This window comes from Demequina activiva, assembly GCF_016862815.1.
Classification (GTDB): domain Bacteria; phylum Actinomycetota; class Actinomycetes; order Actinomycetales; family Demequinaceae; genus Demequina; species Demequina activiva.
Genome location: NZ_BONR01000006.1, coordinates 1 through 55,621 on the forward strand (window position 1 = coordinate 1; position 55,621 = coordinate 55,621).

Annotated in this window: 58 protein-coding genes and 2 tRNA genes (1 of these 60 cut by a window edge); 37 read left to right on the forward strand and 23 right to left on the reverse strand. The window is 70.0% G+C overall.

Going from position 1 to position 55,621, the window contains the following annotated elements:
- The 3 genes from Dac01nite_RS11140 to Dac01nite_RS11150 form a co-directional block, all read right to left on the reverse strand.
- A partial coding sequence (locus Dac01nite_RS11140; protein ID WP_203656990.1) for a MogA/MoaB family molybdenum cofactor biosynthesis protein occupies positions 1-445 on the reverse strand: 445 nt, incomplete at its 3' end.
- 91 nt (positions 446-536) lie between these two features.
- Positions 537-1,052 carry a PH domain-containing protein gene (locus tag Dac01nite_RS11145; protein ID WP_203656991.1) on the reverse strand — a complete coding sequence of 172 codons (516 nt, stop codon included), beginning with the start codon at positions 1,050-1,052 and terminating at the stop codon, positions 537-539.
- A 27-nt stretch (positions 1,053-1,079) separates the two neighbouring features.
- On the reverse strand, positions 1,080-2,636 hold the full coding sequence (locus Dac01nite_RS11150) for a helicase HerA-like domain-containing protein (RefSeq protein ID WP_203656992.1): 1,557 nt from the start codon (positions 2,634-2,636) through the stop codon (positions 1,080-1,082).
- A 130-nt stretch (positions 2,637-2,766) separates the two neighbouring features.
- On the opposite strand from Dac01nite_RS11150, the gene Dac01nite_RS11155 reads away from it, so the two are divergent.
- The 8 genes from Dac01nite_RS11155 to holA all read left to right on the forward strand — a co-directional run bounded on the left by Dac01nite_RS11155 (position 2,767) and on the right by holA (position 13,753).
- On the forward strand, positions 2,767-4,368 hold the full coding sequence (locus Dac01nite_RS11155) for a circularly permuted type 2 ATP-grasp protein (protein ID WP_203656993.1): 1,602 nt from the start codon (positions 2,767-2,769) through the stop codon (positions 4,366-4,368).
- On the forward strand, positions 4,362-5,285 hold the full coding sequence (locus Dac01nite_RS11160) for an alpha-E domain-containing protein (RefSeq protein ID WP_203656994.1): 924 nt from the start codon (positions 4,362-4,364) through the stop codon (positions 5,283-5,285). The genes Dac01nite_RS11155 and Dac01nite_RS11160 overlap by 7 nt, the downstream gene beginning before the upstream one ends.
- On the forward strand, positions 5,282-6,118 hold the full coding sequence (locus tag Dac01nite_RS11165) for a transglutaminase family protein (RefSeq protein ID WP_203656995.1): 837 nt from the start codon (positions 5,282-5,284) through the stop codon (positions 6,116-6,118). Before Dac01nite_RS11160 ends, Dac01nite_RS11165 begins: the two co-directional genes overlap by 4 nt.
- A 67-nt stretch (positions 6,119-6,185) precedes the next feature.
- Complete coding sequence (gene leuS, locus Dac01nite_RS11170) at positions 6,186-8,690, forward strand: leucine--tRNA ligase (protein ID WP_203657001.1); 2,505 nt, start codon at positions 6,186-6,188, stop codon at positions 8,688-8,690.
- Positions 8,691-8,745: 55 nt separating this feature from the next.
- Complete coding sequence (locus Dac01nite_RS11175; RefSeq protein ID WP_203657003.1) at positions 8,746-9,609, forward strand: DegV family protein; 864 nt, start codon at positions 8,746-8,748, stop codon at positions 9,607-9,609.
- A 94-nt stretch (positions 9,610-9,703) separates the two neighbouring features.
- On the forward strand, positions 9,704-10,477 hold the full coding sequence (locus tag Dac01nite_RS11180) for a ComEA family DNA-binding protein (protein ID WP_239066634.1): 774 nt from the start codon (positions 9,704-9,706) through the stop codon (positions 10,475-10,477).
- On the forward strand, positions 10,474-12,765 hold the full coding sequence (locus Dac01nite_RS11185) for a ComEC/Rec2 family competence protein (protein ID WP_203657006.1): 2,292 nt from the start codon (positions 10,474-10,476) through the stop codon (positions 12,763-12,765). The genes Dac01nite_RS11180 and Dac01nite_RS11185 overlap by 4 nt, the downstream gene beginning before the upstream one ends.
- A 4-nt stretch (positions 12,766-12,769) precedes the next feature.
- The gene (holA, locus tag Dac01nite_RS11190; protein ID WP_203657009.1) at positions 12,770-13,753 is read left to right on the forward strand and encodes a DNA polymerase III subunit delta; all 984 of its coding nucleotides are present in this window, start codon (positions 12,770-12,772) and stop codon (positions 13,751-13,753) included.
- 18 nt (positions 13,754-13,771) lie between these two features.
- Here holA and Dac01nite_RS11195 read toward each other — a convergent pair whose 3' ends face one another.
- The 4 genes from Dac01nite_RS11195 to Dac01nite_RS11210 all read right to left on the reverse strand — a co-directional run bounded on the left by Dac01nite_RS11195 (position 13,772) and on the right by Dac01nite_RS11210 (position 17,134).
- Positions 13,772-14,461: an EAL domain-containing protein gene (locus Dac01nite_RS11195; protein WP_203657017.1), complete on the reverse strand. Its 690-nt coding sequence runs from the start codon at positions 14,459-14,461 to the stop codon at positions 13,772-13,774.
- 81 nt (positions 14,462-14,542) lie between these two features.
- On the reverse strand, positions 14,543-14,803 hold the full coding sequence (gene rpsT, locus Dac01nite_RS11200; protein ID WP_203657018.1) for a 30S ribosomal protein S20: 261 nt from the start codon (positions 14,801-14,803) through the stop codon (positions 14,543-14,545).
- Between the two features lie 70 nt (positions 14,804-14,873).
- On the reverse strand, positions 14,874-15,389 hold the full coding sequence (locus Dac01nite_RS11205) for a type II toxin-antitoxin system PemK/MazF family toxin (protein ID WP_373307254.1): 516 nt from the start codon (positions 15,387-15,389) through the stop codon (positions 14,874-14,876).
- A 59-nt stretch (positions 15,390-15,448) separates the two neighbouring features.
- Positions 15,449-17,134, reverse strand: a complete 1,686-nt coding sequence (locus Dac01nite_RS11210; RefSeq protein WP_203657021.1) for a putative bifunctional diguanylate cyclase/phosphodiesterase — start codon at positions 17,132-17,134, stop codon at positions 15,449-15,451.
- Positions 17,135-17,301: 167 nt separating this feature from the next.
- Here Dac01nite_RS11210 and lepA point away from each other — a divergent pair, with 167 nt between their 5' ends.
- Together lepA and hemW are read left to right on the forward strand one after the other, a co-directional pair.
- Positions 17,302-19,155 (forward strand): translation elongation factor 4, encoded by a 1,854-nt coding sequence (gene lepA, locus Dac01nite_RS11215; protein ID WP_203657022.1) that lies wholly within the window; start codon positions 17,302-17,304, stop codon positions 19,153-19,155.
- Between the two features lie 35 nt (positions 19,156-19,190).
- Positions 19,191-20,357 carry a radical SAM family heme chaperone HemW gene (gene hemW / locus Dac01nite_RS11220; RefSeq protein ID WP_203657243.1) on the forward strand — a complete coding sequence of 389 codons (1,167 nt, stop codon included), beginning with the start codon at positions 19,191-19,193 and terminating at the stop codon, positions 20,355-20,357.
- A 6-nt stretch (positions 20,358-20,363) separates the two neighbouring features.
- Here hemW and Dac01nite_RS11225 read toward each other — a convergent pair whose 3' ends face one another.
- The 3 genes from Dac01nite_RS11225 to Dac01nite_RS11235 all read right to left on the reverse strand — a co-directional run bounded on the left by Dac01nite_RS11225 (position 20,364) and on the right by Dac01nite_RS11235 (position 21,672).
- Positions 20,364-20,819 carry a DUF4870 domain-containing protein gene (locus Dac01nite_RS11225; protein ID WP_203657023.1) on the reverse strand — a complete coding sequence of 152 codons (456 nt, stop codon included), beginning with the start codon at positions 20,817-20,819 and terminating at the stop codon, positions 20,364-20,366.
- A 92-nt stretch (positions 20,820-20,911) separates the two neighbouring features.
- Complete coding sequence (locus tag Dac01nite_RS11230) at positions 20,912-21,310, reverse strand: DUF4870 domain-containing protein (protein WP_203657024.1); 399 nt, start codon at positions 21,308-21,310, stop codon at positions 20,912-20,914.
- A complete protein-coding gene (locus Dac01nite_RS11235; RefSeq protein ID WP_203657025.1) occupies positions 21,307-21,672 on the reverse strand; it encodes a magnetosome magnetite crystal formation protein family in 366 nt (121 codons plus the stop codon). Before Dac01nite_RS11235 ends, Dac01nite_RS11230 begins: the two co-directional genes overlap by 4 nt.
- A gap of 91 nt (positions 21,673-21,763) precedes the next feature.
- On the opposite strand from Dac01nite_RS11235, the gene hrcA reads away from it, so the two are divergent.
- Genes hrcA through era form a run of 8 tightly spaced genes read left to right on the forward strand, consistent with a single transcriptional unit; the run spans position 21,764 to position 28,755 of the window.
- A complete protein-coding gene (gene hrcA / locus Dac01nite_RS11240) occupies positions 21,764-22,780 on the forward strand; it encodes a heat-inducible transcriptional repressor HrcA (RefSeq protein ID WP_203657027.1) in 1,017 nt (338 codons plus the stop codon).
- On the forward strand, positions 22,777-23,916 hold the full coding sequence (gene dnaJ / locus Dac01nite_RS11245) for a molecular chaperone DnaJ (RefSeq protein WP_203657029.1): 1,140 nt from the start codon (positions 22,777-22,779) through the stop codon (positions 23,914-23,916). Before hrcA ends, dnaJ begins: the two co-directional genes overlap by 4 nt.
- Before the next feature lie 8 nt (positions 23,917-23,924).
- The gene (locus Dac01nite_RS11250) at positions 23,925-24,719 is read left to right on the forward strand and encodes a 16S rRNA (uracil(1498)-N(3))-methyltransferase (RefSeq protein WP_203657031.1); all 795 of its coding nucleotides are present in this window, start codon (positions 23,925-23,927) and stop codon (positions 24,717-24,719) included.
- A gap of 4 nt (positions 24,720-24,723) precedes the next feature.
- The gene (locus Dac01nite_RS11255) at positions 24,724-25,065 is read left to right on the forward strand and encodes an HIT domain-containing protein (protein ID WP_203657039.1); all 342 of its coding nucleotides are present in this window, start codon (positions 24,724-24,726) and stop codon (positions 25,063-25,065) included.
- The gene (locus tag Dac01nite_RS11260) at positions 24,969-26,138 is read left to right on the forward strand and encodes a PhoH family protein (RefSeq protein ID WP_203657041.1); all 1,170 of its coding nucleotides are present in this window, start codon (positions 24,969-24,971) and stop codon (positions 26,136-26,138) included. Before Dac01nite_RS11255 ends, Dac01nite_RS11260 begins: the two co-directional genes overlap by 97 nt.
- Positions 26,135-26,587 (forward strand): rRNA maturation RNase YbeY, encoded by a 453-nt coding sequence (gene ybeY / locus Dac01nite_RS11265; RefSeq protein WP_203657042.1) that lies wholly within the window; start codon positions 26,135-26,137, stop codon positions 26,585-26,587. The genes Dac01nite_RS11260 and ybeY overlap by 4 nt, the downstream gene beginning before the upstream one ends.
- A 7-nt stretch (positions 26,588-26,594) precedes the next feature.
- Entirely contained in the window at positions 26,595-27,857 is a 1,263-nt protein-coding gene (locus Dac01nite_RS11270) for a hemolysin family protein (RefSeq protein WP_203657044.1), read from the forward strand.
- On the forward strand, positions 27,850-28,755 hold the full coding sequence (gene era / locus Dac01nite_RS11275) for a GTPase Era (protein WP_203657047.1): 906 nt from the start codon (positions 27,850-27,852) through the stop codon (positions 28,753-28,755). The genes Dac01nite_RS11270 and era overlap by 8 nt, the downstream gene beginning before the upstream one ends.
- Before the next feature lie 75 nt (positions 28,756-28,830).
- Here the strand turns inward: era and Dac01nite_RS11280 are convergent, their stop codons facing one another.
- Positions 28,831-28,983 carry a hypothetical protein gene (locus tag Dac01nite_RS11280; RefSeq protein ID WP_203657049.1) on the reverse strand — a complete coding sequence of 51 codons (153 nt, stop codon included), beginning with the start codon at positions 28,981-28,983 and terminating at the stop codon, positions 28,831-28,833.
- 291 nt (positions 28,984-29,274) lie between these two features.
- On the opposite strand from Dac01nite_RS11280, the gene leuA reads away from it, so the two are divergent.
- Positions 29,275-31,017: a 2-isopropylmalate synthase gene (gene leuA / locus Dac01nite_RS11285; RefSeq protein WP_203657051.1), complete on the forward strand. Its 1,743-nt coding sequence runs from the start codon at positions 29,275-29,277 to the stop codon at positions 31,015-31,017.
- Between the two features lie 70 nt (positions 31,018-31,087).
- Here leuA and Dac01nite_RS11290 read toward each other — a convergent pair whose 3' ends face one another.
- The gene (locus tag Dac01nite_RS11290; RefSeq protein ID WP_239066635.1) at positions 31,088-32,131 is read right to left on the reverse strand and encodes an NAD(P)-dependent alcohol dehydrogenase; all 1,044 of its coding nucleotides are present in this window, start codon (positions 32,129-32,131) and stop codon (positions 31,088-31,090) included.
- A 110-nt stretch (positions 32,132-32,241) separates the two neighbouring features.
- Between Dac01nite_RS11290 and Dac01nite_RS11295 the strand changes: the two genes are divergently transcribed.
- The 4 genes from Dac01nite_RS11295 (at position 32,242) to Dac01nite_RS11310 (ending at position 35,099) form a co-directional block, all read left to right on the forward strand.
- Positions 32,242-32,910, forward strand: coding sequence for a TetR/AcrR family transcriptional regulator C-terminal domain-containing protein (locus Dac01nite_RS11295; RefSeq protein ID WP_203657054.1), 669 nt, complete (start codon positions 32,242-32,244; stop codon positions 32,908-32,910).
- Entirely contained in the window at positions 32,907-33,332 is a 426-nt protein-coding gene (locus Dac01nite_RS11300; protein WP_203657055.1) for a GNAT family acetyltransferase, read from the forward strand. Before Dac01nite_RS11295 ends, Dac01nite_RS11300 begins: the two co-directional genes overlap by 4 nt.
- Positions 33,333-33,561: 229 nt before the next feature.
- Positions 33,562-34,335: a DNA repair protein RecO gene (gene recO, locus Dac01nite_RS11305; protein ID WP_203657057.1), complete on the forward strand. Its 774-nt coding sequence runs from the start codon at positions 33,562-33,564 to the stop codon at positions 34,333-34,335.
- Entirely contained in the window at positions 34,332-35,099 is a 768-nt protein-coding gene (locus tag Dac01nite_RS11310; protein WP_203657245.1) for an isoprenyl transferase, read from the forward strand. Before recO ends, Dac01nite_RS11310 begins: the two co-directional genes overlap by 4 nt.
- Here the strand turns inward: Dac01nite_RS11310 and Dac01nite_RS11315 are convergent.
- From Dac01nite_RS11315 to Dac01nite_RS11335, 5 genes are read right to left on the reverse strand one after another with little or no spacing between them, the layout of a single operon-like run.
- Positions 35,053-35,613, reverse strand: coding sequence for a DedA family protein (locus Dac01nite_RS11315; RefSeq protein WP_203657059.1), 561 nt, complete (start codon positions 35,611-35,613; stop codon positions 35,053-35,055). The genes Dac01nite_RS11310 and Dac01nite_RS11315 overlap by 47 nt on opposite strands.
- Positions 35,613-36,032, reverse strand: coding sequence for a Fur family transcriptional regulator (locus tag Dac01nite_RS11320; RefSeq protein ID WP_203657061.1), 420 nt, complete (start codon positions 36,030-36,032; stop codon positions 35,613-35,615). Before Dac01nite_RS11320 ends, Dac01nite_RS11315 begins: the two co-directional genes overlap by 1 nt.
- Positions 36,029-36,931: a metal ABC transporter permease gene (locus Dac01nite_RS11325; RefSeq protein WP_203657063.1), complete on the reverse strand. Its 903-nt coding sequence runs from the start codon at positions 36,929-36,931 to the stop codon at positions 36,029-36,031. Before Dac01nite_RS11325 ends, Dac01nite_RS11320 begins: the two co-directional genes overlap by 4 nt.
- The gene (locus tag Dac01nite_RS11330) at positions 36,928-37,728 is read right to left on the reverse strand and encodes a metal ABC transporter ATP-binding protein (protein ID WP_203657065.1); all 801 of its coding nucleotides are present in this window, start codon (positions 37,726-37,728) and stop codon (positions 36,928-36,930) included. Before Dac01nite_RS11330 ends, Dac01nite_RS11325 begins: the two co-directional genes overlap by 4 nt.
- Complete coding sequence (locus tag Dac01nite_RS11335; protein WP_203657070.1) at positions 37,715-38,710, reverse strand: metal ABC transporter substrate-binding protein; 996 nt, start codon at positions 38,708-38,710, stop codon at positions 37,715-37,717. Before Dac01nite_RS11335 ends, Dac01nite_RS11330 begins: the two co-directional genes overlap by 14 nt.
- 141 nt (positions 38,711-38,851) lie before the next feature.
- On the opposite strand from Dac01nite_RS11335, the gene Dac01nite_RS11340 reads away from it, so the two are divergent.
- Genes Dac01nite_RS11340 through dusB form a run of 3 tightly spaced genes read left to right on the forward strand, consistent with a single transcriptional unit; the run spans position 38,852 to position 42,587 of the window.
- The gene (locus Dac01nite_RS11340) at positions 38,852-40,237 is read left to right on the forward strand and encodes a glycine--tRNA ligase (RefSeq protein ID WP_203657072.1); all 1,386 of its coding nucleotides are present in this window, start codon (positions 38,852-38,854) and stop codon (positions 40,235-40,237) included.
- Positions 40,238-40,245: 8 nt separating this feature from the next.
- Positions 40,246-41,415, forward strand: a complete 1,170-nt coding sequence (locus Dac01nite_RS11345; RefSeq protein WP_203657074.1) for a YibE/F family protein — start codon at positions 40,246-40,248, stop codon at positions 41,413-41,415.
- Complete coding sequence (gene dusB, locus Dac01nite_RS11350) at positions 41,412-42,587, forward strand: tRNA dihydrouridine synthase DusB (RefSeq protein WP_203657076.1); 1,176 nt, start codon at positions 41,412-41,414, stop codon at positions 42,585-42,587. The genes Dac01nite_RS11345 and dusB overlap by 4 nt, the downstream gene beginning before the upstream one ends.
- Here the strand turns inward: dusB and Dac01nite_RS11355 are convergent.
- Positions 42,584-43,231, reverse strand: a complete 648-nt coding sequence (locus Dac01nite_RS11355) for a dihydrofolate reductase family protein (protein ID WP_203657078.1) — start codon at positions 43,229-43,231, stop codon at positions 42,584-42,586. The genes dusB and Dac01nite_RS11355 overlap by 4 nt on opposite strands.
- Before the next feature lie 132 nt (positions 43,232-43,363).
- On the opposite strand from Dac01nite_RS11355, the gene Dac01nite_RS11360 reads away from it, so the two are divergent.
- On the forward strand, positions 43,364-44,626 hold the full coding sequence (locus Dac01nite_RS11360; RefSeq protein ID WP_203657080.1) for a deoxyguanosinetriphosphate triphosphohydrolase: 1,263 nt from the start codon (positions 43,364-43,366) through the stop codon (positions 44,624-44,626).
- Positions 44,627-44,639: 13 nt separating this feature from the next.
- Here Dac01nite_RS11360 and Dac01nite_RS11365 read toward each other — a convergent pair whose 3' ends face one another.
- From Dac01nite_RS11365 to Dac01nite_RS11375, 3 genes are read right to left on the reverse strand one after another with little or no spacing between them, the layout of a single operon-like run.
- On the reverse strand, positions 44,640-45,041 hold the full coding sequence (locus Dac01nite_RS11365) for a hypothetical protein (RefSeq protein ID WP_203657082.1): 402 nt from the start codon (positions 45,039-45,041) through the stop codon (positions 44,640-44,642).
- Entirely contained in the window at positions 45,038-45,457 is a 420-nt protein-coding gene (locus Dac01nite_RS11370; RefSeq protein ID WP_203657084.1) for a hypothetical protein, read from the reverse strand. The genes Dac01nite_RS11365 and Dac01nite_RS11370 overlap by 4 nt, the downstream gene beginning before the upstream one ends.
- Before the next feature lie 13 nt (positions 45,458-45,470).
- Positions 45,471-45,923, reverse strand: coding sequence for a DUF6941 family protein (locus Dac01nite_RS11375; protein WP_203657086.1), 453 nt, complete (start codon positions 45,921-45,923; stop codon positions 45,471-45,473).
- 135 nt (positions 45,924-46,058) lie between these two features.
- Here Dac01nite_RS11375 and dnaG point away from each other — a divergent pair, with 135 nt between their 5' ends.
- The 6 genes from dnaG (at position 46,059) to Dac01nite_RS11405 (ending at position 52,084) form a co-directional block, all read left to right on the forward strand.
- Entirely contained in the window at positions 46,059-47,957 is a 1,899-nt protein-coding gene (dnaG, locus tag Dac01nite_RS11380; RefSeq protein WP_203657090.1) for a DNA primase, read from the forward strand.
- Positions 47,958-48,147: 190 nt separating this feature from the next.
- Positions 48,148-49,197, forward strand: a complete 1,050-nt coding sequence (locus Dac01nite_RS11385; RefSeq protein ID WP_239066636.1) for a phosphate/phosphite/phosphonate ABC transporter substrate-binding protein — start codon at positions 48,148-48,150, stop codon at positions 49,195-49,197.
- Between the two features lie 95 nt (positions 49,198-49,292).
- Positions 49,293-50,063 (forward strand): phosphonate ABC transporter ATP-binding protein, encoded by a 771-nt coding sequence (gene phnC / locus Dac01nite_RS11390; protein WP_203657091.1) that lies wholly within the window; start codon positions 49,293-49,295, stop codon positions 50,061-50,063.
- Positions 50,060-50,869 carry a phosphonate ABC transporter, permease protein PhnE gene (gene phnE / locus Dac01nite_RS11395; RefSeq protein WP_203657092.1) on the forward strand — a complete coding sequence of 270 codons (810 nt, stop codon included), beginning with the start codon at positions 50,060-50,062 and terminating at the stop codon, positions 50,867-50,869. The genes phnC and phnE (Dac01nite_RS11395) overlap by 4 nt, the downstream gene beginning before the upstream one ends.
- The gene (phnE, locus tag Dac01nite_RS11400) at positions 50,866-51,771 is read left to right on the forward strand and encodes a phosphonate ABC transporter, permease protein PhnE (protein WP_203657093.1); all 906 of its coding nucleotides are present in this window, start codon (positions 50,866-50,868) and stop codon (positions 51,769-51,771) included. The genes phnE (Dac01nite_RS11395) and phnE (Dac01nite_RS11400) overlap by 4 nt, the downstream gene beginning before the upstream one ends.
- The gene (locus tag Dac01nite_RS11405; protein WP_203657094.1) at positions 51,680-52,084 is read left to right on the forward strand and encodes a VOC family protein; all 405 of its coding nucleotides are present in this window, start codon (positions 51,680-51,682) and stop codon (positions 52,082-52,084) included. Before phnE (Dac01nite_RS11400) ends, Dac01nite_RS11405 begins: the two co-directional genes overlap by 92 nt.
- 52 nt (positions 52,085-52,136) lie before the next feature.
- On the opposite strand, the gene Dac01nite_RS11410 is transcribed toward Dac01nite_RS11405, so the two are convergent.
- A tRNA-Asn gene (locus Dac01nite_RS11410) sits at positions 52,137-52,209 on the reverse strand.
- Positions 52,210-52,316: 107 nt separating this feature from the next.
- Here Dac01nite_RS11410 and Dac01nite_RS11415 point away from each other — a divergent pair.
- A tRNA-Ile gene (locus tag Dac01nite_RS11415) sits at positions 52,317-52,390 on the forward strand.
- 203 nt (positions 52,391-52,593) lie between these two features.
- Here the strand turns inward: Dac01nite_RS11415 and dinB are convergent.
- Entirely contained in the window at positions 52,594-53,802 is a 1,209-nt protein-coding gene (dinB, locus tag Dac01nite_RS11420; protein WP_203657254.1) for a DNA polymerase IV, read from the reverse strand.
- Between the two features lie 272 nt (positions 53,803-54,074).
- On the opposite strand from dinB, the gene Dac01nite_RS11425 reads away from it, so the two are divergent.
- The 3 genes from Dac01nite_RS11425 to Dac01nite_RS11435 all read left to right on the forward strand — a co-directional run.
- Entirely contained in the window at positions 54,075-54,227 is a 153-nt protein-coding gene (locus Dac01nite_RS11425) for a hypothetical protein (protein ID WP_203657095.1), read from the forward strand.
- The gene (locus Dac01nite_RS11430) at positions 54,220-54,522 is read left to right on the forward strand and encodes a DUF1905 domain-containing protein (protein WP_203657097.1); all 303 of its coding nucleotides are present in this window, start codon (positions 54,220-54,222) and stop codon (positions 54,520-54,522) included. Before Dac01nite_RS11425 ends, Dac01nite_RS11430 begins: the two co-directional genes overlap by 8 nt.
- A 103-nt stretch (positions 54,523-54,625) precedes the next feature.
- Positions 54,626-55,621 carry the 5' portion of an SHOCT domain-containing protein gene (locus tag Dac01nite_RS11435; protein WP_203657099.1) on the forward strand. The gene runs 234 nt beyond the window's last position, so only the first 996 of its 1,230 coding nucleotides appear in the window; its start codon is at positions 54,626-54,628; the stop codon falls past the right edge of the window.

Here is a 55,621-nt window from a genome sequence, read left to right on the forward strand (position 1 = left end):
GGTTGATGATCACGGCGGGCGCAGCGCCCGCCGTGACACCCGCGAGCCCACGGCTGAGAGCGGCGGTGGGCACCCGTGAGACGGCGCTGGCACGCAGCAGCTCCGGGATACCGGGAAGCTCGCGGTCCAGGAAGGGTCGGGTGGCGTCGGGGGTCACGTCCCGAGGCGCCACGCCCGTGCCTCCCGTGGTCAGCACCACGCGGGCCTGCGCCGTGAGCGCCTGCTCGAGCGCGGTGCGCACGGGCTCCAGTCCATCGGGGACGATCCACGCCTCGACGGCGGCGCCGGCGGCGTGAAGGGCGTCCGCGATGGCAGGGCCGGCCGTGTCCTCGGCCTCTCCTGCTGCACGCCTGTCGGAGACGGTGACCACTGCCACGGCGACGCCCGCGAGCGGCGTGCGACGCGCATCGGCGCGGTGCAGCGGCGTGACGTGGCTGGCGGCCATCGGAACCTCCTCGGGGCTCCGGCCAGTGTAGGCAGGGCGAGGTTACCCGCGCATTGCGCGGTCCTCGCGCCGCCCGGCCGTGCTGTGTGCGCTACCGCGGAGACTCGTCGTCGTGCAGCTCGTCATAGAGCTCGTTGTAGAGCATCGCGTGGACCTTCTCGACCTCGGGGATGTCGTCGAACTCGAGAGGGTCATCCGAGGCGGACTCGATGATGAGCGTGCCGGTGCGGAACATCCGGTCGATGAGCCCGTGACGGAACTGCACCGTGTTGATGCGAGCGACCGGGATGTCGATCCCGGAGCGCGTGATGATCCCGGTGCGGTAGAGGATGCGGCGGTCCGTGATGACGAAGTGCGTGGTGGCCCAGGCGACGAACGGCGCGACGCACAGCCATGCCACCAGGCCCACCCACGCCACTGCGACGCCCCACCACAGCGCGGTCTGCGCCCCGCCGGTGGCGCCGGGAGCGAGCCACACCAGCAGCGCCACTGCGGCGCCCGTGAGCACCAGCAGCCAGATCGTGGCGCCGACGAGCGCCTTCCAGTGCTGGTGACGGTGCAGCAGCAGCTTCTCCTGCGGTGCGAGCAGGTCCTCGGGGTACCCCATACGACGAATGGTAGGGCCCGGTGGCCGTCAGCGGGAGGACACACCGAAGATCGACCGCATGATCGAGCGGCCGATCTCGCGCCCCGCGGTGCGCGCGAAGTCCCTGACTGGCTTCGATTCGAGCACCTTCTCGACGCTCGACGGCTTCCCCGACGCGCGGCGGGTGCCCGCGGAGCGCTGCGGGGTCGCCTCCTCGCGCCTCGCGGCGCTCGCGGCTGCCTTCTCCGCACGTTCCGCCAGCACCTCGTACGCGGACTCACGATCGAGCGACTCGGCGTATCGCGCGCGCAGCGGGCTCGACGCCACGGTGCGCGCCACCACGTCCTGCGGTGCCGGATCCATGCTTCCGCGCGGTGCGCACAGCCGTGTCCACGCCACGGGCGTCGGCGCGCCGTCCTCGCTCAGAACGGTGACGACCGCCTCGCCGATCCCCATGGTCGTGAGCACCTGCTCCAGGTCGTACCCGGAGGTCGGGTACGTGCGTGCCGTGGCGCGCAGCGCGGTCGCATCGTCCGGAGTGAAGGCGCGCAGCGAGTGCTGGACCCGCGATCCCAGCTGGCCGAGCACATCGGCCGGGATGTCCTTGGGTGTCTGCGTGCAGAAGAAGATCCCCACGCCCTTGGAGCGGATCAGCCGGACGGTCTGGACCACCTGCGCGACGAACTCCTTGGATGCGTCCGCGAACAGCAGATGCGCCTCGTCGAAGAAGAACACCAGCGATGGCTTCTCGGGATCCCCCAGCTCGGGAAGGTCCTGGAAGAGGTCGGCCAGCAGCCACATCAGGAACGTGGAGAACAGCTGAGGCCTGTCGAGCAGGCGGGGCAGCGCGAGCATCGAGATGACGCCGCGACCGTCCTCGGCGGTCCGCAGCAGGTCAGCGGTGTCGAAGGCCGGCTCGCCGAAGAACTCGTCGCCGCCCTGCGCCTGGAGGTTCGCGATCTCGCGCAGCAGCACTCCGGCGGTCTGCGAGGACACGCCGCCGATCGAGTCCCGCTCCTCCTTGCCCTCGTCGGACGTGAGGTAGTGGATGACGGCGCGCAGGTCCTGGAGGTCGAGCAGCGCGAGCCCGCTGCGATCCGCCCAGTGGAACACGAGTCCCAGCGCAGACTCCTGGATGTCGGTCAACCCCAGCACCTTCGACATCAGCAACGGGCCGAAGTCGGTCACGGTGGTGCGCAACGGGATGCCCGCGGCGTCGGACGATCCGAGCCCGTAGATCTCGACGGGATACGCACGCGGCTCCCACGCCTGTCCGATGTCCGCGGCGCGAGCGTCGATGAAGTCGCGCTGCTCGCCCGCCACCGCCATGCCGGACAGGTCGCCCTTGATGTCAGTGACGAACACGGGCACCCCGGCATCGGACAGCGACTCGGCGAGGCCCTGGACCGTGCGGGTCTTGCCTGTTCCGGTCGCGCCGGCGACCAGTCCGTGCCGGTTCATCATCGCCAGCGGGATACGCACCTGCGCGGACTCGGTGGCGTCCTCGCCCTGCACCAGCGCGCCCAGAGTGATGCTCGACCCGCCGAACGAGTAGCCCTCGGCGACGATCTGGGCGTACTCCGCGGAGAGGGGATCTACAGTCATGCACGTCACTGTAGCGGCGGGCTCGCCGGCGCTGGAAGGGTGGGCAGCACGCGTCCGTGTGCCGGGGACCGACACCTGCGCGACCGCATCCGGAAACGCACCTGCAACGATCCCCGGTTAACGTGGGGCTATGACCGCCGATGATGACCACACCCCGTGGACCGGGTACACCCCGGTCGCCGCGTGGGACGAGGCGATGGATGTCGAGGGCGCGGTCCGCGAGCCGTATGCCCGCGTCTACGCCGAGATCGATCGCATGTCCGGCGACGACCTGTACTCCCGTGCAGAGGCGCTCGCGAACACCTATCTCGCGCAGGGCGTCACGTTCGACCACGCGGGCGAGGAGCGGCCCTTCCCGCTCGACATCGTGCCGCGCGTGATCGGCGGAGACGAGTGGGACATCATCTCGCCGGGAGTGGCGCAGCGCGTCAAGGCTCTCGAGGCCTTCCTCGCGGACGTGTACGGCTCGCAGCACTGCGTCCAGGACGGTGTGGTGCCGCGCCGGCTCATCGCGACGTCGCAGTACTTCTACCGTTCGGTCGCCGGCATCGAGCCCGCCAACGGCGTCCGCGTCCATGTCTCCGGCATCGACCTCGTGCGCGACCAGCACGGCATCTGGCGCGTTCTCGAGGACAACGTGCGGGTGCCATCCGGCGTGAGCTACGTGCTGTCCAATCGCCGTGCGATGTCGCAGATGTTCCCCGAGATGTTCGGTGCGATGGGCATCCGTCCCGTCCTCGAGTACTCCCGCCGGCTGCGCGCCGCGCTCGCCAAGAGTGCGCCTGAGGGCGTCGACGACCCCACGATCGTGGTCCTGACGCCGGGCGTGTACAACTCCGCCTACTACGAGCACTCGCTGCTGGCACGCACCATGGGAGTCGAGCTGGTCGAGGGGCGCGACCTCGAGACGGTCAACGGCCGTGTCTACATGCGCACCACCGCTGGCAGGCGGCGGGTGGACGTGATCTACCGGCGCGTGGACGACGAGTACCTGGACCCGGTCGTGTTCCGTCCCGACAGCGCGCTGGGCGCACCCGGGCTGGTCAACGCGGCCCGCATGGGCAACGTCACCATCGCCAACGCGATCGGCAACGGCGTCGCGGACGACAAGCTGATGTACACGTACATGCCGGACCTGATCCGCTACTACCTCAGCGAGGAGCCCATCCTGCCCAACGTCGATACGTGGCGCCTCGAGGAGCCCGATGCGCGCGAGGAGGTCCTGGACCGGCTCGACGAGCTGGTGGTCAAGCCCGTCGACGGTGCCGGCGGCAAGGGCGTGACCATCGGCTCCAAGGCCTCGCCGGAGGAGCTCGAGCAGGTACGCCAGCAGATCCTGTCCGACCCGCGCGGGTGGATCGCGCAGCCAGTGGTGCAGCTGTCGACGGTCCCCACGCTTACGGACGAGGGCCTCGAGCCCCGCCACGTGGACCTGCGCCCCTTCGCCATCCACGACGGGGACGACGTCTGGGTTCTTCCTGGCGGCCTCACGCGCGTGGCACTCCAGCGAGGTCAGCTCATCGTCAACTCGTCCCAGGGCGGCGGATCCAAGGACACGTGGGTGCTGGGCGGCGTCCGCCACCGTGGGTCGGGACAGCACCCGCCGGAGTCGCGCGTCGAGCTGAGCGGGATGTCCTCGGTGCCGCAGACCGCCCATCCCGAGGACTACGTCGCCGGCCAGCAGGCGCAGCAGCAACAGCAGCAGCGCGAGCAGGGGGGCGAGCCATGCTGAGCCGCATCGCCGAGTCCCTGTTCTGGATAGGCCGCTATGTCGAGCGCGCGGACAACACCGCGCGCCTGCTCGACGTGCACCTGAACGTGCTGCTCGAAGACCCCTGGGTGGACGAGCCCAGCGCGAACGCGTCGCTGCTCGCAGTCATGAACTGTCAGTTCGAGGAGCCCGTCAGCCGGACGGACGTGCTGCGGCAGCTGGCGTTCGACAGTGACAGCGCGTCATCCATCGCCGGCACGCTGGGTGCCGCGCGTGAGAACGCGCGACGGGCGCGCGAGGTCATCTCGACCGAGGTGTGGGAGTCGCTCAACATCACCCGCATGGATCTGCGTCGCTGGAACCGGGCGTCCCAGCCGCACGAGTACTTCGTGTGGGTGCGCGAGCGAGCCGCCGTCGTGTGGGGCCTGTCGAGCGCGACCACCTCGCGAGACGATGCGTGGCACTTCATGGAGCTGGGACGCTCGCTCGAGCGGGCGGACATGATCGCCAGGCTCCTCATGACCCGCAACCTCGAAGGCACCACAGGCCCCAACTGGACGACCCTGCTGCGCACGTGCTCCGCTCACGAGGCCTATCTGCGGACCGTGCGGGCGCTCGTGACCGAGGAGCGTGCCGCGGAGTTCCTGCTGATCGACCGGCTGTTCCCGCGGTCGATCGCGTACAACCTCGACCGCGCCGAGACCGTGCTGGGCCAGATCGAGGGCGCTGAGTCCAACCGTGCGCTCGCGGGCCGCGCTCGCCTTGCCCTTGGTCGCGCCCGCACCAACCTCGAGTACAGCCCCGTGCGCGAGATCCTCGACGATCTCGTACCGCAGATGCAGGAGGTGCAGCGCGCCTGCGCCACCGCATCGGACCTCATTCGTGATCGGTACTTCCTGCCGGCCGCGACCGTGACGTGGAACCAGGAGGCGCTGTGACGACGCTGAGGATCGAGCACCGCAATCACTTCCGGTACGCCGCCGAGGCGCCGTCCTCGTACAACGAGGCACGCCTGACGCCCGCCTGGCTGCCGCGCCAGCGCGTCCTGGACTCGCGCATCGACATCTCCCCAGTGTCGTGGAGCCACGGCTACCGCGACTACTGGGAGTGCGACGTGCTCGCGTTCGAGGTGCTGCAGCCGCATCAGACGCTCACGGTGGTGGGATCGTCCCTCGTCGAGATCCTTCCGCAGCAGCCGCGCGCGGAGAAGGCGTCGTGGGACACCCTGCAAGGACCCAAGTTCAAGGATCTGCTCTGCGAGTACCTGGACAGCAGTCCCATGACCGCTCCTCCCGAGGAGCTCGCCGAGTATGCCGCCGACGTCGCCACGAAGCTGTCGCCTGACGCGACGGCCAGGGCTGTGTGCGAGCACCTCCACGACCAGATGAAGTACGTCCCCGGGTCGACGACGGTGCACACCGCCGCGATCGACGCGTGGGAGGCCCGCTCGGGCGTCTGTCAGGACTTCGCTCAACTCGCTGCAGGGACGCTGCGTGCCGTGGGCATCCCCGCGCGATACGTCTCCGGATACCTGCACCCCAAGCGAGACGCCGAGATCGGCGAGACCGTCCAGGGCGAGTCGCACGCCTGGGTCGAGTGGTGGGCAGGCGAGTGGATAGGTTTCGACCCCACCAACGATCGCGAGGTGGGGGACCACCACGTGATCGTGGGCCGTGCGCGGGAGTACCGAGACGTGCGCCCGCTGTCGGGCGTCGTCGCGGGCTCGACCGAGCACCTCGACGTCACCGTCTCCGTCACCCAGGTGTCCTGACACTGCGTCCTCGCCCGCGCATCGGCCGTCCGTACGGACGGCGCGCGAGCGCCGATAGAATCTCGGGGTGACTTCCGCGACCCCCGAGACCGACGAGACCCGCTACGACTTCCGTGCCCTCGAGGAGCGCTGGCTGCCCGTGTGGCGCGAGACCCAGCCGTTCCGCTCCGGCGCCGAGGGGGACGAGCGTCCCACGAAGTACGTGCTCGACATGTTCCCGTACCCCTCGGGCGACCTCCACATGGGCCACGCCGAGGCGTATGCGCTCGGTGACGTGATCGCGCGCTACTGGGCGCAGCGCGGCTTCAACGTGCTGCACCCCATCGGCTGGGACTCGTTCGGCCTGCCCGCGGAGAACGCGGCGATCACCCGTGGACTGGACCCACGCGGCTGGACCGAGGACAACATCGCGCAGCAGCGCTCCTCGATGGAGCGCTACGCGTGCTCCTTCGACTGGGACCGCGTGCTCGCGACGCACCGGCCCGACTACTACCGCTGGAACCAGTGGCTCTTCACCCGCCTGCACGAGCGTGGCCTCGCCTATCGCAAGCACAGCAACGTCAACTGGTGCCCCAAGGACCAGACCGTGCTGGCGAACGAGCAGGTGGTCGGTGGCCTGTGCGAGCGCTGCGACACCCCTGTCACCAAGAAGAAGCTCAACCAGTGGTACTTCAAGGTCACGGACTTCGCAGACCGGCTGCTCGACGACCTGGACGGGCTGCAGGACACGTGGCCGTCCAAGGTGATCGCGATGCAGCGCAACTGGATCGGTCGCTCGCAGGGCGCGGACGTGACGTTCGTGATCGAGGGCCGCGACCAGCCGGTCGACATCTACACCACGCGTCCGGACACCCTGTATGGGGCGACCTTCATGGTGGTCGCCGCGGACAGCGACCTCGCGGCGGAGCTCGCGAGCACGGCCGATGCGGCGGTGCAAGCGGAGTTCGAGGCCTACGCCGAGCGGGTCAAGACGGAGAGCGACATCGATCGACTGTCGACCGAGCGCGACAAGACCGGAGTGTTCCTGGGCCGCTACGCCGTCAACCCGGTGAACGGGGAGCGCCTGCCCATCTGGGCCTCGGACTACGTGCTGGCCGACTATGGACACGGCGCGATCATGGCCGTGCCCGCGCACGATCAGCGCGACCTCGACTTCGCACGAGCGATGGACCTGCCGGTGCGCGCGGTCCTGGACTGCCGCGACGAGCACGGCGACCGCCTGCCCGAGCCCGCAGAGTCCGGGATCGCCACCACCGGTGACGGGACGCTCATCAACTCGGGCGACCTCGACGGCCTGGACAAGACGGCCGCGATCGCCGCGATCGTGGCGCGCCTCGAGGCTGACGGCGTGGGCCGGGCATCGACCAACTACCGCCTGCGCGACTGGCTGATCTCTCGCCAGCGCTACTGGGGCACGCCCATCCCGATCGTGCACTGCGACGCGTGCGGCGAGGTGCGGGTGCCGGACGACCAGCTGCCGGTGGAGCTGCCGGCCGCCGAGGGCCTCGACCTCAAGCCCAAGGGCCAGTCGCCGCTGGCCGCCGCGACGGACTGGGTGACCACCACCTGCCCGTCCTGCGGGGGCACGGCGACCCGCGACACGGACACCATGGACACCTTCGTGGACTCGTCCTGGTACTTCCTGCGGTACCTCTCGCCAGGCAAGACGGACGGCCCCTTCGACCCGGCCGACGCGAAGCGCTGGGCGCCGGTCGACCAGTACGTGGGCGGCGTCACGCACGCCATCCTGCACCTGCTCTACGCGCGCTTCTTCACCAAGGCGCTGCACGACATGGGCATGATCGACTTCGAGGAGCCCTTCAGCGCGCTGCTCAATCAGGGCATGGTGCAGATGGACGGCTCCGCGATGTCCAAGTCGCGCGGCAACCTGGTGCGGCTGTCCGAGCAGCTCGACGAGTTCGGCGTGGACGCGATCCGCCTCACGATGGCCTTCGCGGGCCCGCCCGAGGACGACATCGACTGGGCCGACGTCTCGCCTGCAGGCTCCGCCAAGTTCCTCGCTCGCGCATGGCGCCTCGCCCGCGACGTCGCGTCGGCGCCGGACTCCGACCCTGCCGCCGGCGACGCCGCGCTGCGCGCCGTGACGCACCGGACCGTGGCCGACTGCGCTGGGCTGGTCGAGGGCTTCCGCTTCAATGTCGTGGTCGCCCGCGTGATGGAGCTCGTGAACGCCACCCGCAAGGTCATCGACTCCGGGGCCGGCCCCGCGGATCCCGCCGTCAGGGAGGCCGCGGAGGCCGTCGCGATCGTGCTGAGCCTGTTCTCGCCGTACTGCGCCGAGGACATGTGGTCCATGCTGGGTCACGAGAACGTCGCGCACGCGGGCTGGCCTGCCGTCGACGAGTCCCTGCTGGTGGAGGAGACCGTGACGTGCGTGGTGCAGGTGAAGGGCAAGGTGCGCGACCGCCTCGAGGTGCCTCCTGGCATCGGCGAGGACGAGCTGCGCGAGGCGGCGCTCGGCTCAGCCGCGGTCCAGCGTGCCCTCGACGGAGCGGCGATTCGCACGGTGATCGTGCGAGCGCCCAAGCTCGTCAACATCGTCCCTGCGTGACGCTGCGCGCCCTGCGCCGCGCGCACCGCACCCCCTGATGAGTACGCTCGAAGGCATGTCCGGTCACGTCGCCGTCGTCACGGACTCGGCGGCATCGTTGCCCCCTGCGCTTGCACGCAAGTGGGGGATCCGAGTGGTGCCCTTGCAGGTGATCGTGGATGGCGAGTCGCGGCTCGAGGGCGAGCAGGTCACCTCGGAGGAGGTGCTGACCGCGCTGCTCGACGGTCGTGACGTGCGCACGTCGCAGCCTGCCGTCGCGCAGTTCGAGGAGGCGTTTGCGCTGGCAGCGGCGGACGGCGCCGAGCACGTGGTCGCGGTGCTGATCTCCGGCAAGATGTCCGGCACCGTCAATGGCGCCCAGGCGGCTGCCGACGCCGTGGACGTGCCCGTCACGGTGGTCGATACCGCGAGCCTCGCGATGGGCACGGGCTTCGCCGCGATCGCGGCCGCCTCCGTCGCGCGCAGCGGCGGGACGGCCGATGCGGTGGCGCAGGTGGCTCGAGACGTCGCCGCGTCGGCCCGGTGCATCTTCACGGTGGACACGCTGGAGCACCTCAAGCGCGGGGGCAGGGTGTCCCCGGCCATCGCCGCGGTGGGGAAGGTCTTCAACGTTCGCCCTGTGCTCGAGCTCGAGGGCGGCGAGGTGGTCATGGTGGAGAGGGTGCGATCGACCCAGCGCGCGCGGGCTGCGGTCATGCAGCTCGCGGAGGAAGCCGTCGCCGGCATGACCCGCGCCGCCGCGGCGGTCATGGTGCTGGGCGAGGGCGACTTCGGCGACGAGGCGGCGAAGAGCCTCGAAGCACGCCATCCTGACCTGGCGATGCTGGTGCGCACCCCGGTCAGCGCAGTGCTCGCGAGTCACACCGGCCCGGGCACCTTGGCGGCTGTCGTGGTGGACCTCCCCGAGCCCATCCGCTGACGGCTCATCCCCAGGACGGCGGGAGCTGCGGTTCGTCCACGGGAGCGGCGAGACGTGAACGCCACGCGCGCAGGGCACGCCTACTCTCGGCGGCGTGAGCACCTTCCCACCGCAGCGACTCCCCGACGACGACGCACTGGATCGCGCTCGTGACGCGCAACGGGAGCCGCCCCAGCCCGACCTTCTTCGGCAGTGGCGCGAGAGCGCCGCGCGTGCTGCGGGACGCGCCTACGAGGCCGCCTATGGGCGCGAGATCCCCGAGACGTCCGCCACCGTGCGCTGGACGCTGTCTCCGCGCGTCGCCGCCACCGTGGCCGTCGTGCTCGTCGCGGTGGGCGCGGTCGCATGGTGGCTCGCCGGCCCCGGGCGCGGCGCACCCGTCGGTCTCGACGCGCCCAGCGCATCGGACCCTGTGACCGCTGATCCGGGACACCAGCTGAACGTCACGTCCGAGGGGACTGAGACTGTCCCGCCTGCGGTCATCGTCCACGTGAGCGGCGCCGTGGCCGAGCCGGGCCTGGTCGAGGTTCCGGGAGGCTCGCGCGTGGCGGACGTCATCGCCTCTGCGGGCGGGCTGCTCGCCGCGGCGGACCAGGCGGGCGTCAATCTCGCACGCGAGGCGGTCGACGGCGAGCACGTCCACGTTCCGACCGCAGGCGAGCAGGCGGATGCCACGGGCCCCCTGTCGGTCAATGCGGCGAGCGCCGCGCAGCTCGAGGAGCTGCCGGGGGTGGGACCCGTGATCGCGGAGCGCATCGTCGCCGATCGAGATGCGCACGGGCCCTTCACCTCGCTCGATGATCTTCAGCGCGTGAGTGGCGTGGGCCCGGCGTTGGTCGCTCAATGGGAGGGGCTCGCGCAGGTGTGACGGGCACCCACGATGCGAGGCTGGTCCCGTCCGCGATCGCGGCCTGGGCTGTGGCCTGGGCCGTCGCGCACGACAGGGAGGGAGCCGCCGCGCTGGTCGCGTGCCTGCTGGGGGTCGCGGCTGTGGGACTTGCTGCGCTGGCGACCGCGCGTTGGCGGCCCACGGTCGCGGCCATGCTCGCGCTGCCGGCGGTGGCTGCAGCTGTCGCCGTGGTGGTCGCGGGCGGCGAGCGCGATGCGGCCCGGTGCGACGCGCAGGCGCTCGACGCGGCGGGGACCGTGCGCGTGGAGGTGGTGATGAGCGACGAGCCCCGCGCTCTGTCAGGCGGCGAGCGGCGCTGGATGGCGCCCGCGCACGTGATGGCGTGGGAGCCCGGTGGACGCCAGGAGGCTGCCGCGGAGGGCGGGTGCGCGCTGCGGGCCGGGGCGACGCTGAGCGTCGTGCTGCACGAGCCGCTCGACCGAGGCACCCGCGTGCTGGTCGAGGGAGCCGCCTCGTGGCAGGGGACCGGGGACGCGGTCCTGTGGAGTGCCCGCATCGTCGCCGTGGGGCCACCCGGCGCGCTGCTCCAGTGGCGCGGCGCCTTGCACGAGGCGGTCGCGCGGGTGGACCCCGCCGTGAGGGGACTCGTGAGCGGCATGGTGACCGGCGACACCTCGACGATGCCGGCACTGCAGGTGGAGCGGATGCGCACGGCCGGGCTCGCTCACCTCACCGCGGTGTCCGGCGCGCACTTCGCGATCCTGATCATCGCGGTCGGCGCCATCGTCTCCGCTCTGCGTGCTCCGAGGCCGGTGCGCGCCTGCGCCGTCGTGGGGGTCGCCGGCCTGTTCGCCGCCGTCGTGGGTCCGGAGGCGTCCGTGGTCCGAGCCCTCGCGATGGCGTGCGCCGTAGCACTGGGGATCGCCTGGGGTCGTCCGGCGCGCGGCCTCCCGGCGCTGGCGGCCGGGGTCCTCGTGCTGGTGCTCGTGATGCCCACGGTCGCGACGTCGCTGGGCTTCGCGATGTCCGTGGCGGCAGTGGCTGCGATCGTGCTGTGGTCGCCCCTCGTGGCGCGGATGCTGGCACGACGTCTGCCTCCCGCGCTCGCGCGGGTCATGGCGGTGCCGCTTGTGGCGCAGGCGGCAGTCACCCCGCTGGTGCTCGTGATCGAGCCGGGGCTGACGCCGTACGCCGTCCCCGCGAATCTCATCGCAGGCCTCGCGGTGCCCGCAGTGATGGGACTGGGCGCGCTCGCGCTCGTGGTCGCGCCCGTGAGCGCCGAGGGCGCGGCCGTGCTCGCTCACGGTGCCGGCCTGGCGGCTCGACCCATCGCAGGGGTGGCGGATGCTGTGGCCTGGGCACCCGCGGCACGTCTCGCGTGGCCCGAGGGTTCGTGGGGAGTCGGCCTGGCCGCGTTCGTGGTGGTGACGGGGATCCTTGCCACGGCCCTCACCGGAGCGCGCCGCGCGCGGTGGATCCTCGCGGTGATCGGGTGCGCGACGCTGGCCGCAGGCATCTGGCTGCAGGGCGCGCGCGGCGCGACGGTCATGGCGGACTGGGACGTGGTCGCGTGCGACGTGGGTCAGGGGGACATGATGCTGCTGCGCGCCGGCCCGTCGAGTGCCATCGTGATCGACACGGGTCCCGACGGGGACCTCGCCCGGCGATGCCTGCGTGACCACGGCGTCGACGCGGTGCCGCTGCTCATCCTCACGCATCCACACGCCGACCACGACGGCGCCGTGGGTGCGGTGCTGGCCACCGCGCCGGTGCAGGCGGCCTGGATCTCGGCCGCGGGTGACGGCGGCGCCGCCCACGTGGCGCTCACCAACGCCGCCGTGCCGGTCGACGTGCCGCACGAGGGACAGGCCCTGACCGCCGGCCAGGCGCACGTCGTGGTGCTCTCGTCACTGCATCGGGACACGGCACTGGGGGCCAACGACGCCAGCGTGGTGGTGCTGGCGAATGCCGATGGCGCGAGCGTGATCGCGCTCGGGGACCTCGAGGAGGCGGGGCAGCGTGCGCTCGTGGGTCGGTGGGACGGTGACCTCAGCGTGGACGTGGTGAAGGTCGCTCACCACGGCTCCGCCGTGCAGCACGCAGCACTGGTGTCACGCATCGACGCCACGGTCACGATGGTGTCGGTGGGCGCAGACAACACCTACGGTCATCCGGCTGCGCCTGCGCTGGAGCTGTACGCCCGCGACGGCGTGGTGCTGCGCACGGACCTGTGCGGCACGGTGGCGCTCGCTCGGGACGAGCGAGGACTGCGGTGGTCGCAGTGTCCGAGGGACGTGGCACGCTAGTGCCATGCCGCCCCGCACCCGCGCCCCGGAAGCCACCTGGCACCGTGCCAAGCCAGCCCCCGTCGTGCTCGTGAGCGGGCCGGAGTCGCTGCTCGCGGCGCGCGCGGTCGAGCGCATCCACCACGCGATGGGTGCGGGCGTTGCGATCACGACGCTCGACGCCGGCGCGTACACGAGCGGCGCCCTGCTCGCCGCAGCGAGCCCCTCGCTGTTCGACGAGCCGGGCCTGGTGGTGGTCGAGGGTGCCGAGGCGATGAATGACGCGTTCCTCGCGGACGGTCTGTCGTACGCCGCCGCCCCTGAGCCCGACGTCGTGGTGGTGATCCGTCACGGCGGCGGGGTGCGTGGCAAGCGACTGCTCGACACGCTCCGCAAGGGCGGCGTCCCGGAGTACACGTGCCCGGCGGTCAAGCGTGACAACGAGTTCGCCGACTTCGTCGCCGCAGAGTTCGAGAGAGCCGGACGCCCGGCCCCGGCAGCGGTGGTGAGGAGGCTGGTCGACGCGGTCGGCACGGATCTCCCCGAGCTCGCGGCCGCGACGCAGCAGCTGCTGGGAGACGTCGAGGGCGCGATCGACGAGGACGCCGTGGCGCGGTACTACGGCACCCGTGTGAACGCGACCGCGTTCAGCGTCGCGGACGCCGCGGTCGCGGGACAGGTGAGCACGGCAGTGACGCTCGTGCGGCACGCGCTGGCCGCGGGCGTGGATCCGGTGCCGCTCAACGCCGCTCTCGCCTCGAAGCTGCGGACGCTGGCGAAGGTGGGCGCGTCCCGCGGTCGGGGGCTCGACCCCACGCGAGACCTGGGCCTGCCTCCCTGGCAGGTGGACCGTGCCCGGCGGGAGCTGCGACGGTGGAACGCGGAGTCGCTCGCGGACGCGATCGAGGCCATCGCTGCGGCAGACGCGGAGATCAAGGGCGGCGGCCGGGCGCCCGCCTTCGCCCTCGAGCGTGCGGTGCGCACAGTCGCGGAGCTGGCCGCTCCCTGAGCGCGGACTCCGCTTCCGTCAGGCGGCGAGCTCGGCGTGTCCGCGGTCCATCACGATCGCGGGTTCGAAGCCATGCCCCTGGTAGAGGTCGAAGCCCAGCTCCTCGCACCACTCGAGCATGGCGCGAGTCTCGACACGCTCCGCCACGAGGGTCGAGCCGTGAGCACGGGCACGCGCCACGAGATCGGGACCTTGCGCGACCAGATCCCTGACGTCGACCTTGACGAACTCGGCATGGCTGAGCAACGCCATCTGGGAAGCGGTCCCCACGAAGTCGTCGATCGCGATCCGATACCCGCGGCGCTGCAGATCGCCCAGGCGCTGGCGCAGCGGCTCGTCCGCGAACGCGGACTCGACCACCTCGATCACCGCCTGGTCCGGCCGGAAGCCCACATCGGCGCGATCCACGAGATAGCTGCGCGTGAAGTTGATGAACGCGAGCATGTCGATCGGGGGGTGCGTCGCCATGTGGAACGCTGCCGCGATCACATGCTCGGTCGCGCGGTCCTGCTGCCGCGCGTTCCACAGGTCCACGCGCAGGCCCATCCGCCCAGGTGCCCGGAACAGCAGCTCATAGCCGTAGAGGCCGCGGTCAGCGGTGAAGATGCCCTGACGCCCCAGCAGCACGCGCGTGGACCGGGTGTGGGCATGGCGCCCCGTGGCAGGAAGATGCCACGGCACGGGGGCTGCGCCCGGGGAATGCGTCACGGACGTGACACTAGCGAGAGCAGACGCAGAAGCCCCGCACGCGCCAGGGCGCGTCGGGGCTTGAGCGGTGAGCGCTGAGGCTCAGAGAGAGGCGACCTGCTTCGCGAGCGCCGACTTGCGGTTCGCGGCCTGGTTCTCGTGGATGACGCCCTTCGAGGCGGCCTTGTCCAGCTTGGTGGTCGCGGTCTTGAGCGCGGTCTCGGCGGCAGGCTTGTCGCCTGCGGCGATCGCCTCGCGCACCTTGCGCACGTGCGTCTTGAGCTCGGACTTGACGGCGACGTTGCGCTGGCGAGCCTTCTCGTTGGTGCCGATGCGCTTGATCTTCGACTTGATGTTAGCCACAGGAATCCTTCAGAGATGTTGGAAATTTCAGGGTGGAGCGCGAGCGCGCGCCCACACACGGCTTCCTATCCTACCAGTGATGCAGCTCGGAAAGCGAACGTGCGACCGCGTCGAAGCGGCGCCTGTCCAGAACTGCCCCTTCGCGCCGGACTGCGGAGGGGTCCACCCGCACGATTCTATCGAGCCTGACCTCGGACGGACGACGCCGCGAGTCCCACGCCCCGGTCCCGATGTCCATCCAGCGCCGGCCCCAGCGCCCCTCCTGGGCGGCGTCGAGGTCGTGGTCCTTGCTCGTGAGCTGCAGCGCGAGCAGCCAGCGACCGTCACGGCCGATCAGCAGCACGGGGCGATCCTTGCCCCGCGAGTGGTCCTCCTCGTAGGGCACCCAGGTCCACACCACCTCGCCGGGGTCCGGACGTCCGTCGAGACGGGGGGAGTACGCGACGTCGACGCGGCCGTCGAAGTCGCCCGGATATGAGGCGCGGCTGTGCGAGCGTCGCGAGGCCCGGTCCGGTCGCGAGGACCGCCGACGGGCGCGGACCGCCACGGCCGCGACGGCTGCGCTGGCGAGGGCGGCGAGGATCAGCGGTTCCACAGGGGCACCCTACCGGCGGGGGTTCCGGCCTTCGGAGGGCGGACGTCGGGTCAGGCCTCGACGGCCTCGGTGCGGTCGCGCAGCTCGGTGAGGTGGGAGGTGCCTGCGGAGGTGAACGTGATCTCCTCGGCGGGCAGCGGGTGCCCGAACAGGAATCCCTGTCCCAGCAGCCAGCCGTGCTCGCGGGCCTGGCGGTACTGGGCTTCCGTCTCGACGCCCTCGATGATGCCGTACATGCGCAGGCTGTCGGTGAGCGTCGCCATGGCCGTGCTGATGCGGTCGCCCGTGGAGCGGTCTCCCAGTCGCAGGGTGAACTCGCGTGCGAGCTTGAGCCCGGAGACGGGGTTCTGCAGCACGGAGGAAAGAGCCGAGTATCCGGTGCCGAAGTCGTCGAGGATGAGGTCCACGCCCATCGTCGCGAGGGCGCTGAGGTCGCTCGCGGCGGACTGGGTCGCAAGCAGCATGCCTGACTCGGTGATCTCCAGGCCCAGGCGGGAGGGGTGGACGCCGGTCTCCTTCAGCGCGCTGCGCACCACACGCGTCAGGTCTGCGCCGCCGATCTGCCGCGTGGAGACGTTGACGAGCACCTTGCCGCGGAACACAGGGTTGGCCGCGATGAAGCGACACGCCTCGTGGATGACGAAGGCGCCCAGCGGGATCACGAGGTTCGAGTCCTCGCAGATCTCGATGAAGTCCTGCGGCAGGAGGAGGCCCCGCTGCGGGTGGCGCCAGCGCACCAGCGACTCGAACGCGACCGTCTCGCGCGTGGCGAGGTCGACGACGGGCTGGTAGTGGACCACCAGCTCGCCCTCCTGGATCGCCGTGCGCAGCTCGGTCTCGATCGACAGCCGGACCAGCGCACTGTCGCGCAGCTCCTCGCGGAACACCTCGACACGGTTGCGCCCGGCGTTCTTCGCGTGCGACATCGCGATGTCCGCGTTGCGTACGAGCGTCTCCGCCGTCATGCCGGGCTGCGCGAGGGCGAGGCCGGCGCTCACGGTGGGAGCGAAACGATGGCCGTCGACCTCGATCGGCGCCTGGAGCGCGGCGGTGACGACGGCGAGCAGGCCCTCGGCGGCCTTCTGGCCCGCGATGTTCTCGCCGATCACCACGAACTCGTCGCCCCCGAGCCGCGACACCGTGTCGACCGGGCGGACCGACTCGCGCAGGCGCCGCGCGAGCTCGACGAGCATCCGGTCGCCCGCGTGGTGGCCCAGGGAGTCGTTCACGAGCTTGAAGTGATCGAGGTCGAGGAAGATGCACACGACGGTGGCGTCGGCCCCCTCGTGGCTGTCGAGCGCACGCTGCGTGCGGTCGAGCAGCAGGGAGCGGTTGGGCAGGCCCGTGAGGTGGTCGAACTGTGCGCGCCGCTCGAGGAGGTCCTTGGCGCGGCGCACCTCGCTGACGTCCTCCATCTGGAGCAGGTAGACCGCGCCATCGTCGCCTGAGTCGACGCGGGTGACCGTCGACCGGGTCCAGACGGTGTCGCCCGACCGGTGCCGCGCCCGCGTCTGGAGCTGGAAGTAGGGCAGCTCTCCCGAGGCCAGCTGTCCGCGCAGCTCCGCGTCTCGACCCACGTCATCGGGGTGGACCAAGGTCTGGGCCACGCGTCCGGCGAGATCGCCGGGCTCGTAGCCGAGGATGGACGCGAACTGCTCGTTCGCCTCCTCGATGCGACCGTCACCAGTGACGATCGCCATGCCGATCGGCGACGTCCTGAACGTCTGCCGAAACATGGAGTCATGATGCGTCACGCCGTCCGCCTCCTTCGGGTGTCGCCGCAGCGGGCCATCTCCGCTGTCACCAGGGTCTATCGGCACGTTCGCCCGTCGCATGAGAACGGATGGGAACGTGGGACAATGGCCGCTGACTGTTCACCCGACCCGAGGGATCCCACACCACCGTGACACCCGACCCCCGCATCGAGCCTGCCGCGACGGCGCCGGAGCTGATCCGCAACTTCTGCATCATCGCGCACATCGACCACGGCAAGTCCACGCTCGCCGACCGCATGCTCGGGATCACGGGCGTGCTCGAGGCGAGGCTCCAGAAGGCGCAGTACCTCGACCGCATGGACATCGAGCGCGAGCGCGGGATCACCATCAAGTCGCAGGCCGTGCGCATGCCGTGGGAGGTCGACGGCACCGCGCACGCGCTGAACATGATCGACACCCCTGGCCACGTGGACTTCACCTACGAGGTCTCCCGATCCCTCGCGGCGTGCGAGGGGGCGATCCTGCTCGTGGACGCCGCACAGGGCATCGAGGCGCAGACGCTCGCGAACCTGTACCTCGCGATGGAGAACGACCTCGTCATCATCCCGGTGCTGAACAAGATCGACCTGCCGTCGGCGGACCCCGAGCGCTACGCCGCCGAGCTCGCGCAGCTGATCGGCTGCGACGAGGAGGACGTGCTCCGCGTGTCCGGCAAGACGGGTGAGGGAGTCGAGGCGCTGCTGGACCGCGTGGTCCGCGACATCCCCGCGCCGGTGGGCGACGCGAGCGCCCCCACGCGCGCCATGATCTTCGACTCGGTCTACGACACCTACCGCGGGGTCGTCACCTACGTGCGGGTGGTGGACGGCTCGCTCAAGCCGCGCGAGAAGATCGCCATGATGTCGACCCTTGCCACCCACGATCTGCTTGAGATCGGCGTGATCAGCCCCGAGCCCAAGCCCACCAAGGGCCTGGGCGTGGGCGAGGTGGGCTATCTCATCACGGGCGTGAAGGACGTGCGGCTGTCCAAGGTGGGCGACACCGTGACCCAGGCCCACAATCGTGCTCAGCAGTCGCTCGGGGGATATCGGGACCCCAAGCCCATGGTCTACTCGGGTCTGTTCCCGCTCGACGGCTCGGACTTTCCCGTGCTGCGCGACGCTCTCGACAAGCTGCAGCTCAACGATGCGTCACTGGTCTACGAGCCGGAGAGCTCGGTCGCGCTCGGCTTCGGCTTCCGCTGCGGCTACCTGGGCCTGCTGCACCTCGAGATCGTGCGCGACCGCCTCGAGCGGGAGTTCGGCCTGGACCTCATCTCGACGGCCCCGAACGTGGTCTACGAGGTGGAGATGGAGGACGGCAAGGTCGTGACCGTCACCAACCCCTCGGAGTTCCCTGGCGGCAAGATCTCGCAGGTGCGCGAGCCCGTGGTGAAGGCGTCCATCCTGGTACCCAGCGAGTTCATCGGCACCGTGATGGACCTGTGCCAGGAGCGTCGCGGTCAGATGGGCACCATGAACTACCTGTCCGAGACGCGCGTGGAGATGCACTACACGCTCCCGTTGGCCGAGGTGGTGTTCGACTTCTTCGACCAGCTCAAGTCGCGGACCAAGGGCTACGGCTCGCTCGACTACGAGCCCGCGGGCGACCAGGCCGCGGACCTCGTGAAGGTCGACATCCTGCTGCAGGGCGAGCCGGTGGACGCGTTCAGCGCCGTGGTGCACAAGGACGCGGCCTACTCGTATGGCCTGTCGATGGTCACCAAGCTCAAGGACCTCATCGACCGCCAGCAGTTCGAGGTGCCCATCCAGGCGGCGATCGGCGCCCGCGTGATCGCGCGCGAGACCATCCGCGCGATCCGCAAGGACGTGCTCGCCAAGTGCTACGGCGGCGACATCTCGCGCAAGCGCAAGCTCCTCGAGAAGCAGAAGGCCGGCAAGAAGCGCATGAAGAACATCGGCTCGGTCGAGGTGCCGCCCGAGGCCTTCATCGCCGCGCTCTCCACGTCGGACGACGGCTCGGACAAGGGCAAGAAGAAGTAGTCGTGCTCCCGGCTCCGGCGGGTCCCGCCACGCCGATGCGCGACTTCGGCGTCTACGTCCACGTCCCGTTCTGCGCCGTGCGCTGCGGGTACTGCGACTTCAACACCTACGCGCCCGGCGAGGGCGAGTTCTCCTCGCGAGACGACTATGTGGGCGCGGCGCTGGGGGAGATGGCCCAGGCGCGTGCCGCGATGGCTGGCGACCTGCGCCCCGCCCGCACCGTCTTCTTCGGAGGCGGCACGCCCACGATGCTCGACCCGGCAGCGCTGGTCGCGATGCTCGAGGGCGTGCGCGACACGTGGGGCCTGGCGCCGGACGCAGAGGTGACCACCGAGGCGAACCCGGACTCGGTGACCGCCGCATCGCTCTCGACCCTCGCATCGGCCGGCTTCACCCGGGTGAGCTTTGGGATGCAGTCCGCCGTGCCGCACGTGCTGGCGACTCTCGAGCGGACCCACCGCCCTCAGAACGTGGCGCTCGCCGTGCGGTGGGCGCGCGAGGCGGGCCTGGCCGTGAGCCTTGACCTGATCTACGGCACGCCAGGCGAGAGCCTGGACGACTGGCGGGCCAGCCTGGATGCGGCCATCGCCCTCGAGCCCGATCACGTCAGCGCGTACGCGCTGGTGATCGAGCCGGGAACGCGCATGGGCCGCCAGCTGCGCGCGGGTCAGATCGAGGCGGTGGACCTCGACACCCAGGCGGACATGTACGAGGCGGCCGATGCGCGCCTGCGCGACGCGGGATACTCCTGGTACGAGGTGTCGAACTGGGCGCGCACGCCGGAGCAGGCCTGCCGTCACAACGTCGCGTACTGGACCAGCCAGGACTGGTGGGGGATCGGCCCCGGCGCGCACAGCTATCTGGGGCCGCGCATCGGCGCCGACGGTGCCGAGCGTGGCGCCGAGCGCTGGTGGAACGTCAAGCTGCCTCGCGTGTACGCCGCGCGCGTCGCCGCCGGGACCAGTCCCGAGGCGGAGCGGGAGCCGCTCACCGCGGCCGATCTCGCTCTCGAGTCGGTGATGCTGCGGCTGCGGCTCGCACAGGGCATGCCGGTGATGGATCTTCCCGACCCCCGTGCTGAAGCCATCGCTGCGCTGGTGGGCGATGGCGTCCTCGACGGACGTGCGGCGCTGTCGGGAACGCTGAGGCTCACCGTGCGCGGACGGCTGCTCGCCGATGCCGCAGTGCGTGCCCTGACGTAGGGTCCGTCACTTCACGAACGGGATCACGAGGCCGATGCGGTAGTACTCACCGCGGTTGGCCTTCACGCCCGCCACGATCGAGATCACGAGCGCGTAGATGCCGTACGCGATCCATGCGGGGATGGTGAGGATGAAGCCGAAGAACAGCGTGACGAGGCCGATCACCACGGCGCCGATGGACACCACGAGCACCGTGAGCTGAAGGTTGAGGTTCTGCTTGCCGTGGAAGTCCACCAGCGCGCTGCGCTCGCGGTAGATGAGCCACAGCACCAGCGGCACCACGAAGCCCAGGAAGCCCGCGCTGAGCACGACGGCGGCTGCCGCGATGAGGTGGATCAGCATGGCCCACGTGCGGGCCTCCGACTCGAGCATGGGCTGCGGCGCGTGAGGAGCGTGCGGTGCGGAGGAGTGCTGCAGCTGGGGTGCCCCGGCAAGCGTGGGGTTGGGCGTCTGTTCGTTCATGGCTCCAGGCTCCCATGACGCATCAGGGCCCGTCATCGGTCTGCCGGCCGATGACGGGCCCTGAAAAGCGTGGGGGTGCCCCCGTCAGGGGGTCACTTCACGAGGCGAATCGCGAACGGGTAGCGGTAGTTCTCGTGCTTGTTCGCCGCGATGCCACCCATGATCTGGAAGATCAGGGCGACGATCCACACCAGGAAGGGCAGGAAGAACAGGATGCCCAGCGTGACGGTGGTCAGGATCCACGCGACCACGTATGCGATGGCCACCGTGATGTTGAAGTTGAGCGCCTCCTTGCCCTGGTCGTTCAGGAAGGCGCTGCGCTCGCGGTAGATGAGCCAGAAGATCAGCGGGCCGATGAATCCGATCAGGATGGCGGACAGGTGGGTCAGCAGACCCATCGTGCGCTCGTCGGACTCGGACACCGGCTGCGCTGCGGCAGGCTGGCCGGCGGCCGGCTGCTCGGGCGGGGGAGTCGTGTTGTCGTCGGTCATTGCGTTCTCACCACTTTGATGTCGTAGGGATACGTCGCCGACAGCCCCCGCCTGACGGTCCGGAATGCCTGGTAGCACAGCACGACCGCGACTACGAGCACTGCCAACTGGCCCAATGTACCGAGAAACGCCACCAGAGGCACGAACTCTCGGACAGCAGTCGCGATCATGAATGCCACGAGCACCAGGAGACCGAAGTTGGTGGCGGTGGCGGCCTCGCGGGCGGCCCAGCGATCGTCGCCGCGACGTGCGAGCCAGACGAGCCATGGAATCACGGGCCCCAGGATCGCGCCCAGATGCGCGAGCGCTGCGACGGCGGTGTCCGGCTCGTCGTCGATGCCGTCCTGCGGTGCATGGTTCATCAGCGGTCCCTCCGGGCCTCAACCTACCCGCCGGGGCGCCGCGTTAGGATTAGCACTCGGAAGTGTCGAGTGCCAAGCAGGAGGGAGCGCCGTGAGCGAGGACCGCCGCCAAGCCGTCCTCCGCGCGATCGTGGAGGGCTACGTCGCGACGTCCGAGCCCGTGGGCTCGAAGGCGCTCGCCGAGAAGTCGGCGCTGGGTGTCTCGCCCGCGACCATCCGCAACGACATGGCCGCGCTCGAGGAGGAGGGCCTGATCGCCCAGCCTCACACGAGCGCCGGGCGCATCCCCACGGACGCTGGGTATCGGTTCTTCGTCGACTCCCTCGCGGCATCGGCCCTTCAGGATCCTCACAAGCGCGCGATCCAGACCTTCCTGTCCGATGCCGTGGACCTCAACGACGTGGTCGAGCGCTCGGTCCGCCTGCTGAGCCAGCTCACCCGCCAGGTCGCCGTGGTCCAGTACCCGAGCCTGCGGGAGTCCGCGGTGCGCCGCGTGGAGCTCGTGCGCGTGGGGATCGACCGCGCGCTGGTGGTCGTCGTGTCCGCCGATGCGCGAGTCGAGCAGTCGACGGTCGCGCTGGGTCAGGCGGTTCCCGACGAGGAGTTCGAGCGGATCGCGCGCGAGGTGAACGAGGTGTCCGTGGGCCACACGCCGGCGGCGCTGCAGGCGTCGCTGAACGGGTGGACGGCGCGGCCGGAACAGGTGGCCTGGGCCTCCCCGGTGGCCGATGCCGTGGTCGCCGCCGCTCGTGGCGGCACCGTGGAGCGCGTGGTCTTCGCAGGCGCGTCCAACCTGGCGCGTGCCGGTGCTGACTTCGAGTCGGACGCGATCGGCTCGGTCCTGGACGCGCTCGAGGAACAAGTCGTGCTGCTCCGGCTGTTGCATGAGATGGCCGGCGAGGGCCAGGACGTGTCCGTGCGCATCGGCGCGGAGACACGTAACGAGTCCCTCGCACGCACCAGCATCATCGCGGCGGGATACGGCCCCGGCGGCGACGCGACGTCGCTGCTGGGCGCGTTGGGTCCCACCCGCATGGACTACCCAGGGACGATGGCCGCCGTGCGTGCCGTCGCCCGCTACCTGTCGAGAGTCGTGGAGAACGAGTGAACGATTACTACGCCACCCTGGGCGTCGATCGCGACGCCACCGAGGCGGACATCAAGAAGGCCTATCGCAAGCTGGCGCGCGAGCTGCACCCTGACGTCGCGGGCCCCGAGTCCGCGGACAAGTTCAAGGACGTCGCAGCGGCGTACGAGGTGCTCGGCAACGCGGACAAGCGCGCTCAGTACGACCGCGGCGTGGACCCGCGCGCCGGGCATGCTGGCGCGCAGGGCGGCCCTCAGGGGTTCGGCTTCGAGGACATCTTCGAGCAGTTCTTCGGTGGAGGCGGCTCGCCGTTCGGCGGCGCTGCCCAGCGCGGCCCCGCCTCGCGCACGCAGCGGGGCGGCGACACGCTCGTCCAGACCACGGTCACGCTCGAGGAGGCGGTGTTCGGCGTCAAGCGCGAGGTTCAGGTCGACCTCGCGGACCGCTGCGAGACCTGCAAGGGATCGTGCTGCGCTCCCGGCACCTCACCGGAGACCTGCCGTCAGTGCAATGGCCAGGGCATGATCCAGCGCACCGCGCGCTCCCTTCTGGGACCGGTCATGACGCAGTCGCCGTGCCCCACGTGCGGCGGCTACGGCTCGATCATCAAGCAGCCGTGCGCGGACTGCTCCGGTCAGGGGCGCACGCACTCCCGCCACACGGTGTCCGTGGACATCCCCGCCGGCGTCGAGACCGGCACGCGCATCCGGCTCGCCGGTGCCGGGGATGCCGGCACGGGCGGCGGACCCAAGGGCGACCTGTACGTCGAGATCCGCGAGAAGCAGCACCCCACGTTCGAGCGCCGGGGGGACGATCTGCACTGCACCCTCGAGGTGCCGATGACCGCGGCGGCGCTGGGCGCAGCGATGTCCGTCGACACGTTCGACGGAGACCAGCCGGTCGAGATCCGTCCCGGCACGCATGCGGGCACCACCATCAAGCTCAAGGGCCTGGGCGTCGGAAGGCTGCAGCGTGCGGGCCGCGGAGACCTGTTCGTCCACCTCGACGTGCATACGCCCACCGAGCTGGACGCGGAGCAGGAGCAGCTGATGCGTCAGCTCGCGGCGCTGCGCGGCGAGGAGATGCCGTCCTCGAACCTCGCTCCGATCGGCGGCGGGGTGTTCTCGCGCCTGCGCGGCGCGTTCAAGCCACGCTGAGCGCCGTCGTGAGCGCCCCCGTCTTCCTCTGCCCCAAGGCCGCCGATGCGCGCCCTGGCGACGTGCTCGCGGTCGATGGGGACGAGGGGCGGCACGCAGTGACCGTCCAGCGGCGAGCCGTGGGTGAGGCGGTGGACCTGGTCGATGGGCTCGGCCGTCGCGCCAGTGGCGAGATCATCGAGGCGGGTGGTGGCCAGATGCGCGTGCGCGTCGCCGCCGTGGCGCAGGATCACGACGCCGAGGTGGTGCTCGTCCAAGCGCTCGCCAAGGGTGGCCGCGACGAGCAGGCGGTCGAGTCGGCCATCGAGCTCGGAGCCACGCGCATCGTGCCTTGGGGGGCGCAGCGCAGCATCGTGCAGTGGCGCGGGCCCAAGGCGGACAAGGCGAGGGACAAGTGGGCCGCGTTGGTGGTCGCCGCGACCAAGCAGTCCCGCCGCGCACGGGTGGCGTCGGTCGACGCCGTCGTGAGCACCGCTCAGCTCACCCGACTGGTGGCTGACGCGGTGGGGGACGGCGCGTGCGTGCTGGTGCTGCACGAGGCCGCCGCCGGGCCGCTCACGGCGGTGCCCTGGGAGGACCCGCGTCAGCCGGTGTGGCTGATCGTGGGTCCCGAGGGCGGGATCTCCGATGACGAGCTCGAGCAGCTGCGATCCGCGGGTGCACGGCCGGTGGTGCTGGGGCCGCACGTGCTGCGCGCCTCGAGCGCCGGCCCTGCCGCCATCGCGGCGCTCGCTGCGGTACGGGGGACCTGGGACGTCGCCTCCGGTGAGGCTGACGGCCCGGCAGACGGGGGCCTACGCTAGCCGTATGAGTGACGACTGCCTGTTCTGCTCGATCATCGCCGGCGACATCCCGGCGGAGAAGGTCTTCGAGGACGACCACGTGGTGGCGTTCCGCGACATCGCGCCCAAGGCCGAGACCCACGTTCTCGTGGTGCCGCGCACCCACGCGCCGAACGTCGCGGCGATCGCCGCTGCGGCTCCGCACGAGCTCGCCGCCATGGCGACCGCGGCGCAGCACATCGCGGACCGCGAGTGCGGTGGGGAGTACACATGGATCTTCAACACCGGAGCCTCCGCGGGCCAGACGGTGTTCCATGCACACGGCCACGTCCTGGGCGGCGCCGGCCTCGAGGGGAGCCTGGTGTGAGCGCGAATCGAGTGGTGGTCATCGAGGACGCCGAGCGCATGCCCGAGCTGATGGGCAGCGGTGACAGCGTGATGAAGGAGATCGAGCGAGCCTTCCCCGGCGTGGACCTCCACGTGCGCGGCAACCGCATCTCGCTCACGGGCGATGAGGCGGACGTGGCGGCGGCGGCGACCGCGATCGAGGAGCTGCGCTCCGTCATGGCCGCCGGAGTGCCGCTCACCCCTGACGTCGCGCGCCAGTCCGTGCGAATCCTCAGTGCCGCCAGGGGCGTCGCCGCTGCGGCAGCCGACGCTGGAGGCGCGGCGGGAGCGGCAGGCGCGGGCGCATCGGCGGCCTCTCCGGTCTCCGTGCTGTCCCGTTCCATCCTGTCCTCACGCGGTCGCACCATCCGCCCCAAGACGCAGGGGCAGGCGGACTACGTGACCGCGATCGAGAATCACACGGTGACGTTCGGCATCGGGCCTGCGGGAACCGGCAAGACGTACCTGGCGATGGCACAGGCCGTGGCGGCCCTGCAGGCCAAGAAGGTCAACCGCATCGTCCTGACGCGGCCGGCCGTCGAGGCCGGCGAGCGCCTGGGCTTCCTGCCTGGTGGCCTCAACGAGAAGATCGACCCCTACCTGCGGCCGCTGTACGACGCCCTGCACGACATGGTGGACCCCGAGTCGATTCCGCGCCTCATGGAGGCCGGCACCATCGAGGTCGCGCCGCTGGCCTACATGCGCGGGCGCACGCTCAACGATGCGTTCGTGATCCTGGACGAGGCGCAGAACACCACGCGCGAGCAGATGAAGATGTTCCTCACGCGATTGGGCTTCGGCTCCACCATGGTGGTCACCGGAGACGTCACCCAGGTGGACCTGCCCGGGGGGACCATGTCCGGGCTGCGGTCCTCCCGTGAGGTGCTCGCCGGCATCGACGACATCGCGATCTGCGAGCTCAGCGCCGAGGACGTGGTGCGCCACCGCCTGGTGAGCGACATCATCACGGCGTATGCCAAGGACGACGAGTCTCGCGCTCCGCGCGGCGGCGGTCAGCAGCGACGCTTCACCCGACCGGAGGGCCAGCAGTGATCGACGTCAACAACGAGACGGACGCGGACGTCGACGAGGTCGAGTTCTCCGAGCTCGCCACCTACGTGCTGAAGGAGATGCACGTCGCGGACGGCGCAGAGCTCGCCATCCTGTTCGTGGACGAGGCTGCCATGGAGCAGCTGCACCTCCAGTGGATGGACGAGCCCGGCCCCACGGATGTGCTGAGCTTCCCCATGGACGAGCTGCGCCCCGGCACCGCGGACGAGCCCACGCCGCCGGGCCTGCTGGGCGACATCGTCGTGTGCCCCACCGTCGCGGCGCGCCAGGCTGCGGCAGCGGGCCACACGGCTGAGGAGGAGATGCTGCTGCTGACCACGCACGGCATCCTCCACCTGCTCGGCTACGACCACGCCGAGCCCGAGGAGGAGAAGGAGATGTTCGCCCTGCAGCGACGACTGCTCCTGACCTTCCTCGCGGAACGCGCGTAGGGAACACGTGAGCGGAACCATCCTGCTGACGCTGGTCCTCGCCGGCGCGTTCAGCGTGATCGGCGCAGCAGTGCTCCACGCCGTGGTCGCCGCTCTCGAGCAGATTCCGCACGCCCAGGAGCGCGAGCTCGCGCAGCGCAGGCGGCCCGATGGGAGACCCACCTCCGCCGCGCGCCTGGCCGCCATCCCGGCCCAGACGGACGATGCCGCCTCCGTCGCGTACGCGACGCTCGAGGCGATCGCGATGGTGTGCCTCACGCTCATCGTCGCGGACCTGGTGGTGGACATGGGCTGGCCTGTCCTGGTGGTCGCTGTGGTCGCCGCCGCGATCGCCGTGTCCGTCTCGCTGCTGCTGATCCGGGCGTTCCCGCGCCAGATCGCCCGCCGCCATCCTCTGAACTCGCTCGCGCTGCTCGCCCCGGTGGCGTGGTTCCTGATCCGCATCACGACGCCCGTGCGCGCGATCGTGCCCGCGTTGCAGATGCCGCCGCTCGCGGAGCCGGAGGACCTCGTGGAGCGCGCGCAGGACGCGCTCGAGGAGGAGGACGCGGAGCTCCTGCGGTCCGTGGTCAGCCTCGGCGACACCCTCACCCGCGAGGTGATGGTCCCTCGCACGGACATGATCACCATCGCCGCCGGCACCAGCGCCCGCAAGGCCATGGTGCTGTTCATGCGCTCAGGCTTCTCGCGAGTTCCGGTCATCGGGGAGGACGTGGACGACACGGTGGGCGTGCTCTACCTCAAGGACGTGGTGAAGCTGACCTGGGATGACGCCACGGCGCTCGAGCGTCCCGTGGACAGCTTCATGCGCGAGCCGGAGTTCGTCCCCGAGTCTGTGCCCGTCGACGATCTGCTGAGGCGCATGCAGGACGAGGTGTTCCACATGGCGATCGTGGTCGACGAGTACGGCGGCGTGGCCGGTCTGGTGACGATCGAGGACGCCCTCGAGGAGATCGTGGGCGAGGTGGTCGACGAGCATGATCGCTCCGCGCCCGAGGCCGAACGGGTGTCCGAGGGCCGCTTCCGCGTCCCCGCCCGCTACCCGCTGGACGAGCTGGGCGAGCTGTTCGAGCTCGAGATCGACGATGATGATGTGGAGACCGCCGCCGGCCTGCTGTCCAAGGCGTTGGGCAAGGTCCCCATTCCGGGCGCGAGCGCACGGGCTCATGGGCTGGTGCTCACCGCTGACCGTGTCGAGGGCCGTCGCCGGCGCCTCACTTCGGTCGTGGTCGAGCGCGCGCCCCAAGACAAGGAGAACCAGGATGACTGAGAGCCAGCACCGGAGCGGCTTCGCCTGCTTCGTGGGACGGCCCAACGTGGGCAAGTCCACGCTCATGAACGCGCTGGTGGGGGAGAAGGTCGCGATCATGTCCTCCCGACCTCAGACCACACGGCGCGCGATCCGTGGCGTGCTGACGCGCGACGACGCGCAGTTGGTCGTGGTGGACACCCCCGGACTCCACCGCCCGCGCACCCTCCTCGGAGAGCGGTTGAACGACCTCGTGCGCGAGACGTTCTCCGAGGTCGACGTGATCGGGTTCTGCCTGCCGGCGGACCAGAAGGTGGGCCCCGGCGACCAGTGGATCGCGCGGGAGGTATCCGAGGCGCGCGCCCCCGTGGTCGCGATCGTCACCAAGGTGGACGCCGTGTCGCGGGAGAAGGTCGCGGAGCACCTGCTGGCGGTGTCGCAGCTGGGGGACTGGGCGGACATCGTTCCGGTGAGCTCGATCAAGGACATCCAGATCGACACCCTCGTGGACGTGCTCGTCAAGCACCTTCCCGAGGGGCCTCCGCTCTACCCGGACGGCGAGGTCACGGACGAGCCCGAGGACGTCCGCGTCGCCGAGCTGATCCGCGAGGCAGCGCTCGAGGGCGTGCGGGACGAGCTTCCGCACTCCATCGCAGTGGTCATCGAGGAGATGCTCGAGCCCGACGCGGAGATGGCCACGCGCGACGTCCTCGAGATCCGCGCCCAGCTGTACGTCGAGCGCGACTCCCAGAAGGGCATCATCATCGGCCGCGGCGGCTCGCGGCTCAAGGAGGTGGGCGCCCAGGCTCGCGAGGGCATCGAGCGCCTGCTGGGACGCCGGGTGTACCTGGATCTCCACATCAAGGTCGCGAAGGACTGGCAGCGCGACCCCAAGCAGCTGGGTCGCCTGGGCTTCTGAGCGGGTGGGCATCCACCCACGACGCACGAAGCCCCGGCCACCTCCACGGTGACCGGGGCCCATGGGCGTGTCAGCTCAGTAGCCGGTTCCCGCCAGGGTCGAGATGCCGAGCGCCAGGAGCGCGAAGAAGCAGCCCGAGCTCAGCATGAGGATCGCCAGGATGGTGGGGACGGCGTACCACGGCGCGTCCTTGATGGAGTTCGTGGTGGTGGCGTTGTCGGTGGTCATGGTTGTCTCCTCACGATGTTTCGTACTTAGTACCAGAAGTGATCTCCACGATAGTGGTACTTAGTACGAACGTCAAGAGGGGGATATCGTGAGCAGGCGCGGTGTCCCGAAGGGCGGACAAGCGCATCGACAGGTGACCCGCGCATCGGCCGTCCGCTATGGTGAACGCATGCGTGCACTCTCGCTGCTCCTTCGTCGCCGCGACGAGGCCTAGAACCAGGCCGGCTCCTCGTCGCGGAGGCTGTCGCGCCGGCTGACACCAGCCACAGACCCCGACGAAGGACCCCAGACATGAGTGACTACTACACCTCAGGCGACCAGACCGCATCGGCCATGCCGATCCACAAGTACCGCCCGTTCCACGAGCAGATCACCGTGGACCTGCCGGACCGCACGTGGCCCGGCAAGCGCATCGACAAGGCCCCGCGCTGGTGCGCCGTCGACCTGCGCGACGGCAACCAGGCCCTCATCGAGCCCATGAACGTCGAGCGCAAGATGCGCATGTTCGACCTCCTGGTACGGATGGGATACAAGGAGATCGAGGTGGGCTTCCCGAGCGCGAGCCAGACGGACTTCGACTTCGTCCGCAAGCTCATCGAGGAGGACCACATCCCGGATGACGTCATCATCCAGGTGCTGACCCAGGCTCGCGAGCACCTCATCGAGCGCACCTACGAGTCCATCAGGGGCGCGAAGAACGCGATCGTCCACCTGTACAACTCGACCTCCATCCTCCAACGCGAGGTCGTGTTCCGTGCCGACGAGGACGAGATCATGAACATCGCCACCCATGGGGCGATGCTGTGCCAGAAGTTCGAGGAGACCATCCCGGACACCCAGGTGTTCTACGAGTACAGCCCCGAGTCCTACACCGGCACCGAGCTCGAGTACGCGGTGAAGGTCTGCAACGCGGTGCTGGACGTGTGGAAGCCCACGCCTGACCGCAAGGTGATCATCAACCTGCCGGCGACGGTGGAGATGGCGACGCCCAACGTCTACGCGGACTCGATCGAGTGGATGAACCGCCACCTCGACTACCGCGACTCCGTGGTGCTGAGCCTGCACCCGCACAACGACCGCGGCACCGCTGTGGCCGCCGCCGAGCTGGGCTACCTCGCCGGCGCGGATCGCATCGAGGGCTGCCTGTTCGGCAACGGCGAGCGCACCGGCAACGTGGATCTGGTGACGCTGGGCATGAACCTCTTCAGCCAGGGCATCGATCCGCAGATCGACTTCAGCGACATCGACGGCATCCGCCGCACCGTCGAGTACTGCAATCAGCTGGACGTCCACCCGCGCCACCCGTGGGGAGGGGACCTGGTGTTCACCGCCTTCTCCGGCTCGCACCAGGACGCGATCAACAAGGGCTTCGACTCGATGAAGGCGCGCGCGGAGCGCGAGGGCGCCACCGTCGACGACATCGTGTGGGGCGTGCCCTACCTGCCGATCGACCCCAAGGATGTGGGCCGCTCCTACGAGGCCGTCATCCGCGTCAACTCGCAGTCCGGCAAGGGTGGCGTCGCATATCTGCTCAAGACGGAGCGCAACCTCGACCTGCCGCGGCGCCTGCAGATCGAGTTCTCCCGGGTGGTCCAGGTAGCGGCCGATGCGACCGGGTCGGAGCAGACGGCCGAGGACATCTGGAACATCTTCCACGATGAGTACCTGCCTGCTGCGGCGCGGGAGGCGCAGTGGGGACGCTTCGCGCTCCACGGCACCCGGGCGTCCTCCTCGGACGAGGGGCCGGACACGCTCGCGGCGGACATCCGCGACGGCGACGCCACCGTGACGGTCGAGGGCTCGGGCAACGGTCCGGTGGACGCGTTCGTGGCCGCTCTGGGCACGCGGGGAGTGAAGGTCGAGGTGCTCGACTATCACGAGCACGCCATGACGGGCGGCGGCGACGCCCAGGCCGCTGCCTATGTCGAGTGCCAGATCGGCGACGACATCCTGTGGGGAGTCGGCATCGACCCGTCGATCACCACCGCGACGCTCAAGGCGATCATCTCGGCGGTCAACCGCTCCGCCCGCTGAGGCGGGCTCAGCGCCTGCGTGGTTCGCGTCCGCCCTGCCGTGAGGCGGTTGGGCGGACGCGAACCTCGGTTCAGCCGACGGTGACCACGGCCTTGCCGGAGACCTTGCCGGCGGCCAGGTCCTTCACGGCCTCGGCTGCGCTGTCCAGTGGGTAGGTACGGCTCACGGGCGCTCGGACCTCGCCGGACTCGACCATCGCGCGGACGCGCTCGAGGCGCTCGGCTGTCATCTCGGAGAGGAACCCCATCAGTCTCTGCGAGGTGAACAGCGACACCAGCGGCGCCCAGAGCGTGCGTCCGGCGCCGCCGACGAGTGAGTCGCCGCCCTCGCCACCGACGATCACCAGCGTGCCGTCGGACGACAGGATCCTCCGAAGGCGGCGCAGCGAGGTGAGGCTGCCAGCGTCGATGATCACGTCGTAGTGCTCGTCAAGCGAGGTCACATCAGTGGTCCGGTAGTCGAGAACGCGCTCAGCGCCTAGTTCGCGCACCAGGTCCGCCTTGGCCGCGCTCGCGACGCCAGTGACATACGCGCCGGCCGCGACCGCGATCTGTACCGCGTACGAACCGACGCCGCCGGAGGCTCCCAGCACGAGGACGCGTTGGCCGGCTTCGACCTTCGCGGACTCCTCCACCGCCTGAAGTGCGGTCACTGCGGAGACCGGCAGCGCGCCAGCGCGCGAGAAGTCCATGCCCGCGGGCTTCGTGGTCAGCCTGTCCTGCCTGGCGACGGCGTACTCCGCGAACGATCCCGCGGCACTTCCGAACACCTCGTCGCCCACCGCGAAGCGTGTGACGCCGTTGCCGACGGCGACGACCACGCCCGCGACGTCCGAGCCCTGGATTGGCTGGGACGGGCGGCGCAGGCCGAAGCCCATGAGGCGCATCACCAGCGGTCGGCCCGTGGCGACGTGCCACACACCGCGGTCGACGCCAGCGGCGCGGACCGCGATGAGGACCTCGCCCGCACCTGGCTGAGGAGTGGGCACCGTCTCGATGCGAATCGTCTCGGGTCCGGCGTATCGGCGCTGGACTGCGGCGCGCATCGTGACGGTGCCGTGGTGCTCTGCACCAGCGGAGTTCTCGGAGGCGGTAGTGATGCTGTGGGCGGTCATGATGTCTCTCCCCGTGTCGTGAGTTGTCGTACTTTGTACGAGTGATAGTCTCGACTGTAGACGTACTTAGTACGATAATCAAGCCCTTGGGGCAGATTCAGAGGAGACCCGTGACTGATCAGGCACAACGCAAGGTCAAGCTGTCCCGCGAGCGCATCGTCGACGCGGCGATCACGCTCGCGGACCAGTCGGGACTCGAGTCCCTGACCATCCGTGCGCTCGCGGACCACCTGGGCACGCGCCCGATGACGCTCTATCACCATGTCGACGGCAAGGAGAGCCTGCTTGACTGGATGGTGGACCGTGTCTTCGCGCAGATGGAGCTGCCGTCGCCCGACCTCGATTGGATCGACGCGCTGCGGCAGCGCTGCCGCTCGACGCGCGCAGTGCTCGTTGAGCACCCGTGGTCCGTACCGCTGCTGGAGTCGCGGACCTCGCCTGGACCCGAACTGCTGCGCCACCACGAGGCGATGCTCGCCACCCTCGATCGCGGCGGGCTGCCGCTCGATCGCATGGCCCACGCGTACGCCGTGCTCGACAGCTACGTCTACGGGTTCTCGCTTCAAGAGGCGAACCTCCCGGCGCAGGGCGGTGAACAGATCGCGGAGGTCGCGCACGAGGTGGTGGCCGCCTTCGCGTCTGGCGCGTACCCCCAGCTGGCGCGACTGACGTCCGAGCACGTGATGCGGCCGGGCTACTCTTTCGGATCCTCCTTCGACGTGGGTCTTGAGATGCTGCTGGCCGGCATCTCGGCGCGAGCGGAGGAGGAGGGCGCGTGACCACGGTGATTCGGCGCTTCGACGTCGCCGACACCGATGCGGTGGCATCGCTGTGGGCGGAGGTGTTCGCGGATGATCCGCCACGCAACGAGCCTCGCGGCATGATCGCGCGCAAGCTCGCTCGGGACCCCGAGCTGTTCTGGGTCGCCGACGAGCCGGGCACGGGCGTGGTGGGTGCGCTGATGGCGGGCTACGACGGCGTGCGGGGGTGGCTGTACCACCTCGCGGTGGCCCCCGGGCGCAGGCGCCAGGGGATCGCCAGCGCGCTCGTGGAGCACGCGGTGTCCGAGCTCCACGCGCTGGGATGCCGCAAGGTCAATCTCCAGGTGCGCGCGAGCAACGTCGCGGTGGCCGCGCTCTACGCCTCGCTGGGATGGACCGAGGATGAGTCGATCTCGCTGGGGCGCGTGCTGCCGGACTGACGGCGCCGAGGGCCCGCAGACGTGACGAGGGGCGGTGCGATGAGCACCGCCCCTCCTCGCGTCGCCTCCCCCCAGTGACGGCGCGACGACCAAGGTCGTGGCACCGACGGTACCCACGGCCACCACTGTGCGGTATCCCCACTTGTGGGGGTGCCAGGTGAACTTTTCCGGCCCTGCCGGGTGGCGCGCCATGCGTCGGACCGGCGTCGCGGCGCGCGACAATGGTGGGGTGCCCCTGTACCGAGACGATGCGATCGTGCTGCGCACCCACAAGCTGGGTGAGGCGGACCGCATCGTCACGATGCTCACCAAGCGTCACGGCAAGGTGCGTGCGGTCGCGAAGGGCGTTCGTCGCACGTCGAGCCGGTGGGGATCGCGCGTCGAACCGTTCATGCTCATCGACGTGCAGCTGTACGAGGGTCGCAATCTCGACATCGTCAGTCAGGTGGAGACCAAGGAGCCCTACGCCCGGCGCATCGTGGAGGACTACGGCCTCTACACGGCGGCGACGGCGATGGTCGAGACCTCGGACAAGCTGGTGGACCACGAGCGCGAGCCCGCATGGGACCAGTACCGTCTGCTGCACGGCGCACTCGGCTCCCTGAGCCGCCGCGAGCACGATCCGGGCCTGGTCCTGGACTCGTTCCTGCTGCGCTCGCTCGCGCTCGCAGGGTACGAGCCCAGCTTCGACGCGTGCGCGAGCTGCGGGCGCGAGGGTCCCCACCGCGCGTTCGTGGTGGCTGGCGGCGGCGCCGTGTGCGAGGCATGCCGCCCGCCAGGTTCCGCGGCGCCCGCTCCGGAGACGTTCTCGCTGCTCGAGGCGCTCCTGCAAGGGAACTGGCGGGGCGCCGATGCCTCCGATCAGCGCCACCGTCGCGACGCCGCAGGACTGATCGCGGCATACACGCAGTTCCACCTCGAGCGCAAGGTGCGGAGCCTGCCCCTAGTGGACCGCGAGCCCGTGGTGCTCCGCCATCCCACGCTGGACGCGCCGCTAGGCTGACGCCCGTGACCTTCGCGCAGCCGTTCCCTCACCCTGGTGGCGCGACGCCGCCTGCCCTGCCCGCATCGGCCGTCCCGGCCCACGTCGCGATCGTCATGGACGGCAACGGCCGGTGGGCCAAGCAGCGGGGCCTGCCGCGCACCGAGGGGCACGCCAGGGGAGAGGCGGCACTGCTCGACGTGGTCGCGGGTGCGGTCGAGATGGGTGTGAAGCAGGTGAGCGCGTACGCGTTCAGCACCGAGAACTGGAAGCGCAGCCCGGACGAGGTGCGCTTCCTCATGGGCTTCAACCGCGACGTCATTCGCCGGCGCCGGGACCAGATGGCCGAGTGGGGGGTGCGCGTGAGGTGGGCCGGCCGCCGCCCTCGGCTCTGGAAGTCGGTGATCGACGAGCTGGAGCGCGCCGAGGAGATGACGGCGGACAACTCCGTCCTCACGCTCACCATGTGCGTCAACTATGGCGGGCGAGCGGAGATCGCCGATGCGGCGCGTGCCATCGCGATCAAGGCGGCGGCGGGGGAGATCGACCCGTCCCGGGTGAGCGAGAAGACGCTCGCCGCGCATCTGGACGAGCCTGACATGCCGGACGTGGACCTGTTCTGGCGCTCGAGCGGCGAGCAGCGCTCGAGCAACTTCCTGCCGTGGCAGGCGGCGTACGCCGAGTACGTGTTCAGCGACGTGCTGTGGCCCGACGTGGACCGCACTCACCTGTGGACCGCTATCGAGGAGTACGCGCGCCGGAACCGGCGCTTCGGCGCAGCCTAGTCGTGGCCCACGCGACCAGGACGACGGCGGCCAGCACCCCCAGCAGAAGCCACGGCGAGGTCCTCCAGATCTCGATGAGCGACAGGCTCACCACGCCGTACACGCACGCCCACGCGATGCAGCCGGGCAGCATCGCCAAGGTGTAGAGGTCCCAGCGCATGCGGATGTAGCCCGCGGTCGCGTTCACGAGCGTCTGGAAGCCCACCGTCAGGAAGCTCAGCGGGATGCCCACGAAGCCCCATCGCTCGAGGAACCGCTGTGCCCGGTCCATCTCGGGCCCCGACAGGATGCGCGCGAGTCGCGAGGAGCGGGTGGGCGGTCGAAGCCTCCGCGCGGGGTCGCCATGCGGGTCCTCCGGAGGCTCGGCCGGCCGGTCCGCGACGGAGTCAGCGCCTCGGCGCAGCCACCGCCCCGCCCAGTAGGTGCCCTGCGCCCGCAGCAGCACCACGACGAAGAGGAACGCGACGATCGCCCACCAGCCCAGCCCCTCCAGGGCATCCGGAACGCCGACCATCAGTGGCCCTTGGCGGCGCAGGCCGCGCAGACTCCCGTGATCTCGACGGTGTGGTCCATCCGCTCGAAGCCGCGCTCCTTGGCGATACGCGTGGCCCACTCCTCGAACTCGGGCACCTCGATGTCCTCGGCGGTGCCGCACACGCGGCAGCGCAGGTGGTGGTGGTGCTCATCCAGGGCTCCGCAGCGCCGGTACAGGGTCTCGCCGGACGGCGTCACGACGGCGTCGACCTGCCCTGACTCCGACAGCGCCTGCAGCGAGCGGTACACGGTGGCCAGCCCCACGGAGGAGCCGTCGTGGCGGAGCATGTCGTGCCACGCCTGCGCGGAACGGAACTCGTCGGTGCCGGCGAGCGCGTCCAGGATGGCCGTGCGCTGCTTGGTCATGCGCAGGACGGGGGTCTCATCCGCGTCGGTCATGCGGGCGCACCTTCCGTCTGCGAGGCGTCATCGAGCCGGTGGATCGCGTGATCGCGCTGACGGCGGCGATGTCTCGCGAGTCCGGCACTGGACGCTACCACGGTGTACAGGAGCACTCCCAGGACCACGATGAGGGCGCCCGGCTGCAGATCGTGGAAGAGCGTCACGCCCACGCCGGTCACGCAGATTCCCACGCCGATCGCCATCGCCACGGCCATGGTGCGCGAGAACGACCGGGTGACGATCTGACTGACTGCGACCGGAAGGATCATGACGCCGCTCACGAGCAGCACGCCCACCACGCGCATCGAGGCCGTGATCGTCACGGCGGCCAGGACGGCGACCACGATGTTGAGCGCGCCCACCGGCAGGCCCACCGAGTGTGCGAACTCCTGGTCATGGGTGACGGCGAACAGCGAGGCGCGCAGGCCCACGCCGATCACCAGGATCGCGATGGACAGGGCGGCGGTGGTCCACACGTCCGTCCAGCCGACCGTCGAGATCGAGCCGAAGAGGTATCCCATGAGGTTGGCGTTCGAGCCGCCGGCGGCGGAGATCAGCAGCACGCCGCTTGCGATGCCGCCGTAGAACATGATGGCCATGATCACGTCCGCAGCCGCGATGCCGCGAGCACGCATGCGCTCGATGACCACCGCGCCGACGACGGCGAACACGATCGCTCCGGGGATCGCGAGCGCGTCCTGCTGTGCGAGCCCGGCCCACGAGCCGGCGAGCCATCCGGCCGCCACTCCGGCGAGAGCCACGTGGCCGATGCCGTCACCGAGGAGCGACATGCGCCGTTGGACCAGGTAGGTGCCGACGACCGGGGCCGTGGCTCCCACCAGGATCGCGACGATCATCATCCGCTGGACGAGCGGGTCCGTCAGCAGGTCCATCATGGTCGCACCTCCCAGGAGAACGTCGAGCCGTCCGGCTGGGGCAGGTCGGCGTGCGCGTGGACGTGATCGTGGCCTGGAAGGGCGTGGACGCCGAGAGCGCGCGGCGGCTCGCCGATGTGCGTGACGCATCCGTGCTCGAGGACCACCGCGTGGTGGACCAGGGGCGCGAGCACGCCCAGCTCGTGAAGCACGATGATGATGGACGCACCGGCATCGCGCCGTGCGGTGAGCGCCTGGGACAGCGCCTCCTGGCTGGGAACGTCGACGCCAGCCATGGGCTCGTCGAGGATGAGCAGATCGGGGTCGCGCACCAGCGCACGCGCGATGAGCACGCGCTGCTGCTCGCCACCGGAGAGGGAGGCGATGTCCCGGCTCTCAAGGTTCGCCACTCCGAGGTCGTCGAGCGCCGCGAGGGCCCGGGCCTTCGCATCCCGCGGCAGCAGCAGCTGGCCCGCGCCGAGCAGACCTGACTGCACCACCTCGCGCGCGGTCGCGGTGACGCCGCCCCCCGCAGATGCGCGTTGGGGGACGTAGCCGATGCGCGCTGCCGTGGCGCGGGAGCGCGGGCTCCCGAACACCGAGATGGAGCCCGCGGACGCAGGCAGGGCTCCCACGAGCGCGCGTACCAGGGTGGACTTTCCGGAGCCGTTGCCTCCCATGATCGCCACCGCCTCGCCCGGATAGGCATCGAGGTCGATGCCGTGCAGGATCTCGAGCCCGCCCAGGCGCACGCGCACCTCGCGCGCCGTGATGGCGGGCGAGGCGTCGTGGTGGTCGTAGGGGTCAGCCGCAGTCAAGTCCGGACCTGAGCGCCTCGAGGTTGCGGGTCATGACACCAAGGTAGTCGTCCCCGTCCGTGATGGACTCGAGCGGGTCGAGCACGGCCGTGCTGACGCCCACGTCCTCGGCGAGCGAGTCCGCCACGTTCGCGCTGACGAGCGACTCGGTGAAGATCGTGGTCGCGCCGGTGTCCTCGACCAGGTCGCGGATCTCACGCACACGGGCCGGCGAGGGCTCCGCCTCGGGATCGAGGCCGGACAGCCCCTGCTGGTGAAGGTCGTAGCGCGTCGCCAGGTAGCCGTACGCCTCGTGGCTCACGAAAACGTCCCGGCGCTCGCAGATCTCGAGACTCTGGGTGAACGAGTCGTCGAGCGCGGCGAGCTCGCCCTTGAGCTCCTCCCCGCGCGCTTCGTAGTCCGCCGCGTTGTCGGGGTCGAGCTCCGCGAACTCCGCGGCCACGTCGTCGGCGAGCTCGGACACGAGGGTGGGGTCGAGCCAGAAGTGCGGGTCCGCGTCTCCGTGGCCGTGGCCGTCGTCGTCGGCGTGCGCCTCATCCTCGTGAGCCTCGTCCTCGTCGTGCGCAGCGCCGTCCTCGTGGTCGTGCTCCGACTCTGCGCGCGCGGCGACGGCTTCGGTGTGCTCCTCGACGATGTGGTGCGCGTCGAGGGCTCGCACGCCGGTGGTGTCGATCGCATCGTCGACGGCAGCGGAGAACTCGCTCAGGTACAGGACCGAGTCCATGCTCTGCATCGAGCGCACGATCGCGGGGGAGAGCTCGGCGTCGTGAGGCTCGACGCCTGCGGAGATGAGGGACACGACCTCGACGTCCTCGCCGCCCACGCGCTCGGCGACGAACTGGAGCGGGTAGAACGACGCACCGACGGCGAGCGAGGCGTCACCGCCTCCGGAGGCGTTCTCGGGGGTGGACTCGGTAGCGCAGCCTGCCAGCACCAGGGTGGTCATGGCGCCGCCAGCAAGGAGGATTCGGGAGAGTGGCATGAGAGGAACGGTAGCACGATTGATAATCATTGTCACTCAGCGTGCGCCGTCTGACGTGCATCTCAGGCGGCCTCGCCTCGGCCGTGGGTGGGCACCGATAGACTGTGCGCGCATTCCCGCCGACCCTCAAGGAGCACCTCAGTGGCACAGCCGTCCCGCCTCGACAACGTGATCTCGCTCGCGAAGCGCCGCGGCTTCGTGTTCCCCTGCGGAGAGATCTACGGAGGCACGCGCTCCGCGTGGGACTACGGGCCGCTCGGAGTGGAGCTCAAGGAGAACATCAAGCGCCAGTGGTGGCGGTCGATGGTCTCCAGCCGCGATGACATCGTGGGCCTCGACTCCTCCGTGATCCTGCCGCCCAAGGTGTGGGAGGCGTCGGGCCACCTCAAGGCCTTCGTGGACCCGCTGGTCGAGTGCCTCAGCTGCCACAAGCGCTACCGCGAGGACCACCTGCTGGAGGAGTTCGAGGAGAAGAAGGGCCGCGCGCCCGAGGGCGGGCTCGCCGAGGTCGCGTGCGCCAACTGCGGCACGCGTGGCCAGTGGACCGAGCCCAAGATGTTCAACGGCCTCCTCAAGACCTACCTGGGTGTGACCGAGGACGAGTCCGGCCTGCACTACCTGCGCCCCGAGACCGCCCAGGGCATCTTCGTCAACTTCGACAACGTCCAGCGCACCTCGCGCATGAAGGTCCCGTTCGGCATCGGGCAGATCGGCAAGTCCTTCCGCAACGAGATCACGCCTGGCAACTTCATCTTCCGCACCCGCGAGTTCGAGCAGATGGAGATGGAGTTCTTCGTCAAGCCCGGCACGGACGAGGAGTGGCACCAGTACTGGATCGACACCCGCCTGCAGTGGTATGTCGACCTGGGCATCGCGCGCGACAACCTGCGCCTGTACGAGCACCCGCAGGAGAAGCTCTCGCACTACTCGAAGGGCACCACGGACGTCGAGTACCGGTTCGGCTTCACCGGCTCCGAGTGGGGCGAGCTGGAGGGCATCGCCAACCGCACGGACTTCGACCTGTCGACGCACGCCGAGCACTCCGGCAAGGACCTGTCCTATCTGGACGCGGCCACGAACGAGCGCTACACGCCGTACGTCATCGAGCCCGCCGCCGGCCTCACCCGCTCGCTGATGGCCTTCCTGGTCGAGGCCTACGACGAGGACGAGGCGCCCAACACCAAGGGCGGCGTCGACAAGCGCACCGTGCTGCACCTCGACCCGCGCATCGCGCCCGTCAAGGCCGCGGTGCTGCCGCTGTCCAAGTCCGAGGAGCTGCTGCCCACCGCCGAGGCGCTCGCGAAGGAGCTGCGCGGCGCGTGGAACGTCGACCTCGACGTCACGCAGGCGATCGGCAAGCGCTACCGCCGCCAGGACGAGATCGGCACGCCGTACTGCATCACGGTCGACTTCGACACCAAGGATGACCAGGCGGTGACCATTCGCGACCGCGACACCATGCAGCAGGAGCGCGTGGCGCTGTCCCAGGTGCAGGCCTACCTCGCGACGCGCCTGATCGGGGCGTAGACGCCACGATGGGCGCCGGACACTCGCACGCGCTCGAGCGGGCGCCTCGCGCGTCCGAGCGCACCACGATCGTGCTCGCCGTGATCGTGGGCGCGGTGCTGTTCCTCACCACGCTCGGCGCGCTCGCCGTGTGGCCCTCGGACTGGTCGCTGCTGCGGTCCGTGCCCGTGACGTACTCGGGCGCGCAATGGGTCAGCGTCGAGGTGCGCTCCGTCGACGAGTCCACCGGCGCGGCGCAGGTGACCGTCGTTGACGACCCGTCGGGAGAGCTTCGCGAGCTGCCTCCCGCCGATCTCGGCACGTTCGAGTACGAGGTGGGCGATCAGGTGCGCGCCCTGGAGCTCGAGACGGGCGAGCTCATCTTCGGCGACTTCGAGCGCGACGGCCCCATGCTGTTCCTGCTGGTCGTCTACGTGCTGCTCGTGATCGCGATCGCCCGATGGCGGGGCATCGGCGCTCTGCTGGGCCTGGTGGCGGCCTTCGGCGTGGTCATCTTCTTCACGGTGCCAGCGCTGTTCGACGGTGCGAACCCGCTGATCACGGGCCTCGTGACCGGTTCGGGCGCGCTGGCATTGCTCCTCTACCTCGCCCACGGCATCAACGCGCGCACCACCACTGCGTACCTGGGCACCATCGCGGGGCTGTCGATCACCGCCGTCCTGGCATGGTGGGCGGTGGGCGCCTCACGGCTGACCGGCATCTGGTCGGAGGAGGGCAGCCACCTCGAGCTGTCTGGACGCTCGGTCGACCTCCAGGGTCTCGTGCTGTGCGGCATCGTCATCGCCGGTCTGGGCGTGCTCAACGACGTCACTGTCACCCAGTCCTCGGCGATCTGGGAGCTGCGCGCGGCCCGGCCAGAGATCTCGCGATGGAGTCTCTTCCAGCGCGGCATGCGCATCGGCCGCGATCACATCGCCTCCACCGTGTACACGATCGCCTTCGCGTATGTGGGCGCTGCGCTGCCGGCGATCATGCTCATCAGCCTCTACGACTCGCCGCTCGGCACCACCCTGACGGGTGCGGAGATCGCGGAGGAGGTGGTCGGCACGCTCGTGACCTCGATCGGCCTGGTGCTGGCCGTGCCGCTGACCACCGGCATCGCCGCACTGGTGGTGGGGCGCGACGCGATCGCTGTGGAGGACATCGAGCCGGATCCATCGGCGACAATGGAGGCATGACCACCTCCGCTCAGGCGACCTCCCGCGTCCTGCCGCCTCTGCGCATCGGCCCTCTCGAGGTCGACACCCCCGTGGTGCTCGCGCCCATGGCCGGCATCACCAACGCCGCGTTCCGACGGCTGTGCCGCGAGCACGGCGGCGGACTCTACGTCGCGGAGATGGTGACGTCGCGCGCTCTCGTCGAGCGCACGCCGGAGAGCCTGCGCATCATCCACCACGACCCCGACGAGACCCCGCGCTCCGTGCAGGTGTACGGGGTGGACCCCGCGACCATCGGCGCAGCCGTGAGGATGCTGGTGGAGGAGGACCGGGCGGACCACATCGACATGAACTTCGGCTGCCCGGTGCCCAAGGTGACCCGCAAGGGCGGGGGAGCGGTGCTGCCGTGGAAGCGCGACCTGTTCCGCAACATCGTGCGCGCCGCCGTCCGCGAGGCCTCGCGCCGCGACATCCCCGTCACCGTCAAGATGCGCAAGGGCATCGACGACGACCACCTGACCTACCTGGACGCGGGCCGCATGGCCGAGCGCGAAGGCGCAGCCGCGGTGGCGCTGCACGCGCGCACGGCCGCTGAGTACTACTCCGGAACCGCGGACTGGACCGCCATCGCGCGCCTCAAGGAAGCCGTCACCACCATCCCGGTGCTCGGCAACGGCGACATCTGGGCCGCCGAGGACGCGCTGACCATGGTCGAGCAGACCGGCTGTGACGGCGTGGTGGTGGGACGCGGGTGCCAGGGCCGTCCCTGGCTGTTCGCGGATCTCCAGGCGGCCTTCGAGGGGCGCGCCGATCGCGTGCAGCCGGGACTGCGCGTGGTCGCGGACACGATCTACCGTCATGGCGAGCTGATGGTGCGCTTCTTCGGTGACGACGAGCAGAAGGCCATGCGCGAGATCCGCAAGCACATGGCCTGGTATCTCAAGGGCTATCCGGTGGGCGGCGACCTGCGACGCTCGCTCGGGCTGGTCGAGACGCTGGCACAGCTGCGTGAGCTGCTCGACTCGCTGCCGCTCGACGAGCCCTACCCGGGCGCGGCGGCCGAGGGAGCCCGCGGGCGACAGGGAACGCCCAAGCGGCCGGCCTGCCCGGACGGCTGGCTCGACACGCAGGAGATCACCCCGGACCTCGAGGAGCGCCTGCGGGAGGCCGAGCTCAGCGTCTCCGGCGGCTAGGCGAGACCGTTCGGCAGCTCGCCATCCGCATCGGCAGGGCCGCCGTCGTCGGGAACGGGGCGCTCGTCGCGCGGCTCACGCGCCGGCACGAGCGTGAGCTGCACCATGCCGTCCCCATAGCGGCGCACGTCCGCGACGGTGATGTGGTGGCGCGACTGCGCACCAGCGAACAGCGCGTGACCGGCCCCGAGCACGGTGGGGTGGACGGTCACCACCATCTCGTCGATCAGCTCCGCGTCGAGCGCCTGGCGCACCACGCTGCCGCCGTCGACGTAGATGTCCTTGCCGCCGGCGATCCTGGTCGCCTCGTCGACGAGGTTGGCGATGGGGGCCGATGCGCCTGTCACCGTCGCGGGGGCGCCTTCCAGCGGCCGTCCGGTCGCCACGAGCATCGGCGTGTCGCCATACGGCCAGTCGCCGCCCATCGCGGAGACCACGTCGAACGTGCGCCTGCCCATGAGGATCGCCCCCACGTCTGCCATGAAGGTGTCGAAGCCCAAGGCGTCGGTGGGGGAGTCGGCCCAGCGGCCGGACGCCATGGGAGCCCACGGTGGCCTCGCCGCCTCCAACCACGCGATGTCGTCATGAGGTCCGGCGATGAAGCCGTCGATCGAGCTGGCGATGAAGACGCGTACCTTTCCCATGCGCTCAGGTTAGGACGGCGCTCGGACATGCGCGCATCGGCGCTGACGTGGCGCGGCTGCCAGGGCGAACATCCGATGACGCCCACGCGGGGCGTTCGCGGCGCTCATGCGGGTGCCGGATAGCATCGAGGTGTGACCGACCTACCCGAGGGCTACCGCGACGCGGATGTCGAGCGCTGGATCCCGGAGCCGGCCAAGGCCGCCGAGCGCACGCCGTTCGAGCGCGACCGTGCGCGCATCGTGCATTCGAGCGCGCTGCGACGGCTCGGAGCGAAGACGCAGATCCTGGGACTCGGCTCCGGGGACTTCGTCCGCACGCGCCTCACGCATTCCCTCGAGGTGGCGCAGGTGGGACGCGAGCTGGGCAAGGCCCTGGGATGCTCGCCCGACATCGTCGACGCCGCGTGCCTGGCACACGACCTGGGCCACCCGCCGTTCGGACACAACGGGGAGCGGGCCCTCGATGCGGTCAGTCGGGAGATCGGCGGCTTCGAGGGCAACGCCCAGACGCTGCGCCTGCTGACGCGCCTCGAGCCCAAGTCGATCGATCCGGCCACGGGCCGCTGCGTGGGGCTCAACCTCACGCGCGCGAGCCTCGACGCCGCGGTGAAGTATCCGTGGCGCGAGCCAGCCGCGCCGCGCCGGCCGGATGGCACGGAGTCCCGCAAGTTCGGTGTCTACGAGGACGATCTGCCCGTGTTCGAGTGGCTGCGCGAAGGATCCGTGGGGACCCAGCAGAGCTTCGAGGCGCAGGTGATGGACGTCGCGGACGACATCTCATACTCGGTCCACGACCTCGAGGACTCGATCGTGTACCGCTCCATGAAGCTGTCCACGCTCCGCGACCCGGGCCAGGCGCGAGACGTGATCGCTCACGTGCGCGAATGGTACGGAGCGGGGGAGGACGAGCCTCTCCTCGACGCGCTCGCGCGCCTGCAGGCGTTCCAGTGGTGGGCGGATGACTACGACGGGTCGCGCCGCTCGCTCGCCGCGCTGAAGGACATGACCAGCCAGATCATCGGCCGCTTCGCGCAGGCGATCATCACGGCCACCCGGGCGCAGCACGGCGAGGGCGCGCTGACCCGGCACGACGCGTCGCTGGTGGTGCCGCAGGACACGCTGGACGAGATCCTCATGCTCAAGGGCATCGCCGTGCACTTCCTGATGGCGCCGCGCGAGACGAGCCCCACCTACGCGAAGCAGCGCAAGGTGCTGCAGGAGCTGGTGCGGGCGATCGCGGACCGCGGAGCTGCCGCGATGGAGCCGCAGTTCGCTCTCGACTACGCGGAGGCCTCCGGAGACGCCGAGCGACTGCGCGTCGCCGTGGACCAGGTCGCCTCGCTCACCGACACGTCCGCGTACAACTGGCACCACAAGTACTGCCTCAGCCCGTGAGGGCTGGGGCCAGTCAGGCCCCGCCCGACGCGTCGACCACGGCCGATGCGCGTGAGCCCCGCACCAGCACCACCAAGGCGATCACGGGGAGGGCCAGGGGCACCCACCCGTAGGCCGAGCCGAAGCCCGTCCAGACCGTCTCATCCGGCCACAGGTCCGGCGCGAGGTAGCCCAGTGCGCCCACCACGATGACGCCCACCAGCTCGACGGTGGTCCCGACGATCGCGACGCGTCGCCATCCGCGCCACAGAGCGATCGCGATCAGCACGTACAGGATCGCCGATGCGCCCGAGAGCAGGTAGGGCAGCGGCGCCTCGGAGAGCCTGGTCGAGATCTGCACGACGGACCGGCCCGTCGCGGCAAGGCCGAGCACGGCGTACGCGACGATCAGCAGGATGCGGCCGATGGGGTTCATGCGGCGCCGAGGAGGACGGCCACGCGCCACGCCAGCACGGCGGCCGCGATCGCGATGATGAGCGCCGCGCCGCCGTCGACGCGGGCGATCTGGTCCGGCTGCAGCACCGGGCGGTTCGGGTCGGGGTCGAGTGCCGCGGCGTCGGGTGCGCCCAGACGGCCGATTCCCAGCAGCGGGATGAGCGCCACCGACGCCAGCAGGTAGCCCAGCGTCAGCACGATGCCCGCATCGTTGCCGCTGATCAGCAGCACCAGGACCGTCACCAGCTGGATCGCGGTGACGATCCACATGCCGGTGACCACCCCTTGCAGGACACGGTGGGCGCGCACCCAGACCATCGTGACGATGCCCGTCGCGGCCAGCACGGCACACCACACCAGCACGGCGGGGTAGATCAGCCCCGAATACAGCTCCAAGTGAGGTCTCGGGCTACTGCTGCTGGGCCTGCTTGACGCGCATGGGCAGGCGCGACACCTCTTCGCCGTCCACGGAGATCACCCAGGCGAACATGCCGGCCTCGGCGAAGCGCAGTCCGTCGATGGTGAACGCGAAGCAGGCGACCTGCTCGTCGCCGTCAGCGAGCTGCGGGGGACGCCCGAGCGTGAACTCGCCACCCATGGCGCGCACAGGGGCGGCCTTGCCCTCGGAGTCCGCGCGCACGCCGATGGGGTAGTCCTTGCCGTCCTCGGTGACGAGCTTGAGCTCGAACTGGTGGGTCACGTTGGTCGCGGTGAACGGCACATGCACGGTCGCGCCCACGGCGAGGCGGCGGTGGGCGGCGGGGAACTGGCGCACGTAGATGGTGTTCCATCCGGCGCCCAGCGCGTAGATCTTGCCCTGGACGACCTCGGCCGAGTCAGCGAGGAAGGCATCGACTCTCACAACGGGATCCTTTCGTGGAGGTTCCCGAACAGCCTACTGACCTCTGGAGGCGGGGGCGTGCGCTGTTCGCGGTGGGCCGATGCGCGGGTGCCGCTCGCGGCCGGGCGGCAGTGGTGGCGCGAGTAGGGTGATGCCGTGGCAGGCACCATCAATCGGGACGACATCGCGGCGGTCCGCGAGCGCGCGCCGATCGAGGAGATCATCGGCCAGCACGTCGCCCTCAAGAGTGCCGGCGTGGGGACGCTCAAGGGATTGTGCCCGTTCCACGACGAGCGCACGCCGTCCTTCAACGTTCGCCCCGCCGCCGGCCGCTGGCATTGCTTTGGCTGCGGCGAGGGCGGCGACGTCATCGAGTTCGTGATGCGCCTGGACGGGCTGCCCTTCGCGGAGGCCGTCGAGTACCTCGCCGAGCGCGCGGGCGTCCAGCTCCGCTACGAGGCGGGCGGGAGTGCGAAGCGAGAGGGCACCAGCGGCCAGCGCAAGCGGCTGCTCGAGGCCCACCGGGTCGCTGCCGCCTACTTCGCCGAGCAGCTCGCGAGCCCTGAGGCGCGCATCGGACGGGACTTCCTGCGCGAGCGAGGGTTCGATCGCGCGGCGGCGGAGATGTTCGGCGTGGGCTATGCGCCTCAGGGCTGGTCGCACCTGAGCGACCACCTCAAGTCGAGCGGCTTCACCATCGACGAGCTGCGCGCGTCCGGGCTGGTGTCCGAGGGGGCGAAAGGCGTCTACGACCGCTTTCGCGGACGTCTGGTGTGGCCCATCCGGGACGTGACGGGAGAGGTGATCGGCTTTGGCGCTCGTCGACTGCACGAGGACGATCAGGGCCCCAAGTACCTCAACACCCCCGAGACGGCCCTCTACAAGAAGGCCCAGGTGCTCTACGGCCTCGACCTCGCGAAGAGCGCGATCCGCACCGAGCGCACGGCCGTGGTGGTCGAGGGCTACACGGACGTGATGGCGTGCCACCTGGCCGGCATCACCAACGCCGTCGCCACGTGCGGCACCGCGTTCGGTACGGACCACGTCAAGGTGGTGCGCAGGCTCATGGGCGACACCGGTGGGCCGCAGACCAAGATCGGCGAGTCCGGCGCCAAGGTGGTCTTCACGTTCGATGGCGACGAGGCGGGCCAGAACGCCGCGCTCAAGTCCTTCCAGCTGGACCAGCAGTTCCTCGCCCAGACGTTCGTCGCCGTCGACCCGGACGGTAAGGATCCGTGCGACCTGCGCCAGGACGGGGGAGACGAGGCGGTGCGGGCGCTGCTCGATCGGCGCGTGCCCCTGTTCGAGTTCGTGATCCGTACGTCGTTGAGCTCGCACGACCTCGAGACCGCCGAGGGCCGGGTGGCGGCCCTGCGCGCTGCCGCTCCCGTGGTCGGGGGGATCAAGGATCGTGCGCTCCAGCCGGAGTATGCGCGGCGCCTCGCCGGCTGGCTGGGCATGGACGTGGACGCCGTGACGCGCGCCGTGAAGGACGCCGGTCGCGCGCGCCAGGGCTCGTCGCACGAGCCACCCGCCGCCACCGGTGCCATCCCCGTGGACCCCGCCGTCGCATCGGCCCGTCCCAATCCTCGGGATCCCGTGGTGCGTGCCGAGGCCATGTCTCTCGGCGTGCTGCTGCAGTCTCCGCGCGAGGTGGCGAGCGACCCGCTGGGCGCGCAGGTGATCGCCGATCTCGACGCCGCCGCCTACACCGTGCCGCAGTACCGCGCCGTGTACGAGGCCATCCAGGCCACTGGCGTTCCGGGGAGCGTGGGCTCCGACTGGGCCAACGATGTCGCGGAACAGGCCGGTCCCACGCTCGCGGTCGTGGTCTCCGAGCTCGCGGTGACGCCGCTGCCGCACGACCGGCCGGACGCGCTGGGCCACTGGGGCGCGACAGTGCTGGCTCGCGTGCTCGATCTCAGCATCACACGCCGGATCGGGGATCTCCGCGGCCGCATGCAGCGCGCCGGAGCAGGCACCGAGGAGGGTCAGGCCGCGTTCGCCGAGATCATCCGCCTCGAGACAGCGCGCCGGTCCCTGCGCGAGCCGTGACGCCGAGTGGACAGCGGATGTCACGGGACGGCCACAGTCTCGTGAACGCGCTGTTACCGATGTGAAAATTCTGGGCTCAAGCGCGCGAACGCTGCGCGGCTGTGTATAGGTTCGATGGAAGGCCGCGATGCCGCGGCGTCTGACGACGCCATTCGGCGTCGCATGAGATCCCGAACCGAAAGGTGACACTGTGCGAACCACGTTCAACCCCCTGGCCGCCGCCGCGCTGGTCGGAGCGACCGCGCTGGTCGTGGCCGGCTGCGCCAGCTCCGACGAGCCCGAGGACGACGTCACGACGGACTCGACGGCCACTGCCGAGGAGACCGACGACGCCATGGAGGGCGGCGAGGGTCTTCCCGAGGAGCTCATCCTGGGTCTCGTCCCGTCCGACGAGGTCGACCAGCTGGTCACCGATGGCGACGTGCTCGCAGAGCTGCTCGCCGCGGAGCTCGGCGTCGAGGTCACCACGTTCATCCCGGACAGCTACGCGGCCGTGGTGGTCGCGATGCAGACCGACCAGGCGGACATCGGCTTCCTGGGCCCGATCGCGATGGTCCAGGCCGTCGACGAGGCCGGCGCGGTGCCCGTGCTGCAGTCGGTCCGCTACGGCTCCTCCAGCTACGTCACGCAGTGGATGACGAACGACCCCGACACGTTCTGCATGGACGAGGTCACCACCGAGGCGGACGACGAGGGCGTGAACTACTCGTACTGCAACGGTGCGACCGGCTACGACGGCCCTCAGGGCGAGGATGCGCTCGCGCTCATCGACCCCAGCTCGCAGATCGCGTTCGTGGATGAGAGCTCGGCGTCCGGCTACTACTACCCGGCGACGCAGCTCGAGTCGATCCTCGGCATCGACCCGCTGGTCGACCTGACCGGCTCGTTCTTCGCCGGCGGCCACCCGCAGGCGGTCCAGGCCGTGTACGACGGCGACGCCGTGGTCGGCACCTCGTTCAACGACGCGCGCTCTGAGCTCGCAGCCGAGTTCCCCGACGTGGGCGAGCAGGTCGTGGTCTTCGCGTACTCGACCAACATCCCCAACGACGGCGTGGTGCTCTCGTCGGACCTGTCCGCTGAGGCGCAGCAGCAGATCACGGAGGCGCTGATGGCGATCGCAGAGACTGAGGAGGGCCTCGCCGCCCTGGACGCGGTCTACAACATCGAGGGCCTCGAGCCCGCGGACACCGCTGCACTCGACGAGGCCCGCCAGGTGGCGGCGAACTTCGGCGAAGGCTGAGACGTCTGACCGTCGCGGTGACCGCAGCCCCGCGTGGGCGGCGGTCACCGCGACGGCGTCTCATGGCCGGAACCATTTCGTGAAACAGTGAATCCATGATCGAGCTCAAGGACGTGACCGTCCGGTATCCCAACGGCGTGATCGGACTGGACGGCGTCGACCTGCAGATCCCCGACGGCCAGTTCGTCGTGGTCGTCGGCCTGTCCGGCGCAGGAAAGTCCACTCTCATCCGCACCATCAACGGGCTGGTGCCCGTCACGTCCGGAACCCTCACGGTGGACGACATGGAGGTCTCCGGGGCCTCCAAGCGTGAGCTGCGGGCGATCCGATCCAAGATCGGCATGATCTTCCAGTCGTTCAACCTGGTGAAGCGCACCTCCGTGATGAACAACGTCATCATGGGCCAGCTGCACGACATCCCGTGGTGGCGCTCGCTGCTGGGGCTGTGGAGCAAGGAGGAGAAGGAGCGCGGCTTCCAGTCGCTCGAGCGCGTGGGCATCGTCGAGAAGGCGTGGACACGCGCATCCGAGCTGTCGGGCGGTCAGCAGCAGCGGGTCGCCATCGCCCGCGCATTGGCCCAGGACCCCACGGTGATGCTCGCGGATGAGCCAGTGGCCTCGCTCGACCCTCCCACGGCGCAGATGGTGATGAAGGACCTGCAGCGCATCAACCGCGACCTGGGCATCACGACAGTCGTGAACCTGCACTTCCTGGACCTGGCGCGCGCGTTCGGCGACCGCGTGATCGGCATGCGCGACGGGAAGGTCGTGTTCGACGGCACCGGCGCGGAGGCGGACGATGCGGTGTTCGAGCGCATCTACGGGCGCTCGCTGACCGCGGACGACACCCTCACCGAGAGCGCATGAGCGTCGAAGCGCCCCCTCGCGCGGCAGCGACGGACCGCCCCCGCAAGCCTGCGCCGTCCCCGGTGGTGATCGGCGGCCTGGTGGTCGCCGCGGCGTTCACCTGGTGGGCCGGCCACTCCCTGGGCTTCTCGCTGAGGCCGCTCGTCGAGAACTGGTCCAACGGCTGGGTGGTCATCGAGCAGTTCCTCAGCCCCAACTGGCCGTTCATCTGGCGGGTGTGGGACGCATGGGTCGAGACCATCGCCATCTCGATCGTGGCGAGCGCGGTGGGCGTGAGCCTCGGACTGCTGTTCGCGTTCCTCGCCTCGCGCGTCACCAACCGTTCCGCGTGGGGCTTCCGCGCGACGCGGTGGTTCCTGTCGGTGCTGCGGTCGCTGCCGGACATCGCGTACGTGCTGATCTTCGTGGCCCTGGTGGGCGTGGGATCCCTCGCCGGCATCCTGGCGCTCATCCTGTTCAACATCGGCATCGCGGCGAAGCTCACGAGCGAGACCATCGACGCCGTCGACACCGGTCCGTTGGAGGCAGCTGACGCCTCGGGCGCCGGCACCGCCGCGCGCGCCCGTTGGGCCGTGATGCCGCAGATCCTGCCCAACTACCTGTCGTACTGCCTCTACATCTTCGAGCTCAACATCCGCGCCTCGGTCGTGATCGGCATCGCCGGCGGTGGCGGCATCGGCTCCGTCATCAACGTGCAGTTCTCGCGCTTCGAGTACGAGAACGTCGCGGCGATCGTGGTCGCGCTGTTCGTGGTGGTGCTGCTCATCGACCAGCTCTCGCAGTATCTGCGCCGGAGGTTCGTGTGAGCGCCGCGACCAACCGCACCCAGCCAGCCACGGCGTCGGCCGTCACGACGCCCCGGCCCAGCGAGCCGTCCAAGACCAAGGCGACGCTCACCTGGCTCGCCCTGCTGGTGATCTTCGGGGGCGCGGTGTGGCTCTCGAACGCCAGGTGGAGCGAGATCACCGGAGTCTTCACGGATGGCTGGCGCTACTTCCAGCTGATGCTCGACGGCGTTCTCGAGAACCCCTTCGCCGAGCCGTGGTCCGGCTACTGGACACTCGCGCTCGAGAAGATGATGGAGTCGGTGTACATGGCGTGGGTGGGAACGCTCATCGGCGCCATCGTTTCGATCCCGTTCGGGTTCCTCGCGGCGCGCAACGTCTCAGGCCGCGTCACCGTCCAGGTCACCCGTGGCTTCCTCAACCTCATCCGCGCCGTGCCGGAGCTGGTGTTCGCGATCATCATCATGCTGCCCATCTTCGGCTTCGGGCCGGTGGCCGGAACTGTCGCGCTGGGAGTGGGCGCCGTCGGAACGCTGGGCAAGCTCACCGCGGAGGCGCTCGAGGGCATCGACACGGGCCCGGTCGAGGCCGCCCGGGCCGCCGGCGCCCGCAAGCTCGCGGTGCTGCGCTGGGCGTACTGGTCGCAGGTGCTGCCCGAGGTCGTGGCGTTCTGGCTGTACCGCTTCGAGATCAACATCCGTGCCTCGGCCGTGCTGGGCATCATCGGCGCGGGGGGCATCGGCCAGCTGCTGGGCCAGCTGTTCGGCCGGCGCGAGTGGGAGCAGATCGGCATCGCGCTCGTCGTGGTGATCGCCGTCACGCTGCTCGTGGATGCGCTCTCCGGGGCCATCCGCCACCGCATCATCAGCGGCGGCGCGGTCAAGGAGAGCACGTTCAAGGAGGACGCCGTCTCGGCGGTGTGAATCGCGGGAGGGCTGTCATGTCGCGGCAACGGATCTCGCGGAGGACCTGGGCCGGCCGCGCGCCTCGCTCGGGACCGGAGCGATCACCCTCGCGCAGAACTACCCGTCCCAGGCAGAGGTCGACGAGCGCTTCGCGTCCGCGCTGGAGGCAGGAGCGACCGAGATCAGGGCGCCGGTGGCGACCGAGTGGGGCGGCTACAGCGGCTATGTCGCAGACCCGGACGGCCACGTATGGGAGCTGGCGGTCAACCCGTTCTGGACCCTTGCTGACGACGGGTCCGTGACCATCCCCGCTCACCTCCCGGAGGCGTAGCGCCCCAGGAACGCAGAAGAGCCGGCCCGCATCGCGGACCGGCTCTCAGGGGCTCCTCCAGTTGGACTCGAACCAACAACCTGCCGATTAACAGTCGGCTGCTCTGCCAATTGAGCTATGGAGGATCGCGATGCACGAGTTTACATGACTCGGGCAGGCTCGCTGACACCCGCGAAGGGCCGATGCGCGGGCGCGGATAGACTGGCGCGCGGCCGCCCGCGGGGTGGTCACCGGGCCAGTAGCTCAGCCGGTTAGAGCAGCGGACTCATAATCCGTCGGTCGTGGGTTCGAGCCCCACCTGGCCCACGTCGGTGTGCACTCGCTACTGGGGTGCCCCGCCACTTGGCAGAGGTCTCGCTGAGAATCCCCTGGGGTGCGCCGAATGGTCGAGAGCGCGTCGGGGTCAGCCGGGTCGGGCCGGAACCCGTCAGCAGCATCACGGCGGTCCTCTTCCACGGATTCAGTGGCAGGGCACGGACTGCGCGCCGCCACGAGCGCTTCGCACTGCGCTACTCGTGTTCGGGAAGCCGCGGCGCGGACAATCCGGGGTCGCGACCGATGAGCGCCGCGCGGGTGACCGCGGAGGAGCCGAACCGATCGCGTACCGCGTCGAGCGCGACGTCCAGCCTGGCGTCGGTGCGCGCGCCCTCGTTCCAGTCGAGGGAGAGCTCCCCCTGAACTGTGCCAGCGCGAGTGACGTGTGAAAGCGAGACTCCGATCAGGGTGATGCCGCGTTCGGCGATGTCGCGATCTGCCGCGGCGAGCAGGCTGTGGGCCACCGTCAGCAGCGTCTCGGTGTGATCGGTGGGCGCGGGGAGGGTGCGCGATCGAGTCGCCTTCGTGAAGTCGCCGTAGCGGAGGCGCAGCACGACGGTGGCGCACGAGGATCCCCGATCGCGCAGGCGCTTCCCGAGCCCGTCGACGATCTGGGTGACGATCAGCTCGAGCTCACCGCCCGAATGGGGCCGGTTACCGAGCGCGCGCTGCGAGCCGATGGATCCGTGGCGCCTGGTCGTCTCGACTGGCCGCGGATCTCGGAGCCGGGCCAGCGCATGCAGCTGGGCACCGGCTGCCCTGCCGAGCCACTGCTCGGCGGTCGCCGCCTCGATCTCCGCCAGCTGTCCGACGGTGTAGATGCCTCGCGCGTGCAGCTTCTCCGCGGTCACCGCGCCGACGCCCCAGAGCCGTTCGACCGGGAGCGGATGGAGGAACGCCTCCTCGCCTTCCGGCTCCACCACGAGGAGCCCGTCAGGTTTGCTTGCCGCGCTCGCGACCTTCGCCAGGAACTTGGTTCTCGCGACGCCCACGGAGATGGGAAGGCCCACGTCGCCACGCACGCGTTCCCGCAGCCGTGTGGCGATCTCGACGGGGGCTCCTGCTATGCGGCGCAGTCCCCCCACCTCGAGGAACGCCTCGTCGATCGAGATCCCCTCCACAGAGGGGGTGGTGTCATGGAACACCTCGAAGACCGCACGGCTGGCCGCGGAGTAGGCCTCCATCCGGGGCGGGACGATGACTGCGTCGGGGCACAGCGCGCGCGCCCGCTGCACACCCATCGCCGTGCGCACCCCTCGTGCCTTCGCCTCGTAGCTCGCGGCGACCACGACTCCGCCGCCCACGATCACGGGACGGCCCCGCAGCGCGGGATCGTCCCGCTGCTCCACCGAGGCGTAGAACGCGTCGAGATCCGCGTGGAGCACCGTCGCCTCGCCGCGCACCCGCCACCTCCTGCCGCCACCCGCTCTTTCCGACATGGTCTCACCCTGGCCTGACATCGCAGGCGCGGCGGCACGCGCGCTCGCGGGCCACCCGGCCGATGAGCGCGCGCCAGCCTCAGCTTCCAGCGCGACCAGCTCGACCGCATGGTGCTGCAAGATCTGGATGCCGCCGAGGTGGTCCTCACGGGCATGGACTGGAGGAAGAAGCGCCCTAGTCAGGCAAATCCCAGTCTTGCCCCCTCTATGTCATCCCTCATTGCTAGCGTGGGCGCATGGTGACGATCTCCACCTCGCCGGATTGCGGGAACGCGCCCAAGCAGGTCTACGGGCGAGATGTGCTCGCCGCCACCGACGCGCTCATCGCCGCGTTGTGCCCACCCGGACTCGACTCCGTCACCTTCCTCACACCCGCCGCACATGCCTGACTACCTGTTCGACGCCGTGCTGTGGCGCTGGACCGGCAACGGCGCCGCATGGGTGTTCCTCACCGTCCCAGAGGACATCGCCGACCAGGTCGAGGCGCAGCAGGTGGGTCCCGGGCGGGGCTTCGGCGCTGTGAAGGTGCGCGTGACCATTGGCTCGAGCACGTGGGACACCTCGATGTTCCCGTCTCAGGAGCACGCCTCGTACATCCTGCCGGTGAAGGCTCCGGTGCGGCGCAAGGAGGGGCTCGACGCCGGCGACACGGCGACGGTGAGGATCCTGCTGATCGACCCGTGACAGGTGCTTGCTGCGGGGTCCGCTGGACGCGATATTCACCCTGGGCGCGGTGTGCGAACCTGCGATAGCCTGGCGCCACAGACCGCGAAGAGGGGGACCACCCATGGGATTCATCCAGGCTGCAGCAGGGGCGATCGGCGGCACGCTCGCCGACCAGTGGATCGACTTCCTGATCCCGCCGGACAACGTCCCTGCGACGGCGGTGATGTTCCCCGCGGTGCCCAAGGGACAGAACGCCGGTCGCGGCTCCAACGTCCGCGGCTCCGAGAACATCATCACCGACGGCTCCAAGATCGTGGTGCCGGAGGGCATGGGTCTGCTCACCTTCCAGGACGGCCGGATCACGAACTTCGTGGGCGAGGCCGGCGGCTACATCTACTCGAACGATGACCAGCAGGCGAAGTCGCTGTTCACCGGCGGCGGCATCTTCTCGTCGACGCTGCAGAGCTCCTGGGAGCGCTTCAAGTACGGCGGCCAGCCCGGTGCCCAGCACCTGGCCTTCTACGTCAACCTCAAGGAGGTGCCGAACAACCGGTTCGGCACCCAGGGACCCATCTACTGGGATGACCACTATCTGGGCACCCAGGCCGGCGCCGTCACACGGGGCTCCTACACGCTCAAGGTCGTGGACCCCATCCTGTTCGCGAAGTCCATCGTGCCCGCGGAGTACATCACCCAGAACGCCGGGATCTTCGACATCACGGCCGTCGACAACCCGGTATCCGAGCAGCTGTTCAACGAGGTCGTGGGATCGCTGTCGGCCGCGTTCTCTCGCTACACGAACGACGGCGAGCGCGGCAACCGGATCTCCAAGATCCAGGGCGACGCACTCGGCTTCGCGCGGTCGCTGTCCGAGGTGGTCGAGGAGCACTACAAGTGGACCCTCGAGCGGGGCATCACCATCCACGCCGCCGCGCTGCTGGCCATCGAGTACGACGCCCCCACAGCGAAGCTGCTGGAGGACGTGCAGAAGGCCGATGCGCTCTCGGGTGGCCGTGGCGACTCGTTCCTGCGGCAGTCCGCCGCCCGCGGCATCCAGTCCGCTGGCGAGAACGGCGGCGGCGACGGCCTCGCCTTCATGGGCATGGGCATGAACGCG

What these genes read in the sequence shown, in the direction of transcription:
- phnE (WP_203657092.1), top strand. Translation starts at nt 50,060, where the DNA reads ATGAGCGTCGAAGCGCCCCCTCGCGCGGCAGCGACGGACCGCCCCCGC.
- leuA (WP_203657051.1), top strand. Translation starts at nt 29,275, where the DNA reads ATGAGTGACTACTACACCTCAGGCGACCAGACCGCATCGGCCATGCCG.
- Dac01nite_RS11315 (WP_203657059.1), bottom strand. Translation starts at nt 35,613, where the DNA reads ATGGTCGGCGTTCCGGATGCCCTGGAGGGGCTGGGCTGGTGGGCGATC.
- Dac01nite_RS11230 (WP_203657024.1), bottom strand. Translation starts at nt 21,310, where the DNA reads ATGACCGACGACAACACGACTCCCCCGCCCGAGCAGCCGGCCGCCGGC.
- Dac01nite_RS11320 (WP_203657061.1), bottom strand. Translation starts at nt 36,032, where the DNA reads ATGACCGACGCGGATGAGACCCCCGTCCTGCGCATGACCAAGCAGCGC.
- Dac01nite_RS11430 (WP_203657097.1), top strand. Translation starts at nt 54,220, where the DNA reads ATGCCTGACTACCTGTTCGACGCCGTGCTGTGGCGCTGGACCGGCAAC.
- Dac01nite_RS11225 (WP_203657023.1), bottom strand. Translation starts at nt 20,819, where the DNA reads ATGAACGAACAGACGCCCAACCCCACGCTTGCCGGGGCACCCCAGCTG.
- phnC (WP_203657091.1), top strand. Translation starts at nt 49,293, where the DNA reads ATGATCGAGCTCAAGGACGTGACCGTCCGGTATCCCAACGGCGTGATC.
- Dac01nite_RS11365 (WP_203657082.1), bottom strand. Translation starts at nt 45,041, where the DNA reads ATGAACCCCATCGGCCGCATCCTGCTGATCGTCGCGTACGCCGTGCTC.
- Dac01nite_RS11260 (WP_203657041.1), top strand. Translation starts at nt 24,969, where the DNA reads ATGGATCTTCAACACCGGAGCCTCCGCGGGCCAGACGGTGTTCCATGC.
- Dac01nite_RS11255 (WP_203657039.1), top strand. Translation starts at nt 24,724, where the DNA reads ATGAGTGACGACTGCCTGTTCTGCTCGATCATCGCCGGCGACATCCCG.
- Dac01nite_RS11425 (WP_203657095.1), top strand. Translation starts at nt 54,075, where the DNA reads ATGGTGACGATCTCCACCTCGCCGGATTGCGGGAACGCGCCCAAGCAG.
- era (WP_203657047.1), top strand. Translation starts at nt 27,850, where the DNA reads ATGACTGAGAGCCAGCACCGGAGCGGCTTCGCCTGCTTCGTGGGACGG.
- Dac01nite_RS11150 (WP_203656992.1), bottom strand. Translation starts at nt 2,636, where the DNA reads ATGACTGTAGATCCCCTCTCCGCGGAGTACGCCCAGATCGTCGCCGAG.
- dusB (WP_203657076.1), top strand. Translation starts at nt 41,412, where the DNA reads ATGACCACCTCCGCTCAGGCGACCTCCCGCGTCCTGCCGCCTCTGCGC.
- Dac01nite_RS11335 (WP_203657070.1), bottom strand. Translation starts at nt 38,710, where the DNA reads ATGCCACTCTCCCGAATCCTCCTTGCTGGCGGCGCCATGACCACCCTG.
- Dac01nite_RS11405 (WP_203657094.1), top strand. Translation starts at nt 51,680, where the DNA reads ATGCGCTCTCCGGGGCCATCCGCCACCGCATCATCAGCGGCGGCGCGG.
- Dac01nite_RS11290 (WP_239066635.1), bottom strand. Translation starts at nt 32,131, where the DNA reads ATGACCGCCCACAGCATCACTACCGCCTCCGAGAACTCCGCTGGTGCA.
- holA (WP_203657009.1), top strand. Translation starts at nt 12,770, where the DNA reads ATGCCGCCCCGCACCCGCGCCCCGGAAGCCACCTGGCACCGTGCCAAG.
- hemW (WP_203657243.1), top strand. Translation starts at nt 19,191, where the DNA reads ATGCGCGACTTCGGCGTCTACGTCCACGTCCCGTTCTGCGCCGTGCGC.
- Dac01nite_RS11210 (WP_203657021.1), bottom strand. Translation starts at nt 17,134, where the DNA reads ATGTTTCGGCAGACGTTCAGGACGTCGCCGATCGGCATGGCGATCGTC.
- Dac01nite_RS11145 (WP_203656991.1), bottom strand. Translation starts at nt 1,052, where the DNA reads ATGGGGTACCCCGAGGACCTGCTCGCACCGCAGGAGAAGCTGCTGCTG.
- Dac01nite_RS11175 (WP_203657003.1), top strand. Translation starts at nt 8,746, where the DNA reads ATGTCCGGTCACGTCGCCGTCGTCACGGACTCGGCGGCATCGTTGCCC.
- Dac01nite_RS11355 (WP_203657078.1), bottom strand. Translation starts at nt 43,231, where the DNA reads ATGGGAAAGGTACGCGTCTTCATCGCCAGCTCGATCGACGGCTTCATC.
- Dac01nite_RS11280 (WP_203657049.1), bottom strand. Translation starts at nt 28,983, where the DNA reads ATGACCACCGACAACGCCACCACCACGAACTCCATCAAGGACGCGCCG.
- Dac01nite_RS11345 (WP_203657074.1), top strand. Translation starts at nt 40,246, where the DNA reads ATGGGCGCCGGACACTCGCACGCGCTCGAGCGGGCGCCTCGCGCGTCC.
- Dac01nite_RS11235 (WP_203657025.1), bottom strand. Translation starts at nt 21,672, where the DNA reads ATGAACCATGCACCGCAGGACGGCATCGACGACGAGCCGGACACCGCC.
- Dac01nite_RS11325 (WP_203657063.1), bottom strand. Translation starts at nt 36,931, where the DNA reads ATGATGGACCTGCTGACGGACCCGCTCGTCCAGCGGATGATGATCGTC.
- Dac01nite_RS11155 (WP_203656993.1), top strand. Translation starts at nt 2,767, where the DNA reads ATGACCGCCGATGATGACCACACCCCGTGGACCGGGTACACCCCGGTC.
- Dac01nite_RS11160 (WP_203656994.1), top strand. Translation starts at nt 4,362, where the DNA reads ATGCTGAGCCGCATCGCCGAGTCCCTGTTCTGGATAGGCCGCTATGTC.